The organism is Streptomyces sp. NPDC048277 (assembly GCF_040652235.1).
GTDB lineage: Bacteria > Actinomycetota > Actinomycetes > Streptomycetales > Streptomycetaceae > Streptomyces.
Genome location: NZ_JBEZLQ010000050.1, coordinates 1 through 43,926 on the forward strand (window position 1 = coordinate 1; position 43,926 = coordinate 43,926).

Annotated in this window: 40 protein-coding genes, 1 pseudogene and 1 riboswitch; of the genes and pseudogenes, 28 read left to right on the forward strand and 13 right to left on the reverse strand. The window is 71.3% G+C overall.

The genetic code is table 11. The features are described from left to right. A pseudogene (locus tag AB0D85_RS50200) lies at positions 1 to 288 on the forward strand (ubiquinol-cytochrome c reductase cytochrome b subunit); the annotation flags it as partial. 84 nt (positions 289 to 372) lie between these two features. Here AB0D85_RS50200 and AB0D85_RS50205 read toward each other — a convergent pair. Beyond that, a complete protein-coding gene (locus AB0D85_RS50205) occupies positions 373 to 1,269 on the reverse strand; it encodes an RNA polymerase sigma-70 factor (RefSeq protein ID WP_362337691.1) in 897 nt (298 codons plus the stop codon). A gap of 333 nt (positions 1,270 to 1,602) precedes the next feature. On the opposite strand from AB0D85_RS50205, the gene AB0D85_RS50210 reads away from it, so the two are divergent. The 4 genes from AB0D85_RS50210 (at position 1,603) to AB0D85_RS50225 (ending at position 7,682) form a co-directional block, all read left to right on the forward strand. Beyond that, positions 1,603 to 1,974 carry a cupin domain-containing protein gene (locus AB0D85_RS50210; protein ID WP_362337810.1) on the forward strand — a complete coding sequence of 124 codons (372 nt, stop codon included), beginning with the start codon at positions 1,603 to 1,605 and terminating at the stop codon, positions 1,972 to 1,974. 200 nt (positions 1,975 to 2,174) lie between these two features. Beyond that, positions 2,175 to 3,788: a metallophosphoesterase family protein gene (locus AB0D85_RS50215; protein ID WP_362337694.1), complete on the forward strand. Its 1,614-nt coding sequence runs from the start codon at positions 2,175 to 2,177 to the stop codon at positions 3,786 to 3,788. Positions 3,789 to 4,008: 220 nt separating this feature from the next. Then, positions 4,009 to 5,910 carry an FHA domain-containing protein gene (locus AB0D85_RS50220; RefSeq protein WP_362337697.1) on the forward strand — a complete coding sequence of 634 codons (1,902 nt, stop codon included), beginning with the start codon at positions 4,009 to 4,011 and terminating at the stop codon, positions 5,908 to 5,910. A gap of 62 nt (positions 5,911 to 5,972) precedes the next feature. Next, positions 5,973 to 7,682 (forward strand): ATP-binding cassette domain-containing protein, encoded by a 1,710-nt coding sequence (locus AB0D85_RS50225; protein ID WP_362337700.1) that lies wholly within the window; start codon positions 5,973 to 5,975, stop codon positions 7,680 to 7,682. Positions 7,683 to 7,730: 48 nt separating this feature from the next. Here the strand turns inward: AB0D85_RS50225 and AB0D85_RS50230 are convergent, their stop codons facing one another. The 3 genes from AB0D85_RS50230 to AB0D85_RS50240 all read right to left on the reverse strand — a co-directional run bounded on the left by AB0D85_RS50230 (position 7,731) and on the right by AB0D85_RS50240 (position 11,574). After that, positions 7,731 to 9,203 carry an aminotransferase class V-fold PLP-dependent enzyme gene (locus AB0D85_RS50230; protein ID WP_362337703.1) on the reverse strand — a complete coding sequence of 491 codons (1,473 nt, stop codon included), beginning with the start codon at positions 9,201 to 9,203 and terminating at the stop codon, positions 7,731 to 7,733. 108 nt (positions 9,204 to 9,311) lie between these two features. Further along, a complete protein-coding gene (locus AB0D85_RS50235; RefSeq protein ID WP_362337706.1) occupies positions 9,312 to 10,544 on the reverse strand; it encodes a glucuronyl hydrolase in 1,233 nt (410 codons plus the stop codon). A 139-nt stretch (positions 10,545 to 10,683) separates the two neighbouring features. Further along, positions 10,684 to 11,574 carry an ATP-binding protein gene (locus AB0D85_RS50240; protein WP_362337709.1) on the reverse strand — a complete coding sequence of 297 codons (891 nt, stop codon included), beginning with the start codon at positions 11,572 to 11,574 and terminating at the stop codon, positions 10,684 to 10,686. 55 nt (positions 11,575 to 11,629) lie between these two features. Further along, positions 11,630 to 11,807, forward strand: a riboswitch (cobalamin riboswitch). Positions 11,808 to 11,861: 54 nt separating this feature from the next. On the opposite strand from AB0D85_RS50240, the gene AB0D85_RS50245 reads away from it, so the two are divergent. The 4 genes from AB0D85_RS50245 to AB0D85_RS50260 are packed head-to-tail and all read left to right on the forward strand — an operon-like array spanning position 11,862 to position 15,121. Beyond that, the gene (locus tag AB0D85_RS50245) at positions 11,862 to 12,917 is read left to right on the forward strand and encodes an ABC transporter substrate-binding protein (protein ID WP_362337712.1); all 1,056 of its coding nucleotides are present in this window, start codon (positions 11,862 to 11,864) and stop codon (positions 12,915 to 12,917) included. Next, a complete protein-coding gene (locus AB0D85_RS50250) occupies positions 12,914 to 13,927 on the forward strand; it encodes an iron chelate uptake ABC transporter family permease subunit (protein WP_362337715.1) in 1,014 nt (337 codons plus the stop codon). The genes AB0D85_RS50245 and AB0D85_RS50250 overlap by 4 nt, the downstream gene beginning before the upstream one ends. Continuing rightward, positions 13,924 to 14,751, forward strand: a complete 828-nt coding sequence (locus AB0D85_RS50255) for an ABC transporter ATP-binding protein (RefSeq protein ID WP_362337718.1) — start codon at positions 13,924 to 13,926, stop codon at positions 14,749 to 14,751. Before AB0D85_RS50250 ends, AB0D85_RS50255 begins: the two co-directional genes overlap by 4 nt. Further along, positions 14,732 to 15,121 (forward strand): (2Fe-2S) ferredoxin domain-containing protein, encoded by a 390-nt coding sequence (locus AB0D85_RS50260; protein WP_362337721.1) that lies wholly within the window; start codon positions 14,732 to 14,734, stop codon positions 15,119 to 15,121. Before AB0D85_RS50255 ends, AB0D85_RS50260 begins: the two co-directional genes overlap by 20 nt. Before the next feature lie 122 nt (positions 15,122 to 15,243). On the opposite strand, the gene rpsN is transcribed toward AB0D85_RS50260, so the two are convergent. Then, positions 15,244 to 15,549 carry a 30S ribosomal protein S14 gene (gene rpsN / locus AB0D85_RS50265; protein ID WP_362337724.1) on the reverse strand — a complete coding sequence of 102 codons (306 nt, stop codon included), beginning with the start codon at positions 15,547 to 15,549 and terminating at the stop codon, positions 15,244 to 15,246. Then, positions 15,549 to 15,785: a 50S ribosomal protein L28 gene (gene rpmB / locus AB0D85_RS50270; RefSeq protein ID WP_362337727.1), complete on the reverse strand. Its 237-nt coding sequence runs from the start codon at positions 15,783 to 15,785 to the stop codon at positions 15,549 to 15,551. The genes rpsN and rpmB overlap by 1 nt, the downstream gene beginning before the upstream one ends. 74 nt (positions 15,786 to 15,859) lie before the next feature. Here rpmB and rpmG point away from each other — a divergent pair, with 74 nt between their 5' ends. The 9 genes from rpmG to AB0D85_RS50315 all read left to right on the forward strand — a co-directional run bounded on the left by rpmG (position 15,860) and on the right by AB0D85_RS50315 (position 23,851). Then, complete coding sequence (rpmG, locus tag AB0D85_RS50275; RefSeq protein ID WP_362337730.1) at positions 15,860 to 16,024, forward strand: 50S ribosomal protein L33; 165 nt, start codon at positions 15,860 to 15,862, stop codon at positions 16,022 to 16,024. A 5-nt stretch (positions 16,025 to 16,029) separates the two neighbouring features. Then, a complete protein-coding gene (locus AB0D85_RS50280; RefSeq protein ID WP_362337733.1) occupies positions 16,030 to 16,287 on the forward strand; it encodes a type B 50S ribosomal protein L31 in 258 nt (85 codons plus the stop codon). Continuing rightward, positions 16,284 to 17,462: a GTP-binding protein gene (locus AB0D85_RS50285; protein ID WP_362337736.1), complete on the forward strand. Its 1,179-nt coding sequence runs from the start codon at positions 16,284 to 16,286 to the stop codon at positions 17,460 to 17,462. The genes AB0D85_RS50280 and AB0D85_RS50285 overlap by 4 nt, the downstream gene beginning before the upstream one ends. A gap of 84 nt (positions 17,463 to 17,546) precedes the next feature. Beyond that, positions 17,547 to 17,789, forward strand: coding sequence for a 30S ribosomal protein S18 (gene rpsR, locus AB0D85_RS50290; protein WP_362337740.1), 243 nt, complete (start codon positions 17,547 to 17,549; stop codon positions 17,787 to 17,789). Between the two features lie 130 nt (positions 17,790 to 17,919). After that, positions 17,920 to 19,509 (forward strand): KUP/HAK/KT family potassium transporter, encoded by a 1,590-nt coding sequence (locus AB0D85_RS50295; RefSeq protein WP_362337743.1) that lies wholly within the window; start codon positions 17,920 to 17,922, stop codon positions 19,507 to 19,509. Further along, entirely contained in the window at positions 19,461 to 19,874 is a 414-nt protein-coding gene (locus AB0D85_RS50300) for a KUP/HAK/KT family potassium transporter (RefSeq protein WP_362337746.1), read from the forward strand. The genes AB0D85_RS50295 and AB0D85_RS50300 overlap by 49 nt, the downstream gene beginning before the upstream one ends. Before the next feature lie 138 nt (positions 19,875 to 20,012). After that, positions 20,013 to 20,669 carry a TetR/AcrR family transcriptional regulator gene (locus tag AB0D85_RS50305; protein ID WP_362337749.1) on the forward strand — a complete coding sequence of 219 codons (657 nt, stop codon included), beginning with the start codon at positions 20,013 to 20,015 and terminating at the stop codon, positions 20,667 to 20,669. 225 nt (positions 20,670 to 20,894) lie between these two features. Next, positions 20,895 to 22,856, forward strand: coding sequence for a PASTA domain-containing protein (locus tag AB0D85_RS50310; RefSeq protein ID WP_362337752.1), 1,962 nt, complete (start codon positions 20,895 to 20,897; stop codon positions 22,854 to 22,856). A gap of 116 nt (positions 22,857 to 22,972) precedes the next feature. Then, the gene (locus AB0D85_RS50315; protein ID WP_362337755.1) at positions 22,973 to 23,851 is read left to right on the forward strand and encodes a DUF2993 domain-containing protein; all 879 of its coding nucleotides are present in this window, start codon (positions 22,973 to 22,975) and stop codon (positions 23,849 to 23,851) included. A gap of 13 nt (positions 23,852 to 23,864) precedes the next feature. Here the strand turns inward: AB0D85_RS50315 and AB0D85_RS50320 are convergent, their stop codons facing one another. Together AB0D85_RS50320 and AB0D85_RS50325 are read right to left on the reverse strand one after the other, a co-directional pair. Next, positions 23,865 to 24,503 carry a helix-turn-helix domain-containing protein gene (locus AB0D85_RS50320; protein WP_362337758.1) on the reverse strand — a complete coding sequence of 213 codons (639 nt, stop codon included), beginning with the start codon at positions 24,501 to 24,503 and terminating at the stop codon, positions 23,865 to 23,867. 56 nt (positions 24,504 to 24,559) lie between these two features. Then, positions 24,560 to 25,195, reverse strand: a complete 636-nt coding sequence (locus tag AB0D85_RS50325; RefSeq protein ID WP_362337761.1) for a TetR/AcrR family transcriptional regulator — start codon at positions 25,193 to 25,195, stop codon at positions 24,560 to 24,562. 138 nt (positions 25,196 to 25,333) lie between these two features. Between AB0D85_RS50325 and AB0D85_RS50330 the strand changes: the two genes are divergently transcribed. Genes AB0D85_RS50330 through AB0D85_RS50345 form a run of 4 tightly spaced genes read left to right on the forward strand, consistent with a single transcriptional unit; the run spans position 25,334 to position 31,019 of the window. Beyond that, complete coding sequence (locus tag AB0D85_RS50330; protein ID WP_362337764.1) at positions 25,334 to 26,479, forward strand: VOC family protein; 1,146 nt, start codon at positions 25,334 to 25,336, stop codon at positions 26,477 to 26,479. Continuing rightward, positions 26,476 to 27,414: a fumarylacetoacetate hydrolase family protein gene (locus tag AB0D85_RS50335; protein ID WP_362337767.1), complete on the forward strand. Its 939-nt coding sequence runs from the start codon at positions 26,476 to 26,478 to the stop codon at positions 27,412 to 27,414. Before AB0D85_RS50330 ends, AB0D85_RS50335 begins: the two co-directional genes overlap by 4 nt. A gap of 18 nt (positions 27,415 to 27,432) precedes the next feature. Next, the gene (locus AB0D85_RS50340; RefSeq protein WP_362337770.1) at positions 27,433 to 29,016 is read left to right on the forward strand and encodes a bifunctional 3-(3-hydroxy-phenyl)propionate/3-hydroxycinnamic acid hydroxylase; all 1,584 of its coding nucleotides are present in this window, start codon (positions 27,433 to 27,435) and stop codon (positions 29,014 to 29,016) included. Next, positions 29,013 to 31,019: an acetoacetate--CoA ligase gene (locus AB0D85_RS50345; RefSeq protein ID WP_362337773.1), complete on the forward strand. Its 2,007-nt coding sequence runs from the start codon at positions 29,013 to 29,015 to the stop codon at positions 31,017 to 31,019. The genes AB0D85_RS50340 and AB0D85_RS50345 overlap by 4 nt, the downstream gene beginning before the upstream one ends. Positions 31,020 to 31,439: 420 nt before the next feature. Here AB0D85_RS50345 and AB0D85_RS50350 read toward each other — a convergent pair whose 3' ends face one another. After that, complete coding sequence (locus tag AB0D85_RS50350) at positions 31,440 to 31,622, reverse strand: hypothetical protein (protein WP_362337776.1); 183 nt, start codon at positions 31,620 to 31,622, stop codon at positions 31,440 to 31,442. A gap of 169 nt (positions 31,623 to 31,791) precedes the next feature. Then, positions 31,792 to 33,075 carry a phosphopyruvate hydratase gene (eno, locus tag AB0D85_RS50355; RefSeq protein ID WP_362337779.1) on the reverse strand — a complete coding sequence of 428 codons (1,284 nt, stop codon included), beginning with the start codon at positions 33,073 to 33,075 and terminating at the stop codon, positions 31,792 to 31,794. 100 nt (positions 33,076 to 33,175) lie between these two features. On the opposite strand from eno, the gene AB0D85_RS50360 reads away from it, so the two are divergent. Both AB0D85_RS50360 and AB0D85_RS50365 read left to right on the forward strand, forming a co-directional pair. Next, complete coding sequence (locus AB0D85_RS50360; protein WP_362337782.1) at positions 33,176 to 34,036, forward strand: winged helix-turn-helix transcriptional regulator; 861 nt, start codon at positions 33,176 to 33,178, stop codon at positions 34,034 to 34,036. Between the two features lie 68 nt (positions 34,037 to 34,104). Next, on the forward strand, positions 34,105 to 34,794 hold the full coding sequence (locus AB0D85_RS50365; RefSeq protein ID WP_362337785.1) for a M24 family metallopeptidase: 690 nt from the start codon (positions 34,105 to 34,107) through the stop codon (positions 34,792 to 34,794). On the opposite strand, the gene AB0D85_RS50370 is transcribed toward AB0D85_RS50365, so the two are convergent. Next, entirely contained in the window at positions 34,770 to 37,502 is a 2,733-nt protein-coding gene (locus tag AB0D85_RS50370) for a molybdopterin cofactor-binding domain-containing protein (RefSeq protein ID WP_362337789.1), read from the reverse strand. The genes AB0D85_RS50365 and AB0D85_RS50370 overlap by 25 nt on opposite strands. Next, on the reverse strand, positions 37,499 to 38,332 hold the full coding sequence (locus tag AB0D85_RS50375) for an FAD binding domain-containing protein (RefSeq protein WP_362337792.1): 834 nt from the start codon (positions 38,330 to 38,332) through the stop codon (positions 37,499 to 37,501). The genes AB0D85_RS50370 and AB0D85_RS50375 overlap by 4 nt, the downstream gene beginning before the upstream one ends. A gap of 212 nt (positions 38,333 to 38,544) precedes the next feature. Here AB0D85_RS50375 and AB0D85_RS50380 point away from each other — a divergent pair, with 212 nt between their 5' ends. Continuing rightward, positions 38,545 to 40,110, forward strand: coding sequence for a PucR family transcriptional regulator (locus AB0D85_RS50380; RefSeq protein WP_362337795.1), 1,566 nt, complete (start codon positions 38,545 to 38,547; stop codon positions 40,108 to 40,110). Here AB0D85_RS50380 and AB0D85_RS50385 read toward each other — a convergent pair. Next, positions 40,064 to 40,462: a TOBE domain-containing protein gene (locus AB0D85_RS50385; protein ID WP_362337798.1), complete on the reverse strand. Its 399-nt coding sequence runs from the start codon at positions 40,460 to 40,462 to the stop codon at positions 40,064 to 40,066. The genes AB0D85_RS50380 and AB0D85_RS50385 overlap by 47 nt on opposite strands. Positions 40,463 to 40,504: 42 nt before the next feature. Here AB0D85_RS50385 and AB0D85_RS50390 point away from each other — a divergent pair, with 42 nt between their 5' ends. The 3 genes from AB0D85_RS50390 (at position 40,505) to AB0D85_RS50400 (ending at position 43,667) form a co-directional block, all read left to right on the forward strand. Further along, positions 40,505 to 41,437, forward strand: a complete 933-nt coding sequence (locus AB0D85_RS50390; RefSeq protein ID WP_362337801.1) for a LysR family transcriptional regulator — start codon at positions 40,505 to 40,507, stop codon at positions 41,435 to 41,437. A gap of 105 nt (positions 41,438 to 41,542) precedes the next feature. Beyond that, positions 41,543 to 42,703 (forward strand): NAD-dependent formate dehydrogenase, encoded by a 1,161-nt coding sequence (locus AB0D85_RS50395; protein ID WP_362337804.1) that lies wholly within the window; start codon positions 41,543 to 41,545, stop codon positions 42,701 to 42,703. A gap of 118 nt (positions 42,704 to 42,821) precedes the next feature. Then, complete coding sequence (locus tag AB0D85_RS50400) at positions 42,822 to 43,667, forward strand: MOSC domain-containing protein (RefSeq protein ID WP_362337807.1); 846 nt, start codon at positions 42,822 to 42,824, stop codon at positions 43,665 to 43,667. The last annotated feature ends 259 nt before the right edge of the window (positions 43,668 to 43,926 follow it).

A 43,926-nucleotide genomic window follows, 5' to 3' on the forward strand; every position in this document is an offset into this window, starting at 1 on the left:
GGCGTCGTCAAACGACTGCCCCACGGCGAGTTCGTCGAGATGCACGAGCCGCTCAGCCAGGAGGAACTCCACCTCCTGACCCAGCACGAGCAGTATCGGCCGATCGGCTCCATCCCCGGCGTCGACGGCACCACGGACGCACCGGACGTGAGCGCCCCGGACGCGGGCGCCCACCTCACCCGGCGCCTGCGCGTCCGGCTCAGCCGTGGCTTCTACGGCGAGGACACACAGATCGCCAAGCCGACCACGCAGGAATACCGGGAAATAGCCGGCGAACACACGCACTGACGCCGTCCCAGGACGTCGGCTGCGCGGCCGTGAAGAGCTTGCGGGGGTCGTTCTGGGCGGCCCCACGGCGGCACACGCGCTCGGCTACCGCTCCAGCGAAGCCACGTAAGGAGCCAGCTTGGCGGGGTTCATCACCCACATGATGCGTTCGATACCGCGCGCCGACACATCGAGGGACAGCAGCGCCACCGCGTTTCCGTCGGCCGAGACCAGCACGGCCGGCCTGCCGTTGGCCTCGACCCAGCGCACCTCCGCCTGGGGCCAGAACCGCGGCGCGAAGGCGGCCAGGTACCGGGACACGTGCGGCAGCCCGAAGACCGGGATCTTGGACGCGCCGCGCACTCCGCCGCCGTCGGCGTAGCTGACCACGTCCTCGGTGAGGATCTCTTCGAGCACCGACAGATCACCGTTCTGCGCCGCGGCCAGGAACACCTCGAGGAAGCGCCGGTGCTCGGCGGAGCCGACCGGCTCCCTGCGCTCCGCCGTCAGCCGCTTACGGGCCCGGCTCACCAGCTGACGTGCGTTGGCCTCGCTCGTCTCGACGATGTCCGCGATCCGCCGGTAGGTGTACTCGAACGCCTCCCGCAGGACGTAGGCGGCCCGTTCCACGGGGTTCAGCTTCTCCAGGAGGAAGAGCACCGCGAGGTCGACCGCCTCGGCCCGTTCCGCGCCCAGCTGCGGATCCAGGCTCGTGTTGACGGGCTCGGGAAGCCAGGGGCCGACGTACGACTCCCGGCGCGCCCGGGCGGACTGGGTGAAGTTGATCGCCAGCCGGGTCGTGACCGTGGCCAGGAACGCGGCCGGCTCCTGGATGCCGGCCCGGTCGGTCCCCTGCCACCGCACCCACGCCTCCTGGACGATGTCCTCGGCTTCCGTGGCGCTGCCGATCACGCGGTAGGCGATGCCGAAGAGCTGGGGACGCGCCGCGACGAAGTCCTTGGTCGCCTGGTCGAGGGAGTCCGCGTTGTCACCGGCGCGCATCGATGTCCTCCAGAGTTGGATCATCATGCTACAAGCCGGCACCGCGCCGACCTGTACGCGGCCACGCCGACCGCCGGCCCCGGCCCGGCTGAGCCGCCGTCACCCGCTCCCCCGAAGCGGACACGCACTCCGCGGTGCCGCAGATCCCCCGCGCACCCGGTCGACAGGGGGAAACTCTCAAGGCGCCTGGGCGGTGAACACGCACCGTGACCAGGGGCGTGACCGTCCCGCGGCCCGACGAACCCATGGAGGAGCATCACCGTGTCGAACAAGAACGCAGCCCCCGGCCCCGGCGAGCAACCCCGTTCGGAGGGGTGGAAGACGGCGGTGACGATGCTGCAGGACGCCTCGCCGATCACCGTCCCCGAGGGAGCCTCGGCGATGACCCTGTACGTCGAGTGGGAGCCTGGGGACCCGGGAACCCCGCCGCACCGGCACTCGGGTCCCGCGTTCGGGTACGTCATCGAGGGCGCGGTCCGCTTCGAACTGGAGGGTGAGCCGGAGCGGGTGGTCGAGGCCGGCGGGACGTTCTGGGAGCCCGGCGGTGACGTCATCCACTACCAGGACGGCAACGCGCTGCCGGACGCGCGCACCCGGTTCGTCGTGACCATGATGTGCGCACCGGGCAGGCCCATGCTCGAACTGGTCGAGGAGGAGGAACTGGCCGAGCGGGCCCACCTGCGCGCCCCGCGCCCCACCGGCTGACGCGGTCCCGTACACCGTCCGGACCGTCCTGGATGGTCAAGCACGGGGCGGCTGTTGGCAAAGGCACGGGCACGTGTCGGTCTTGCCGGGCCCTTGCCTGATCTGTGGTGGTCATGTGGCCATGTGGTGTTCATGTGGCAGCAGTTGGGCTGGGTCAGGGTGCGGTCGTTGTCAGCTCAGCTGCTCGTCGGGAGGGCGTCATGACCACACAATCAGAGTCGACAGAGGACAGATCCGCGGGGGCGTCGGAGGGGCTCAGCCGTCGTCACGCGCTGGGCCTGCTGGGGACCGCGGGAGCGGGCGCCGCCGCCACCGGGTTGATCGGTGCGGGTACGGCACAGGCCGCGCCGCTCGGCGCCCCGGCCTTCCACCTCACCGCGGACTCCTCCGGCGCACCCCCCGTCCAGGGCCTGCACCTGACCTTCGGGGCGGACCCGCGCACCCAGATGACGGTCTCGTGGATCACCGACCAGCCGGTGACCAAGCCCGTTGTGCACTACGGCACCCTGGAGCACGGCTTCGGCTCCAGCGCCGCCGCCCAGACCGTCACGTATGTCGACGGCACCTCGAACCGCACCGTCTACGTCCACCACGCCCTGCTGAACCGGCTCGCCCCGGACACGGACTACCTCTACCTCGCCACTCACGAGGGCGCGACCCCCGACAGCGGCACGTTCCGCACGGCCCCGCGCGGCCGCAGGCCGATCACCTTCACCAGCTTCGGCGACCAGTCCGCCCCGCAGGTGACCTGGGCGGCCGACGGCACGGTCGCCCTGGACGCCAACTCCACCCCCGCGACGAAGGACATCGTCACGGGCATCGAGCAGGTCGCCCCGCTCTTCCACCTCCTCAACGGCGACCTCTGCTACGCCAACCTGGATGTCGACCGGGTGCGGACCTGGAACAACTTCTTCACCAACAACACCCGTTCGGCGCGCTTCCGCCCCTGGATGCCGGCGGCCGGCAACCACGAGATCGAGAAGGCCAACGGCCCGATCGGCCTCGGTGCCTACCAGGCGTACTTCTCCCTCCCGTCCACCGAGACGGACGCCGAACTCGCGGGCCTGTGGTACGCGTTCACGGCCGGGTCGGTGCGGGTGATCGTCCTGCAGAACGACGACAACTGCCTGCAGGACGGCGGCGACGTCTACATCAGCGGCTACTCCGGCGGACGCCAGCTGGCGTTCCTGGAGCGGGAACTGAAGGCGGCGCGCTCCTCGCGCGACATCGACTGGGTGGTCGTGGCCATGCACCAGGTCATGATCAGCTCCTCGGACGCCAACGGCGCGGACCTGGGCCTGCGCGAGAAGTACGGCCCGCTGTTCGACCGCTACGGCGTGGACCTGGTCCTGTGCGGCCACGAGCACAACTACGAGCGTTCGCTGTCCGTGCGGGGTGTCGTGACGGGCAGCGAGACGCTGACGCCCAACCCGGTCTCGCAGGCCACCGACGACATCGACGCCGGCCTCGGCACCGTGCACATGATCCTCGGCGGCGGAGGCGTCTCGGGAACCACGAACCAGAAGTTCTTCACCGACGGCACGGCCAAGGTGATCACCGCCGTGTCGGCGACCGCCGGCTCGAACGGCAAGCGCACCTCCACCTACGTGAAGGAAGAAGCGGTCTGGGTGGGCGTCCGGGACGTCGAACACCCCTACGGCTTCGCCGCGTTCACCGTCGACCCCGGCCGGTACGCCGGTGACACCACGCGGATGCACGTCACGTACTACAACGTGAACAAGCCGCACGGCGAACTGTCGGTCTTCGAGAACTTCACCCTGCACCGCAAGCGCTCCGACGGCCACGCCGGCTGACGGCTGTCACTCGACAGAGGTCGCGGGCCGGGCGGCTGCCGCCCGGCCCCTGGCCGAAAGTGGACGAAGTTCCGCCAGGCCGGACGGAGTTGCACCGATCCCTGTACTGGAAGCACTCGGCTTGGCAACTATATGCTCCCCAATGGGGCGGTTGCCGAACAGAGTCGCACACCGCCGTACGAACCGTGTCGCTGTTCCGCCACTCCTGGAAGGAAGTGCCGTGGCACCGGTGCTGGTCGGACTCGAAGGTCTGCTGGCGGGGGAGCGCATCCCGGTCCTGGACACCCGCGTCACCTTCGGACGCAACTCGGAGAACACGGTCGTCATCTCGAGCCTGAGCGTCTCCCGCTTCCACGCGGAGATCGTCTTCGACGAGGACGAGGGTTACGTACTGCATGACTTGGACAGCAGCAACGGCACCCTGGTCAACGGCGAGGGGGTGACCTCCCGCCTGCTGCAGCCCGGTGACGAGATCGCCCTGGGCGACCAGGGGTTCCGCTTCGAGGTGGCGGACGCCATGGAGACGCTGATGGCGCTCTCGCTGCCCCGGTCCGTGACGCACGGCCCGGAGGAGCAGGGTCCCGTCCTGCGGGTCACCGTGGCCGGCGGAGGCCCGGTCGGCCTGTCCTTCGCCCTGCTGCTGGAGCATTTCCTCGGACCCCAGGTGCAGATCGCCGTCTACGACGGCCGGTGGCGCAAGCGGGGCCGTGCCGTCGTCTGGAAGAGCCAGGACGAGGGCAACGTCCGGCGCCAGCAGGTGGTGACCGTACAGAGCCGCCAGTACCTGGCGTGGCCGGAGGAGGTACGGACGCGCCTCTTCGACCCGGAGCACTACACGGAGATGTGGCCCTCGGGCCCGGACTCGGTCGGCGACCACAGCCCGCGCAACATGCGCATCGCCTACATCGAGGACCGGCTGCTGGAGCTGGCGAACGAGAAACGGGACCGCATACGTCTCATACCCACCCGCTTCGACCCGGCGGAACAGCAGGAAGCACTCACGACCCAGCACGTCCTCGCGATCTGCGACGGCGGCCGGTCACACACCAGGGACCACTTCTCCGCCAGGTTCGGCAAGGCCGACGAGTCCATCTACTCCCTCGACGACCGCCACCTGCAGGACGTCGTGCTCGGCCTGCGCGTGAGGTCGGGCCTGCCCGACCCCATGGCGGTGCTGCTGACGGTCGCGCAGAACCGCTTCCTGCTCAACTCGCTGCGCGGCGAGGGCTTCCTGAACATGCGGCTGACGGATGCCGAGGCGGCGGAGGTCATCGGACTCGATCCGGTCCGCCGCGTCTTCGAGGAGTGCATCGCCTCCCGCCCGTGCCTGATGGACCGCGACGAGTACGGCGACTTCCAGTGCTCCACCCACGGCACGCTGTTCCTGCCCGCTCTGGTCAAGGGTTCGGCGCTGTGGCGGCGGGTCCGTGAGGGCCTCCTGCTCTTCGGAGTCGAGTCCGACGACCTGACCGCGGTCACGAGCTTCCGCCTGGACATGGTGCAACGCCCGCGCTTCTCGGCCGAGTTGCTGCCTCCCACCGCCAACTCGCCCGGCACCTACGGCTTCCTCCTCGGCGATGCCGCCAACGCGATCCACTTCTGGCCGGGCCGCGGCCTGAACAGCGGTCTCGCCTCGGCGATCTCCCTGGCCCGCTCCCTCAACGGGGCGTGGAACGGCAGGTCGTTCAGGGACGCGGACTTCCTCCGCCACGAGGCGGCGATGTCGATGCTGCAGTACCGGCACAAGAGCCGGGCCTGGAAGGCGATGGTCACCACCGACGACCGGGGTGTCACATGGGCGATCAAGGACATCATCGGCCACGGCATCGACGGGATCCCCGAGGAGCCCGACCGTGAGGCGGACACCAAGACCCTGCTGGAGCGCATGCAGGCCATCCGCTCACGCCTCGCCCTCCGCCTGCCGGGAATGCCGGACGACGAGGCGATCCTGGAACGCCTGCGCACCCTGCAGCCCGCCACACTGCGCATGCTCGTCCTCAGCGGCGCGTGGGACACGCTGACGATGGGCGGCGAGGAGGTCGACATCGACATCTTCTACGGCCAGGACTCGTCCGCGGCGGCCGCGGCCGTGGAGGCACTGGAACCGGCCGCCCAGGCGTAGGGCCTGTCCGGTACACCAGGAAGCGGGCTGCCTCCCGCGGGCGCCCCTGGCATGCTGCACTCATGCCGACCTCGCCCATACGCCCGGACGCGCCCGTCGATGTCCCCCTCCCGCCGGTCGACGGCCTGCGCCTGCAGGCGCGCGGGATGAGCCGGGACGTTCGCGGGGCCGGGCGGGTGCTGAACCGTATATCACTGGACATCGCTCCCGGGCAGCTCACCGCGATAGCCGGGAGCAGCGGCGCGGGCAAGACGGTGCTGCTGGAGATCCTGGCGGGACTCAGCGCACCCACCGAGGGCGAGGTGCTGCACGACGGGCAGCGGCCGGGGCCGCCCGGCAGGGAGTTCGGGTTCGTTCCGCAGGAGGACATCATCCACCGCGAACTGCCGCTGCACCGGACGCTGGTGTACGCGGCGGGCCTGCGCATGCCGCCGGGCACACCGGCCCGGACCGTCACCGGGACCGTCGACCGGGTCCTGGACACCCTCGGACTCTCCGAGCGCGCCGGGACGCCCGTGCGCGCGCTCAGCGGGGGTGAACGCAAGCGGGCCGGCATCGCGGTGGAACTGCTGACCCGGCCGAGGGTGCTCTTCCTCGACGAGCCCACCTCCGGGCTCGACCCGGTCACGGGGGCGGACCTGCTGCGGACCCTGCGCGCCCTGGCCGAGGACGGCACCACCGTCGTACTGACGACCCATGTCCCCGCCGATCTGCTCCGCTGCGACCAGGTCGTGTTCCTCGCTCCCGGTGGCGAGGTCGCCTACGCCGGTGAACCCGCCGATCTGTGCGGGGCCTTCGGGGTCGGCAGCCTCGAAGACGTGTACGCGGCCGTGGCCGACGGCGTACGCGTCGTCGAGGCTGCCGTGCCTCCCGGAGACGCCCGTCAACCCGATGCGTCACGAGCCCGCCCGGCGGCGCGCGTCGGCGCCCTGCGCCAGTGGGCGCTGCTGACGCGTCGCGGTACGGCGCTGCTGCTGCACAGCCGGCTCTCGGTCGCCGTCCTGGCGGGGTCACCGGTCATGATCGTGGCGATGTTCGCGCTGCTGTTCCGTGCGGGTGCCTTCGATCCCGTGGCGCCGGATCCGGGGTCGACGGCGATGATCATGTTCTGGATCGCGTTCGGCGCGTTCTTCTTCGGGCTGACGTACGGGCTGCTGCAGATCTGCACCGAGCTCCCCGTGCTGCGCCGCGAATGGCTCGCGGGGCTGCGGATCGGCCCGTACGTCCTGTCCAAGCTCACGACGATGCTGCCGGTGCTCGCGGTCGCCGACGCGCTGCTGTTGGCCGTCCTGCGCGCCATGGACCGGCTGCCCGCGGCGGGTTGGGACACCTACGGGTCACTGCTCGCGTCGAGTGTGCTGGCCTCGACCGCCGCCCTCGCACTCGGGCTCCTCGCGTCGGCGGCGGTCTCGGAGCCCGGACAGGCGACGCTGATGCTTCCGCTGCTCTGTTTTCCCCAGGTGCTGTTCTCGGGAGCCTTCGTGCCGGTGCCCCGGATGACGGTGGCCGGGAAGGCGATCAGCTGGGCCATGACCAACCGCTGGGCGTTCGAGGCGCTGGGCAGCGGGGTGGGCCTGGCGCCGCTGTGGCGGGCGGGCGGCTCGCCCCTCGGGCCGCCCCTGCTGGCGTCGTACGGGGATTCCTTCGGGCATCCGGCGAGTCGCGGCTGGCTGATCCTGGCGGCCTTCGCGCTGGCCTTCCTGACCGGGACATGGACGATTCTGCTGCGCAAGTGCCGGCAGGGAGCGGCCGGGAGCCTGGCGGGACGGTGAACCCCAGTCCACAGAGCGCTCCTTGGGTAGTTGCTGAAGTCCGCCGGCTCAACAACCCGCCCGCGGGGCCAGCCCTGCCACGTCCGGCACCTGGTCCCGGTACGTCCGCGTCACGAACGACAGGAACGTCTCGATGTCCTTGGGCAGTGACGACACGCCCAGGGAGATGCGGACAGCGCCCGCCGAGGGCAGCCGGAGCAGCTCCAGGTAGTCCTCCATCGAGCCCAGTCGACCGCGGGCCGCCGAGCGCAGCCGGTCCAGCGGCAGGCCGAAGGCCACTTCGCCGGCGCCCGGGTTGCAGAAGCACCCGGTGCGCAGGGATATGCCGCGTTCGGCACTGTCGCGGGTGACGACACGTTCGTCGACGATCCGGCCGTCGGCGCCGAGGAGGTTCAACGCGACCGTACCGCCGCGGGGCGCGGCGGCACGGTCGGGGCCGTACACCCGGACCATCGGGGAGCCGTCGCTGTGCCGCAACGTCCCTAATCCGGCCAGCAGTTGGCCGGTCAGTGCGGTGACATGGGCGTGTACGCGGTCCATCCCGAGACGCCGGATCCAGGCCAGCCCGGCGGTCACGTCCGGGATGGACAGGAAGTTGACCGTGCCGTCCTCGAAGGCGGCCTCGTCCTCGGCGAGGACGTGCCACTGGGCCTGGGCGCTCACCGCGTAGATCGTGCCGCCCGAGAACCAGGGGCGGCGCAGCCTGGCGAGGGCCGACCGGCGGGCGATCAGGCTGCCGACGCCGGTGGGATGCCCGAAGACCTTGTACCAGCTGACCACGGTGAAGTCCGGGTGGTACCGGCTCAGATCCAAGGCGTTGGTCGGTACGAAGGCTGCCGCGTCGAGCAGCACGTCGTAGCCCTGCTCGTGGGCGGCCCCGATCCATTCGAGCGAGTGCTGGACACCCGTGAAATTGCTCTGCGCCGGATAGGCCAGCAGCCCGCGCGAGCGGCCGCCGCCGCGCCCCCGCCCTCGCGCGGGGCCGAATCCCAGGCCGCGTGCCGACAGGGCGACCCGCAGCCGGCTCTCGTCCAACTGCAGGCCGGGCCCGCTCACCGGTACATACGCGGTCGCGGCGCCCCGCGCCCGCGCGTACTCCCTCAGGCCGTTGACCGAGTTGTGGTTGTCCAGCGACATCACGAGCCGGTCGCCACGGCTGAAGGGATATGCCTCGCCGACCAGGCGCAGCGCGCCCGTCGCGTTGGGGGTGAAGACGACCGCGTAGTCGGCGGGATCGGCGTTGAAGAACCGCAGGACCGCCTCCCTCGCCTCGGCGAGCAGAAGCCCGGAGGCGAGGGAGGCCGGGTTCTCCGAGTGGGGATTGCCGAACAGCCCGCCGGTGATCCGCTCCGCGCTCCCCGTGACGAGCGAGCGCGGAGGAAGTCCGGCGCCCGTGTGGTCGAGGTAGGTGTGTCCGCCCTCGTCGAGGAAGCCGAACTCACGCGCCCGCAGCTCCGCGAACCCGTCGGGACCGTCCTCTTCTTCGCCGCGTATGTGCCCGCTGCTGTCTGCCGTTTCCATCAGAGCCCCTCCGTAGAGAACTTCGACAACCGTAGCCACGTGCGGGTTCACCGCCGGGGCACGCTCGCCGACACTGCGCGAAAGGGCTCGGTCTGCCGGGTGTCCGGCTCAGGGGGTGGTGAGGTCGATGGCGTGGTGGAGGCTGTCGGGCCGGAGGATGCGGAGGATGGCTTCGAGGAGGTAGTAGTCGGCGTAGGGGAGGGAGACTTCGATGCCGTCTTCGGCGGGGCGGTTGCGGGTGCAGCGGGCGACGACGGCGTCCGCGCGGGCGGACCTGTCGGTGAGGCAGGTCTGGGTGAGTGCGGTCAGGATGCGCAGTGCGGTGGTGCGGTAGGGGCGGTGGCCGGTTGCGGCGGCGAGGTCGATGAGGCCGCAGGCCATGACGGCCGCGGCGGATGCGTCCTTGATGTCGTGGGGTTGCTGCGGTGCGCGGTAGTCCCAGACGGGGATGTGGTCGGGAGTGAGGGTGCCGATCGCGTAGTCGGCGAGCCGGGAGGCGGTGGCCAGGAACCCGGAGTCGGCGGTGCGGCGGTAGAGGGTGGTGAATCCGTAGATGCCCCAGGCCTGTCCGCGGGACCAGCAGGAGGTGGCGCTGTAGCCCTGGACGGTGCCGGGTCCGATGGGGACGCCGGTCGACGGGTCGACGTCGTAGACGTGCGGGGTGGAGCCGTCGGCACGGGGGAAGAGGTGCTGGGTGGTCCTGGCGTGTTCGACGGCGATGTCGAGGTAGGTGGTGTCGCCGGTCTGCTCGGTGGCGAAGAGGAGCAGATCGAGGTTCATCATCGTGTCGATGATGATGCGCCCGGCGTTGGTCGGGCTGTCCAGTGCGCCCCAGGCGCGGATGTAGCGGCCGTGGGGGTTGTAGCGGCGACTGAGGGTGCGGGCGGCCTGGACGGCGCCGTCGCGCCAGGTTGTGTCACCGGTCAGCCGCCATGCGGTGATCCAGGACGGGGTGAACAGGAAGCCCAGGTCGTGGGTGCTGGTGTCGTACTGGCGGGGGGCGAGTCCGCTGGCCGAGTCGAGGGCGAGGTCGCGGAAGAAGTCGTCCTTGGTGTGGAGCCAGCACATCCACAGCGTGCCGGGCCAGAATCCGCCGACCCAGCCGCCGTCCTGGGAGTAGACCCATTTCTCGAACTTGGTGGCGAGGGGGAACCCGTCCACGCCGGGTGCGACGGCGCGGACCTTGTCCGCGGCGTAGTCGGCCGCGGCGGTGAGGGCGTGCAGGGTGACGGCCGGCACCTGGCCGGTCCCTGTCTGGGCGTGCGCGGACGGAGGCGCGGAGGCGCAGGCGGCTGCGGCGCCGCCCACGGTGGCCAGCACGGCCCGCCGGGAGATGGACATGACTGCCTGCCTCTCCAACTGGACTGTGGTGCACGGGGGTTGGAGGAGTCTTGCATGCCACCCGACGGAATGTACATGCACGTGTTCAATATTCATGTATCTGAACCCGCGGGAGGGTGAGCCTGGATGTGTCGCCTCGTCAGGCGAATGAGAAGTGCGCCGCGGCCTCCGTGGGCGTGGCTCCTTGAAGGCGCCCGGGGACGTCGTGGACGGCGTCCGCGCCCTCGGCGCGCAGTTGGTCGGCCCCGGCGTGACGGGCCATGACCGCGGCGTAGGCGCGGACGTCCGCGGCGGTGACGTCGGTGCGGCCGCGCTCCGCGTGCTGTCGGAGAAGAGTGCCGAGGTCCGGGGTGAATCGCAGCATGGTCACCGGGGCGTGGAAGCGCCTGGCGATGGCGATGAGCCGGGTGCGTGCCTGTGGGGTGACGTTCGTGGACTCGGCGACCGCTGTGTGTCCTGCGGCGAGCCGGGCGGCGATCCTGCGGTCGCGTTCCTCGAAGATTCGCGCGTCCGCCGCGTCGGGGGCCACGTCGCCGGGTGAGGTACCGAGGAGTTCCGCGCGGATCTCGTCGCTGGAGACCACGGCGCCCTCGTCGATCCGGCCATGCGCGATCAGTGCCCGTACGAAGCTGGTCTTGCCGGAGGCCGGTGGGCCCACGAGGAGCACGAGTCCCGTCGGCACGCGCGTCGGCCCGGGGCCGCCCGGCGGGTGAGGTGCGAGGTACAGGCCGCCCGCGCAGTCCAGGGCCTCTTCCGCCGAGCCGGCCGGCAGACCGCTGGAGAGGATGTCGTCCCGGTAGCCGTCGCTGCCCGCGTCGTAGCGGGCGAAGCCCCAGGTGTGCAGGACGCCGGTGAAGCGCAGGCGGCACAGCGGCAGCCGCTCGCCGTCCCTCAACTCGCCGTCCACATAGGCGAATCCGGCTCGGAATCGGACGTGGACCCGGGTGAGTTGCGGCCAGTGCTCGGTCGCGTGGGCGTTGAGTTGCCGGCGCAGGTGGTACTGCATGGACTCGGGCGGGTTCTTCGGCACGGCCCCATCCTGCAGCCCCCGACCGGCCCTCCACGATCCGATCACGGGCCGATCTTGATAACCTCTCAGAGCCAGTCGTGCCACATCCGTGGTCAGGGAATCCGGTGCGAATCCGGAGCTGACGCGCAGCGGTGAGGGGGACGGGCGGGGTACGCATGCCACTGGGAGACCGGGAAGGCGCCCCGGCCGGACGAACCCGAGTCCGAAGACCTGCTGGCACCTTCGCGCCCCGGCGCGGAGGGACGACCGTAGGCCAGGCTCCGCGTACGAGCCCCGACCCCAAAGGCATGCCCGTGCTCCGCACCCCCGCCGTTCTGCGCACCCCGGCGCTTCTCCTCACCTCCGCCCTGCTGCTCACCGCCTGCGGCTCCTCCGGCGGCGACAACGACGCGAAGACAGGGCGGACCGCTGCCGCCGGATACCCGGTCACCCTCGACAACTGCGGTGACAAGGTCACCCTGAAGTCGGCCCCGAAGCGGGCCGTCTCCCTCAACCAGGGCACCACCGAGATCCTGCTCTCCCTCGGCCTGGCCGACCGCATGGCCGGTACGGCCACCTGGACCGACCCGGTGATGAAGGGCCTGGAGAAGGCCAACGCGTCCGTGCCGCGCCTCGCCGACAACAACCCCTCCTTCGAGAAGGTCCTGGACGCCGAACCCGACTTCGTCACCGCCTCGTTCGTCTCCACCCTCGGCACGGGCGGGGTCGCCACCCGCGAGCAGTTCGAGAAGCTGGGCGTGCCCACGTACGTCTCGCCGTCCGACTGCTCCGAGGGCAAGGACAACGACAGCGGCGGCGACGGATCGCGCTCCACACCCCTCACCCTCGACGCCGTGTACGGCGAGATACGCGATCTGGCCCGCGCCTTCGACGTCGAGAAGCGGGGCGAGACGCTCGTGGCTTCACTGGAGAAGCGGGTGAGCACGGCCACCGCCGGACTGCACGCCTCGGACGTGTCCCTCATGTACTGGTTCGCCAACTCCCAGTCGCCCTACCTGGCCGGTTGCTGCGGCGCGCCCGGCGCCATCACCCGTGCCGTCGGCGCGAAGAACGCGTTCGCCGACACCCACGACGAGTGGCCCCAGATCAGCTGGGAGACCGTCGCCGACCGCGACCCCGATGTCATCGTCATCGGCGACCTGACCCGCAAGCAGCAGACCGCGGAGACCGCGAAGGCGAAGATCCACTACCTGGAGACCAACCCCGCCACCCGCAATCTGACCGCAGTGAAGAAGAAGCGGTACGTCCTGCTGAGCGGGCAGGCCATGAACCCGTCCATCCGCACGGTCGAAGGGATCGAGAAGGTCGCAGCCGGTCTGCGTGACTTCGGGCTCGCCAAGTGAGCGTCCGTGCCCTGCTGTCGGCGGGCGGGGGCCTGCTCGCGCTGCTCGTGTCGATCGCCGTGGCGGTGACGATCGGCCCCGCCGACATCTCCACCGGTGACGTCTGGGCGTCCGTCGCGGCCCATCTCGGGCTCGGCGAGAGCACGTTGGCGCCGCTGCGGGACGGCATCGTGTGGAACCTGCGGATGCCGCGCACCCTGCTCGCCGCCGTGTGCGGGGCCGGACTCGCCGTGTGCGGCGCGGTCATGCAGTCGCTGCTGCGCAATCCGCTCGCCGACCCGTTCGTGCTCGGGGTCTCCTCCGGCGCGTCCACGGGAGCGGTCGCCGTCGTCGTACTCGGCGTGGGCGGAGGCGTCGTGTCGCTGTCGGCGGGCGCCTTCCTCGGCGCGCTGCTCTCCTTCGCCCTGGTGCTGCTGCTCAGCCACACCCTCGGCGGCAGCACCGACCGGGTGGTGCTGTCCGGCGTGGCCGCCATGCAGCTGTTCTCCGCGCTGACCTCCTTCATCGTGCTGACCTCCGCCGACGCCGAGACCACCCGGGGCGTCCTGTTCTGGCTGCTCGGCTCGCTGACCGGCGCGGACTGGGGGCAGGTGCTGCTGTGCGCCGTCGTGCTCGCCGTGGTCCTCACGGTGTGCCTCGGGTACGCCCGTACTCTGGACGCCTTCGCCTTCGGCGACGAGGCCGCCGCCGGACTCGGTGTCCATGTCGCCCGTACCCGCCTGGTCCTGCTCTCGGCGACCGCGCTGCTCACCGCCGCGCTGGTCAGCTGCGCGGGCGCGATCGGCTTCGTCGGTCTGGTCCTCCCGCACGTCACCCGCGCCCTGACCGGCGCCGGCCACGCTCGCCTCCTGCCGGTCACGGCCCTGACCGGGGCGGTCTTCCTGGTGTGGGTGGACACCCTGGCCCGAACCGTCCTCGACCCCCAGGAGGTCCCGGTGGGCGTGGTGACGTCCCTGATCGGCGTGCCGGCGTTCGTGGCCGTGCTCTACCGCGGACGGAGCAGGGCATGACCAGCCTCCACGCGGACGGTGTCGTACGGCGCTTGGGAGACAAGGTCGTCGTCGACTGCGTCACCCTCACCCTGCGCCCCGGCGACACCGTCGGCATCCTCGGCCCCAACGGCTCTGGAAAATCGACCCTGTTGAGGCTGCTGGCCGGGGTCCTCGCCCCCACCGCCGGAGTCGTCACCCTGGACGGCCGCCCGCTCACCGAGGTCGGCCGCCGTGCCACCGCCCGCCGTATCGCCACCGTGGCCCAGCACACCGACACCCAGACCGAACTGACCGTCCGAGACGTCGTCGCCCTCGGCCGCGTCCCGCACCGCCGCGCCTGGACACCCCCGACGACGGCCGACGCGGCAGCCGTCACCGAGGCCCTGCGGCGCACCGGACTGACCGACCGGGCCGGCCAGTCCTGGCACACCCTCTCCGGCGGCGAACGCCAGCGCACCCAGATCGCCCGCGCCCTCGCCCAGCAACCCCGCGAACTCCTCCTCGACGAACCCACCAACCACCTCGACATCCAGCACCAGCTCGACCTCCTGGAACTGATCGCCGGCCTGCCGGTCACCACCGTCATCGCCCTGCACGACCTCAACCTCGCCGCGATGTACTGCGACCGCCTGCTCGTCCTGCGCGAGGGCCGAGTCGTCGCGGAAGACACCCCGGCCGAGGTCCTGACACCCGCCCTCATCGAGCGGGTCTACGGCGTGCGGGCCGAGGTCACCCACGACCACGGCCACCCCGTGATCCGTTTCCTGCGCCCGGCCGCCCGGGACGGATCTCCCCCGAACCCCAAGAGGAGCGCGCCGAGCGATGCCCCGACGGCAACCTGAAGAACGACGTACCGAGCACACCCCCGCCGCACCGACACCCTGTCGCATCGTCGTCTGCCGGGACTGCTGCTGCGGAACCCGGAAAGTGTCCGGCATCGATCACGACAGGCAGGTCGCGCGTCTGGCCGAGAGCGCCCCCGTACGTGTCTCGGACTGCCTCGACGTGTGCGAACACGCCAACGTGATCGTCGTGCAGCCCTCCGCGGCCGCACGCGCCGCAGGCGCCCGCCCGGTCTGGCTCGGCCTCGTCAACGACCCGGACGCCACCGAGGACATCGCCGCCTGGGTTCAGGCCGGCGGCCCCGGCGTCGCCCCCTGCCCCGACATCCTCGGCCTCTACGTCTTCACACCGCCCCGGCGAACACGATGACCGGGACTTCGTAGTTCTGGCGCGGCGCTCCGAATGATCGGAGCCTGACCTGCCTTCTGCGCGTGTGCGCAGAGTCAGGCACAGGCGTCACGATCACCGCGAGAACATCGGGAACGTCCTGTTCACCAACTGCTCTTGGTCACGCCGGGGAGTTCGCCCGCGTGGGCCATTTCACGTACGCGGATGCGGGACAGGCCGAAGGCGCGCAGATGGCCGCGGGGACGGCCGTCCACGGAGTCGCGGTTGCGCAGGCGGGTGGCGCTGGCGTCGCGGGGCTGTCGGCGCAGTTCACGCTGAGCGGCGGCGCGTTCGTCGTCGGGTGTCCGGGGCGACGAGATGATCGCCTTCAACTCGGCACGGCGCGCTGAGTACCGGGCCACGACGAGGCGCCGCTGCTCATTTTTCGCGATCTTGCTCTGCTTCGCCATCAGACCTTCCCTCCCCGGGCGCGGATGCGGGCCACGGCCGCCTCGATGCCGATCGTGTCGACGGTCTTGACGCCCTTGGCGGAGAGAGTGAGCCGGACATGGCGACCTTCGCTCGGCAGCCAGTAACGCTTGTGCTGGATGTTGGGGTCGAAGCGGCGCTTGGAACGCCGGTGCGAGTGCGAGATCTGATGGCCGAAGCAGGGCCGGCGGCCGGTGAGTTGGCAGTGGGCGGACATGTTTCCTCCTTGCGTGGTGGCCACACGGTAGCCGTAAATGAAAATGAAAATCAATCTCCTGTATGGTGTCGTCCATGGCCCGTAACGAACTGCGCCCGATCATCAGGCTGAGGTCCACCGCCGGCACCGGCTACACCTACGTGACCCGCAAGAACCGCCGTAACAACCCCGACCGGCTGACCCTGCGCAAGTACGACCCGGTCGCCGGCCGGCACGTCGACTTCCGAGAGGAGCGCTGAACGCCATGAAGCCCGGAATCCACCCGGAGTACCGGCCGGTCGTCTTTCGCGACCGCGCCGCCGACTACGCCTTCCTCACCCGGTCGACGGCCACCAGCGACAAGACCGTCGAGTGGGAGGACGGCAACACCTACCCGGTCATCGACGTCGAGATCTCCTCGGCGAGCCATCCCTTCTACACCGGCACCCAGCGTGTCCTGGACACGGCGGGGCGGGTCGAGCGCTTCGAGCGGCGCTACGGCCGCGCAGGGAGGAAGCCGTGAGCGGGGGAGAGGCGCGGCTGCCGGTCGCGATCGTCGCCGGGTTGCACGCCGACGCCCGCCGGGCCGCCGTCGAGGAGATCCTGCGTACGGTCCCCGGCTCGGTCGCACTGCACCACGACCTGACAGGCGCCGTCGACAGCGCTGTGCACCGCACCGTACGCGACGGCGGCGGTCTGCTGGGCAGCGGCGACGCACCCCTGGTGAACGACTGCGCGTGCTGCGCCCTGCGCGAGGACCTCGTCCCCGAACTGATGCGGCTCGCACAGGAGGGACGCTATCGGCTGGCCGTCGTGGAACTGTGGGACTCCGTCGAGCCCCAGGCCATGGCCGCGGTCATCGCCGACGCGGGCGGACCGCTGGCGCTGACCGGGGTCGCCACCGCGGTCGACCCGGCACTCGTCCTGCCGTACCTGTGCAACGGCGACGACCTGGCCGACGCCGGCCTCGCCGCCGCTCCCACCGACCAGCGCACCGTCGCCGACACCTTCGCCCGGCAGCTCGAGTACCCCACGGTGCTCGCCCTCGTCGAGGGCGGCTCCGGTGCGGCGGACGGCGAGTGCGCCGACGACAGCGACCGCGAGCTGCTCGCCCAGCTCACGCCCGGCGCACGACCGGTACCCGTGGAGAGTCACGGTGCCCTGGGGGCCGCTCTGCTGGCTGGGTTCGACGTGGCGGCGGCCGCCGCCCGTCTGCATCCCGCGTGCGCGCTGTTGCCGCAGGAGCGCGACGAGCACGGCGTGAGCACCGTCGTCTGGCGGCGCGAGCGGCCCTTCCACCCGCAGCGTCTTTACGCCGCGTTGGAGGATCTGACCTGTGCCGCCGCCCGCAGCCGTGGGCGTTTCTGGCTGGCGGACCGTCCCGACACGCTGCTGTCGTGGGACGCCGCGGGCGGTGCGCTGTGCGTGGAGTCGGCCGGGCCCTGGCTGGCCGCCCTGCCCGACGCCGCCTGGGAGATGGTTCCGGCCGACCGGCGCGTCGCGGCCTCTTTGGACTGGCACCCCGAACACGGTGACCGTTGCCAGTACCTCACCTTCAGCTCGCCCGGCCTGGACCGTGACGGTCTGCCGGCCCTGCTCGACTCGTGCCTGCTCACCGACGACGAGTACGCGGCGGGCAGGGACGGCTGGAAAGAACTGCCCCACGCCTTCGACGAATTGCTCGACCCGGCGGCCTGAACCGCGCCGGACCGAGGGCCCGCCCGTCCGACCGCATTCCACATCCCACATCCCACCGAGAACAGACAGAGGATCGACCCGACCGTGCCCCGAAACAAGACCCCCCGGCGGCAGACAGCCAAGCCTCAGCGGGCCAACCCGCTGGACGCCGCCGGGATCACGTACATCGACTACAAGGACACCGATCTGCTGCGGAAGTTCATCTCCGACCGTGGAAAGATCCGCAGCCGTCGGGTGACCCACGTGACGCGCCAGCAGCAGCGGCAGATAGCACAAGCCGTCAAGAACGCGCGCGAGATGGCTCTGCTGCCCTACGGTTCCCGATAATCGGCGCGCCTCGGCACTGCGCTGGGCCGCGGAAGGGGTGTGCGCGTGCGGACGGTTGTGCGAGGGCCGGTATCGTCCGCCGTGACACACCTGGCCTGCGGCACTGCAGCCCGTGCGGAGGAGGACCACCATGGCCGGCAGTCGGCAGGAGACCGCGCCGACGGCGCCACCCGAGGCCCATCGCCGACTCGCCCACGACTCGGTGCGACTGGCCGTGGTGATCGGTGCTCTCGGCGTGGTCTTCGGTGACATCGGGACCAGCCCGATCTACACCCTCCAGACCGTGTTCAGCCCGGGCGACCCGCACCCCGTGCCCGTCACCACGCAGAACGTGTACGGAGTGGTGTCGCTGGTGTTCTGGTCGGTGATGGTCATCGTCACGGTCACCTATGTGCTGCTGGCGATGCGCGCCGACAACGACGGCGAGGGCGGCATCATGGCGCTCATCACCCTGGTGCGCAGGTGGAGTTCGCAACCGGGCCGTCGGACCGCCGTCGTACTGGCCGCACTCGGCATCTTCGGCGCGTCGCTGTTCTTCGGCGACAGCATGATCACCCCGGCGATCTCGGTGCTGTCCGCGGTCGAGGGACTCAAGGTCGTCGAGCCCTCGCTGGGCGACGCGGTCGTGCCGATCACCGCCGTGATCATCGTGGTGCTGTTCCTGGTGCAGCGCCGGGGGACGGCGGCGGTGGGCCGGGTGTTCGGGCCGGTCATGATCGCCTGGTTCACGGCCATCGGCGTGTGCGGGGCGGCCGGCATCGCCGACCACCCGGACATCCTCGAGGCGCTGTCGCCGACCTACGCGCTGGGCTTCCTGTTCGGGCACTTCGGCACCGCCTTCTTCGCCCTGGCCGCGGTCGTGCTCGCCGTCACCGGTGCCGAGGCCCTCTACGCCGACATGGGGCACTTCGGGCGCCGGTCCATCACCCGCGGCTGGCTGTTCCTCGTCTTCCCCGCCTGCGTCCTGAGCTACCTCGGCCAGGGCGCGCTGATCCTCGACGACCCGGCCAACATCAGCAGCCCGTTCTTCCTGCTCGTGCCCGAGTGGGCCCGCTGGCCGATGATCCTGCTGGCCACGGCGGCCACCGTGATCGCCTCCCAGGCGGTGATCACCGGCGCCTACTCGGTCGCCTCCCAGGCCGCCCAGCTCGGCTACCTGCCGAGGCTGCGGATCGCACACACCTCCGAGTCCACCGTGGGCCAGATCTACGTCCCCTGGATCAACTGGCTGCTGATGGTCTCGGTCCTCACCCTGGTCTTCGCCTTCCGCAGTTCCGCCGCGCTGGCGTTCGCCTTCGGCATGGCGGTGACCGGCACCATCACGATCACCACCCTGCTGTTCCTCTACGTCGCCCGGGCGAAATGGGGCACGCCGAAGTGGCTGATCGGCATCGGCGCGGCCGTACTGCTCTTCGTGGACCTGCTGTTCGTGGCGGCCAACATGACCAAGCTCGTGCACGGCGCCTGGCTGCCGCTGCTGATCGGCCTGACCGCGTTCACCGTCATGACGACCTGGCAGCGCGGCCGCGAACTCGTCACCGCCGAGCGGGCCCGCGAGGAAGGCCCGCTGCCGGAGTTCATCGACGGCCTGCGCAGCGGAGAGCTGCCGGCGCTGCGCGTGCCCGGCACGGCCGTCTTCCTCAACCGGGGCAAGGAGACGCCCCGCTGGCCATGCGGGCCAACGTGGAGCACAACCACGTGCGGCACGAGCAGGTCGTGATCCTCTCCATCGAGACCGAGCCGGTGCCCCGCGTCCCGGCCGACCGGCGGCTCGCCGTCGACGGCCTCGGCTACGCCGACGACGGGATAGTCCATGTCACCGCCACCTACGGCTACATGGAGACCCCGGACGTGCCCGCCACCCTGGCGATGCTCGACCCGGCCGAGACCGAGGGACCCCTGCAACTCGACCAGGCGTCCTACTTCCTGTCGAAGATCGAGCTGCGCCGGGGACAGGCGCCCACGATGGCACCCTGGCGCAAGCGGCTGTTCATCGCCACGTCCTACATCACGGCCGACGCGGCCGAGTACTTCGGCCTCCCTCACGAGCGCACGGTCATCATGGGCTCGCACATCGAGGTGTAGGCGCCACGCGGTGCTCGTCGACGTGCGGTCCCCGGCCGGCTCGGGCACCGGATCGGGGGACGGGCCTCCGTGCGAGAATGCCTGAGTTCCCCGTCCGGCTCCCCGCGTTCCGCACCGCACTGATCCATCGAGGTCTCCGTGTCCAAGCCAGTTGCCCGTGAGCCGTTGCGCCGCAATTCCCGGGCGAACCGAGCGCGCATCCTGGCCACGGCCCGTCGGGAGCTGGGGCGGAACCCGGACCTGACGCTGGAGGAGTTGGCGCGCGCCGCGGGTGTCGTACGGCGCACACTGTTCGGGCACTTCCCCGGGCGCGCCGCGCTGCTGGAGGCCCTCGCCGACGAAGCCTCCGAAACGCTCGGGTCCGCGGTGGTCGCCGGTGTCGAGCGCGCGCAGGGGGAGTCGGTCGAGCGGGTGCTGGCGCACCTGGTGCTCTCGATGTGGCCCGTGGGCGACCGCTACCGGCTGCTCCTGGCGCTGGCCAAGCGGGATCTCGGCGCGCAGCGGGTGGCCGAGGTGCTGGCGCCGGCCCGCGCGGGGACCACGGCCGTCCTGGAGCGTGGCCAGCGGGAAGGCGTGGTCCACTCGTATCTTCCGGCCGCGGTGCTGAGCGCCGGACTGGAGGCGATGACGGTCGCCCTGCTGGAAGCGGTCAACACCGGGGCGCTGGAGGACGACGGCGGAACCCGGGTCGCCATCACCACGCTCATCGCGGCCGGCGTGCCCGAGGAACGGGCGTGCGCCGTGGTCCAGGAGGTCGCGTCGACGGTGGCCGTGGAGTCCCCGGACGGCGACTGAGCCGCCGTCCCCGAAGCCTGAGGGAACTTGACCGCCCCCGCATTCCGTGCGGGGGCGGAGTCGTCTGCCCGCCGACCGTGACGAGCCTCTCACGCTCCGGCCTCGCACCGGACAAGATAATTGCTCGCCGACGTGCAATTATCTTTCCGTGTTCCTGGCTCCCGGGCGGCGCGCTGTCGCGCCATGCCTCCGGCCCAGACATCCGACCACCTGTGGAGAAGCGCAGTGAATCTCGGCGGATCAGACGACCTGACCCTTCCCCACCAGGGGTACTCGGGGGCACTCCTCGGCGGCCGGTACGAGCTGCGCCATCTGCTCGGCTCGGGCGGCATGGCCGAGGTCCACCTCGCACACGACCTGCGGCTCGACCGCGTCGTCGCCGTGAAGTCCCTGCGGACCGACCTCGCCCACGAGCCCGCACTCCAGGAGCGGTTCCGGCGCGAGGCCCAGTCCACGGCCTCGCTCAACCACCCTGCCATCGCCGCCGTCTACGACACCGGCGAAGAGATGACGTACGGGGGGCAACTGCCGTACCTGGTGATGGAGTACGTCGAGGGGGCGACCCTGCGCGAGGCCCTGCACTCCGGGCCGCCGCTGACGGTCGACCGTGCCCTGGAGGTGACGGCCGGGATCCTGCGGGCGCTCTCCCACTCCCACCGGCAGGGCATCGTGCACCGGGACATCAAGCCCGCCAACGTCATGCTGACCTGGGCTGGAGACGTCAAGGTGATGGACTTCGGGATCGCCCGTGACGCGCAGGACGTCGGCATGACACAGACGTCCGTCGTCATGGGGACCGCCCACTACCTCTCCCCGGAGCAGGCGATGGGGCGGGACATCGACGCGCGGTCCGACCTGTACTCCACCGGCTGTCTGCTGTACGAACTGCTCACCTTCCGCACGCCGTTCACCGGCGAGTCGCCGATGGCGGTGATGTACCAGCACACCCAGGAGCCCCCGCGCCCGCCGAGCCTGTACAACCCCGAGGTCGGCCCGCAGGTGGACGCGATGGTGCTGTGCGCCCTGGAGAAGGACCCCGCGTACCGCCACCAGTCTGCCGAGGAGATGCTCGCCGACATCGAGGCGTGCCTCGGGGTGACGGGGCCGGGGACGGGTGGCGGCCGGCCGGCGGCGGTGTCCGACGTCGTGTACGACGCCGGGCACGACGACGACCCGGAGGTGCGGCCCCGGCAACGCAGGGCGACCGTGGCGCTGGTGGCCGCAGGCGTCGCCGTCCTGGTGCTGGCGGGTGTCGTGGGCTGGCTGATGTTGGGCGGAGGCAAGGCCGACGACGGCAAGGCCGGCGTTCCCGCACTGGTCGGGCAGACCCTGGAGGAGGCCCGGCGCTCGGCGGACAACGTCGGTCTGACGGTCACCGTCGCGAAGCGGGAGCCCTGCGCCGACCAGCCCAAGGGACACGTCTGCGAGCAGAGTCCCGCGGACGGGAGGCTCACCAAGGGGGAAACGGTCTCGGTCACCGTCTCCACCGGGGCGCCCAAGGTCGAGGTGCCGGACGTGACGGACAAGAACCAGGACGACGCGTCCCGGATTCTGGCGGACAAGGGCTTCAAGGTGAAGCTCCGGCAGGCGGAATCGGAAACCGAGGACGCCGGGACCGTCCTCGGGCAGAACCCGGACGGCGGCGAGAAGGTCGAGAAGGGCACCGAGGTCACCCTCACCGTTGCCACCCAGGCGGCGAAGTCGACCGTTCCGGATCTCAACGGCGTGACCGTCAGCGAGGCCCGCAAGTTGCTGGCGGCGCAGAACCTGAAGCTGGGCAGCACGAGCGAGGTGGAGAGCGACGCCGCGGCCGGAACCGTGATCGGTCAGAGCTCCTCCGCCGGCCAGGAGGTCGATCCGGGTACGGCGATCGACATCAAGGTCGCCAAGGCCGTGCAGAGCGTGCGGATTCCGTCCGACATCGTCGGCAAGACCCTTGTCGACGTCCAGAACGAGTTGGGCGCCCTCGGCCTCCAGGTCAGTGTCGCCACCGGCTACTCCCAGGCGTCCGACGCGGTGGTCACCTCCAGCACGCCGGCGGCCGGCAGCGAGGTGGCGGCGGGCAGCACCGTGGTCGTGGTGACCCAGGACGCCAGTACCGGCACAGCGGGCGACGGCACCACCACGGGCGATGGCACGCAGACGCCGACGGCTCAACTGCTGCCGACTCTCCCGGTCCTGGGGTGACGACGCACAGGCGCCCGTGTCCGGTCGAGGCAACGGCGGTGCAGGCGGCCGGTCCACGGTCCGTCGGCTGCACGGCACCACACCTCACACCGCCCCCACTGAAGGAGGAACCAACCATGTCCACTTCCCGGAACGGCTACGACGACGGTTCGCCGTATGAGCCGTACTACCCCCCTTACGACTCCTGGGGCGACGGCTCGCCCGGGGCGGGCACCGTGTCCGGGCCGATGGAGACTTCCGCACCTCACCGTCCCCGGCGACGGCGGCTCGGCTTCGCGGTCGGTGGCCTCCTCGCGCTGGCACTCGTCCCCGTCGCGGCCGACCGGTTCGTCGCGGTGCGCATCGAGTCCCGTACGGCCAAGGCGTTCCAGGAGGGCATGCACACACCGCTGCCGCCGGAGGTCCACGTCCGAGGCTTCCCCGTCCTGACCCAGGCCGCCTCGGGCACCCTGCGACGTGTCGACATCACGGCCCACGACATACCGGCCCGCGGCAGCGACCGTCCGCTCCCGGTGACCGAACTCTCCCTCCGTCTGAACGGGTTGACCAAGTCCGACGACGACAGCGAGGCACGGGCCCGGAGCGCCGAGGCGACCGCCTACCTGTCGTACTCGGACCTGTCGAACGGCCTGGGCCTGGAGGTCTCCCAGGGGGACCGCCCCGGTCGGGTGAGCGCGGTGGTGCCCCTGCCCTTCGGGAGCCAGGTCACCGTGACGACGAGCGTCACCGCGGCCTCCGGCAACCGCATCGTCTTCAGGGACTTCAAGGTCACGGGCGGCGCGCTGCCCGACGTCGGCAGCCGACTGCTCGACAGGGTCTTCGCGCAGCCGGTCCAGCTGCGGAACATCCCCAGCGGTCTGCGACTGCGATCGGTCGCCACCACGGCCGACGGACTCACCGCCCGCTTCTCGGGCAGTGCGGTCACCTTCCGGCCCGACGACGCGGCGCAGGACGGCACCTCGCAGTCCGGGACCGCAGGCCGGAAGGCTGCTTGATGCGCCGCCTCGGTCAGTGCCGCTCGTCGCCTTCCTGCGCCATGCGGGCGGCGGCGTCGTGGAGGAGCCGTGCGTGCAGCTCGAACATGGCAGCCAGATCGACGGTGCCGCCGTGGATCTGGCGCTGCACGAACAGGCCGTCGGCGCCGGCCATGGCATAGACGGTGAGGCTGCGGACGGCGTCCTCGCCGAGTGCCGGGAAGAGGGCCGCGATCATCTCCGCGATCCGTTGTGCGGCGGTGGCGCGGATCCGCAGAAAGACCGTCCTGCCGCGTGGCTCGGCGGGCCGCTGCTCCAGGGCCAGCATGAGGCCGAGGCGCAGGAAGTCCGGCGCGTCGACCAGGCGTTCCGCGACGCCCGCCGCCATGGCGGTGACCCGCTCCAGGGGCGTGCCGGTCTCCTCGGCGGGCAGTTCGAAGGCCGCGAGCCAGGTCTCGAAACCGGTCTCGATGACCGCGGCGATCAGGTCGTCCTTGTCCTTGAAGTGCCAGTAGATCGAGCTCGCGGGCAGCCCGCACCTGGCGCTGACCGCCGCGATGGACGTGCCCTCGTACCCGCGCTCACCCGCGATCTCCACGGCGGCATCGAGGATCCGCCGGCGCGACTCCACCCCGTTCGCGCGTTTCCTGCGCGGGGTCTGCGACCTGGCCATGGGAAGTGCCCTTCGAGGTGTGCGGTGGCGGCCTTTCGGCCCAGTTCCGGCGCGGGTCAGCCCAGTTCCGGCAGCGGGCGCCGGGCGACGTCGTGGGCGTCGTCCGGCGGGACGCCCAGCATGCGCAGGACCATCTCGGCCAGGTCCGAGGCGGCCTCGTCGCCGTCGAGTTCCGGGCGGGCGAACCTCAGCTCCAGGAGGGACAGCAGGGTCCCGCCCAGCGCGGACAGGGCCACGACCGGTTCCACGGCGGTGAAGCGGCGGGAGGCGATGCCGGCCTGGAGGTCGCGCAGGGCCCGCCTGGACAGGCCGTTGTCGGAGTGGAGATGACCGAGGCCGCGATGGCGTACCACCTGCATGAGTTCCGGATGGGACTCGGCCATGCGGGCGCTGAGCCGGAAGCCCGCCGCGACGAGCTCCGCGGGGTCGTCGATCCCCGCCAGGTGCTCGTCGAAGGCCTGGCCGAACTCCTCCAGGGCGTCCACGATCGCCGCTTCGAACAGCTCCGTCTTGGACTCGAAGTGGTTGTAGAAGGAGCCGAAGCCGACATCCGCGCGCTCGGCGATCATCTGGATGCTGGCGCTGGTGTCCCCGGTCTCGGCGAGGATCTGGCGGGCGGCGCGGACGAGCGCCTTGCGGGTCTCGGCGCGGCGTCGCTCGAACCGGTTGCTGGGCGGGGCTGACGTGGGCATGCGTCGAAGTCTAGCCGCCGCACCCAGGCTCACCACAGTTCTGATGGATTCATCAATCTTCCTCTGGCTCTTCTCTTGACGAGGCTTCTGTCAAAGATGATGATTTCCTCATTACGGCAATGTTGCTCGGAGGGCACCATGTCTGGAACACGCGTGGCCGCAGCCGCCGTCGCGACACCCCATCAGGACCTGCACAGCGAGCAGGGTGCCCTGCGCGGTGAGCACCCCGGGCGGTCACGGAACCCCGTCATCAAGGTCGCCGACCTGGCCTGGCTGGAGTTCGAGAAGCCCGACCTGGACCGGGCGGAGGTCTTCGCCCGCGACTTCGGCTTCCAGGTCGCCGCCCGCACGGAGCGGGAGCTGTGGCTGCGGGGCACCTTCGCCGGCTCGCCGTGCATGGTGATCCGGCGCGGCCGGACCTCACGTTTCATCGGCCCGGCGTTCCGCGCCGCCGAGCGGGCCGACCTGGACCGGCTGGCCCGGTCGACAGGCACGTCCGTGCGGGACGCCGACGTGCCGGGCGGCGGCGGGGTGGTCGATCTGCTCGACCCGTCCGGCTTCCCCGTACGGGTGGTGCACTGCGCCGGGCGACTGCCCGAACTTCCGGGCCAGCAGCCGCTGCTGCTCAACTTCGGCACCGAGCACCGCCGTACGAACACCACCCAGCGCCCGCCCCGCGAGCCGTCCCGGATCCAGCGGCTGGGCCATGTGGTGCTGGAGACAAGGGTGTTCGCCCGGGCCCTGGACTGGTACCTGGACACCCTCGGCATGATCGTGTCCGACTTCCTGTTCCTGGACGGGCAGCGCGGACGCGGTCCGACGATGGCGTTCATCCGCTGCGACCTGGGCAGCGTGCCGGCCGACCACCACACCCTCGCCATGCACCTGGGGCCCGGCACCGGCTATGTGCACTCCGCCTACCAGGTCACGGACCTGGACTCCATCGCCGCCGGCGGTGAGTACCTCGACGAACGCGGTTACAAGCGCAGTTGGGGCATCGGCCGGCACATCCAGGGCAGCCAGCTCTTCGACTACTGGCGCGACCCCGACCACTTCATGCTGGAGCACTTCGCCGACGGCGACCTGTTCTCCCACGACGTCGAACCCGGCTGGGCGCCCATGTCCACGAGCGGCCTCGCCCAGTGGGGGCCGCCCGCCACCCGGGACTTCCTCGGCGCCACGCCGTCGCCCGCCAAGCTGCGCGAGGTGCTGCACGCCCTGCGCGGCGACAACGAACTCGACCCCGCCCGCCTGCTGGGCCTGCTGAAAGCCGTGAACTCATGAGCACCAACGTCCTGCGCACCACCGACGGCTGGTGGGTGGTGCGCGGTGAGCGCGCCGTCCCCGTCGACACCAAGGCCACGACCACCGCCGAACTGCTCGCCGACCGTGCCGCCGTCGCGGAGGCCGCCGCCTCCGGCGAGACGGGCACCCCCGTCGCCGACCTGGCCGCGCTCTCCCCGGTCACCACCCCCTGCCGAGTGGTGTGCCAGATGGTCAACTACCGCAGCCACGCCCGCGACTCGGGCTTCACCGGCGACATCCCGCCCGCCTTCTTCCGCAAGGCGTCCAGCTCGGTGAGCGGCCCGGGCGAGGCCATCGTGCGGCCGGGACACGTGAGGTTCCTCGACTACGAGATCGAGCTGGGCCTCGTCATGGGGGCGCCGCTGCCGCTGGGCACCGTCGTCGAGGAGCGGGACCTGCCGTCGTACGTGGCCGGACTCGTGATCACCAACGACGTCAGCGCGCGTGACGTACAGCTGACCAGGACGCAGTTCTACGAGAGCAAGTCGTACCCGACCTTCACGCCGACCGGGCCCCACCTGGCGCTGCTGGAGCCGGAGGAGTTCGCCCATCTCCTCGACCTGCGGCTGAAGTTGTCCGTGAACGGCGAGCTGCGTCAGGACCGCACCCTGGCGGACATGATCGTCCGGCCGGCGCAGGCGCTGACCCTGCTGGCCCGCTTCCAGTCCCTCGACCCCGGCGACCTGCTGCTGACCGGCACCCCGGGCGGCACCGCGCTCAAGGCCCCGCCGAAGCCGGTCGAGAAGCTCGGCGCGCTGCTGCCGCCCGCGACGAAGTGGAAGGCGTTCTTCAGGACCCAGGCGAAGAACCCGCACTACCTGCACGCCGGTGACGTCGTCACCGCGACCATCGCCACCCCGGACGCCCGGATCGACCTGGGCGAGCAGCGCACGCCCGTGGCCGACGCGCACTGAGACCGAAGCGAGCCGCACATGAGCGTCGAGTCCCACTCGGCAGACGTACCCGTGGTGATCGTCGGAGCCGGGCCGGTGGGGGTGACCGCCGCCCTCCTGCTGGCCCGGCGCGGGGTGCGGACCGTCGTCCTCGAACGCCACCACGACGTCTACCCGCTGCCCCGCGCCGTCGCCACCGACGACGAGGTGCGCCGCATCCTCCAGGCGGCCGGTGTCGCCGACGAGTTCACCGCCGTCGCCCGTCCGGCGCGCGGCCTCAGACTGCTCGATGCCCGGCACCGCGTGATCGCCGAGTTCAGGCGCTCGGCGCGGGGCCACCACGGCTTCCCACAGACCAGCATGTTCGACCAGCCCGAGCTGGAGCGGCTGCTGCGCGAGGCGCTGGCCCGCCGCCCGGAGTGCGAGCTGCGCGGCGGCGTGGAGGTGACGGGCGTCGAGCAGCCCGGCGACGGTCCCGTCCGGGTCACCTACCGCGACGACGAGGGCGAGCACCAGGTACGGGCCGAGGCGGTCCTCGGCTGCGACGGCGCGAACGGCCTCACCCGCGACGCCATCGGCGCCGCCTGGGAGGACCTGCACTTCGAGGAGGAGTGGACCGTCATCGACGTGACGACGAAAGCCGCCGTCCGCAGCTGGGAAGGCGTCGACCAGGTCTGCGACCCGCACCGCCCCGCCACCTTCATGCGGATCGGCGAGGACCGCTACCGCTGGGAGTTCCGGCTGAAGGAAGGCGAGGTCCTCGACGACGCGCTGCTGCGGGAACTGGTCCTGCCGTGGGTGGACATCTCCCGCACCGACGACTTCCACGTCATCCGGCAGGCCCGGTACACCTTCCGGGCCCGCATCGCGGACCGCTGGCGCCGCGGCCGCGTCTTCCTGCTCGGCGACGCCGCACACCTCACCCCACCGTTCGTCGGGCAGGGCCTGTGCTCGGGGCTGCGGGACGCCCACAACCTGAGCTGGAAGCTCGCCCGGGTCCTGCGACAGGGCGGCGACGAGCGTCTGCTGGACACCTACGAACAGGAACGCAAGCCGCACGCCCGGCACGTGATACGCCTCGCGGTCGCCACCGGCTGGGCCATGACCGGCGGCCAGGACGGCGCCGCCGCCCTGCGCCGCGCCGCCGTCGCCACGGTCTGCCGCATACCCGGAGTGACGGCCAGGGCCGGCCAGGATCTCGGCCGCCCGCTGCACGTCGGCCCGCTCGTACGCCGCAGCCGGCTCGGCGGCACGCACTGCCCGCAACCCCTGGTGACGACCGAGGACGGACAGCGGATCCGCTTCGACGACCTCCTCGGCGACTCCTTCACCGTGCTGACCGCCGTACCACTGACCCCCGGCCTGCGCGCGCTCACCGACGCCCTCGGCGCGCGGGTCGTCGACGTCCACGCCGTCGGCGACGACGGCACCCTCGCCGCCTGGCTGCGCGCGGGGCGTGCCGACGCCGTACTCCTGCGCCCCGACCGCGTCGTCCTGGACGTGATCCCCGCCGGAGCCGCCGGCTTCAGGGCGACCGCCGCCTGGGCGCCCCTGCTCTGCACCACCCCCGGGTCCGCCGACCAGCCCGTGTCCACCCCTTCGCCGAGGAGAGCCGCTCCATGACCACGCCGCACGCCCACCCGTTCTGGACCCCGGACCCCGAGTCCGCCGAACGCAGCCGGATCGCGGACTTCGGGCGCTGGGCCGCCGAGCACCGGGGCGTCGAGGCGGGCCTCGACGACTACTCCGCCCTGCACCGCTGGTCGGTCACCGACCTGGAGGGCTTCTGGAGCGCGGTGTGGGAGTACTTCGGCATCGACGCCGACACCCCGTACGAGCGGGTCCTGGCCGAGGAGACCATGCCCGGCGCCCGCTGGTTCCCCGGCGCCACCCTCAACTACGCCCACCACGCCCTGCGCAACCTCGTCGACGACGACCCGGCGGTCATCGCCCTCGACGAGACCGGCTCCGGATACGGGGTCACCGGCAAGCGGCTGCGCTCCCAGGTCGCGTCCGTCGCCGCCACCCTGCGCGACCTCGGGGTGGGACAGGGCGACCGCGTGGTCGGCTATCTGCCCAACACCCCGCACGCCGTCGTCGCGTTCCTGGCCGCCGCGAGCCTGGGCGCCGTGTGGTCGGTGTGCGGGCAGGACTACGCCCCCCAAGCCGCCGCCGACCGTTTCGGCCAGCTGGAACCCACCGTCCTGATCGCCGCCGACGGCTACCTCTTCAACGGCACGACCCACGACCGCCGCGAGGCCACCCTCGAACTCGCCCGCGCACTGCCGACGTTGAAGGCGACCGTGCTGGTCGACCACGTCGGCCTGCCCGGCCTCTCGTCGAACCACCCTTCACTGGTCCTCCCTTGGGAGGAGGCCGCCACTCGTACCGAGGAACTCGCCTGCACATCCGTGCCGTTCGACCACCCCCTGTGGGTCGTCTTCTCCTCCGGCACCACCGGACTGCCCAAGGGCATCGTCCACGGCCACGGCGGCGTCCTGGTCGAACACCTCAAGACCCTCGCCCTCCAGTCCGACCTCGGCCCCGGCGACCGCCTCCTCTGGTACACCACCACCCACTGGATGATGTGGAACCTGGTCGTCTCCACCCTCCTGACGGGCGCCACGACCTGCACCTACGACGGCAGCCCGGCCCTGCTCACCCAGCCGGACATCCTCTGGGAACTGGCGGCCCGCCACCGCGTCACCCTCTTCGGCACCAGCCCTCAATACCTGCTGGGCATGGCCAAGTTCGGCATCGACCTCTCCGTCCACGACCTGTCGGCGGTCCGGGCCGTCGGCTGCACCGGCTCCGCACTCCCGGCCTCCGCCCACCCCTGGGTCCGCGACCACGTAGGCGAACATGTCCAGCTCGTGTCCATCAGCGGCGGCACGGACGTCGTCTCCGGGTTCGCCGGCGGGGCGCCCACGCTGCCGGTATGGGCGGGCGAGCTGTCCGCCCCCTCGCTGGGAGTCGCGCTCGCCGCGTACGACGAGGAGGGCCTGCCGTTGGTGGACCAGGTCGGTGAGCTGGTGGTCACCCGCCCGATGCCGTCGATGCCGCTGCGCTTCTGGAACGACCCCGACGGCAGCCGCTACCGCGACGCCTACTTCTCCGCCTACGACGGCGTGTGGCGGCACGGCGACTGGATCACCCTCACCTCCCACGGCTCGGTGATCGTCCACGGCCGCTCCGACTCCACCCTCAACCGCAACGGCGTACGCCTGGGCAGCGCCGACATCCACGATGTCGTCGAGCGGCTCCCGGAGATCACGGAGGCCCTCGTCATCGGCGCGGAGGAGCCCGACGGCGGCTACTGGATGCCCCTGTTCGTGGTCCTCGCGGCCGGAACGGAACTGGACGACGCGCTGCGCGAGCGCATCCGCGAGGCGATCCGCACCGGCGCCTCACCCCGCCATGTCCCCGACGAGATCATCGAGGTACCGGCGATCCCGCACACCCGCACCGGCAAGAAGCTGGAGGTCCCGGTCAAACGCCTGCTCCAGGGCGCTCCCGTCGACCAGGTCGTCAACCCGGCCACGGTGGACCACCCCGAGCTGATCGGCCTCTACGCCCGCATGGGAGCCGACCGCCGCGAGCAGCGGCGCGGGAGGGGAGCGGCGTAACGTCCTTGGTGTGGAGTTCACTGTGGACACACTGGTGTCCCGTGCCGCACACGAACTCGGTCGGAGAGCGGACCGGCTCATCCAGGACATCGAGACATGCCTGCGGCGCGAGCTCCCCGAGCTGTGGGAAGACCCGGACATCGCCCGGATGACGTCGGAGAACCTCGCCGAGCACGTCGTCGCCGGACTGGTCGGACTCGAGTACGGGATCCAGCCGAGCCAGGTCGAACCGCCGCCCGCGGACGCGGAGCGTGCCCGTCGGCTCGCCCGGCGCGGGAAACCGGTCACCTCGCTGCTGCGGGCCTTCCGGCTCGGGCAGGGAATGCTCCTCGACCGGCTGATCGAGGAGATGCAGCGGTTGACGGCCGACGCCGGGCTGATCGGTGCGGCCGCCCGCAAGCTGATCGCGCTCGGCACCGACTACGTGGACCGTACGTCGGAGCAGGGCGTGCTGGCGTTCCAGGAGGAGCGGGACCGCAGGGTGCAGTGGCGGCTGTCGATGGTGAACGAGGCGGGCATGCGTGTCGGGACCACCCTGGACATCGCCCGCACCACCGAGGAACTGGTGGACCTGGCCACCGTGAACTTCGCCGACCTGGTCACCGTAGACCTGCTCGACACCGCGCTCCGGGGGACCGACGCCCCGGCCGACGGCGGACTGAACCGCAGTGACGCACGGGATGTACTCCGCCGCCCACGTCCAGGTACCGGCGTCGGCCGTCCGGGCGGGGGAGTCGTCCCGGTCGTCGTGGCGCCGCTGCGGCGGTCGGTGTCAGCGGCGCAGGCCCAGGGCTTCGGCGCCGGCGTAGCGGGCCTGGGCGCCCAGGTCCTGTTCGATGCGGATGAGTTGGTTGTACTTGGCGGTGCGGTCGGCGCGGGAGAGGGAGCCGGTCTTGATCTGGCCGCAGCCGGTGGCGACGGCGAGGTCGGCGATGGTGGTGTCCTCGGTCTCGCCGGAGCGGTGGGACATGACGACGGTGTAGCCGGCGCGGTGGGCGGTGGCGACGGTGGCCAGGGTCTCGGTGAGGGTGCCGATCTGGTTGAGCTTCACCAGGATCGAGTTGGCGATGCCGTCGCGGATGCCGGCGCGCAGCAGGGTCTCGTTGGTGCAGAAGACGTCGTCACCGGTGAGCTGGCAGCGGTCGCCCAGCCGGGCGGTCAGGTCGCGCCAGCCGGCGTGGTCGTCCTCGGCCATCGGGTCCTCGATCGAGGCGACCGGGTAGCGGTCGGTCAACTCGGCCAGGTATGCGGCGTGTTCGGCGGGGCTACGGCGGACGCCCTCGCCCGTGTAGTCGTACACCCCGTCGTGGAAGAACTCCGAGCTGGCGGGGTCCATGACGAGGGTGATGTCGGTGGCGGGCTTGTAGCCGCTGTGCTCGATGGCGCGGACGACGAAGTCGAGGGCCTCCTCGGCGGTGCGCAGGTCGGGGGCGAAGCCGCCCTCGTCGCCGACGTTCACGCTGTGGCCAGCGGCGAGCAGGCTGGCGCGCAGGGTGTGGAAGACCTCGGAGCCCATGCGGACGGCCTCGGCGAAGGTGGCCGCGCCGATCGGGGCGATCATGAACTCCTGGAAGTCCAGCGGGTTGTCGGCGTGGGCACCGCCGTTGACGATGTTCATCATCGGGACCGGGAGGAGGCGGGCGTCAACCCCGCCGATGTAGCGGTAGAGCGGGAGGCGGTGGGCGGCGGCCGCGGCCTTGGCGGTGGCCAGGGAGACGCCGAGCAGGGCGTTGGCGCCCAGGCGGGCCTTGGTGTCGGTGCCGTCCAGCTCGATCATGGTGCGGTCGACGGTCGCCTGGTCCTCGGCGTCGAGTCCGACGACGGCGTCGGCGATGTTCTCGTTGACGGCGTCGACCGCGCGCAGAACTCCCTTGCCGTGGAAGCGGGTCGGGTCGCCGTCGCGGAGTTCCACGGCTTCCCGTGCGCCGGTGGAGGCGCCCGACGGAACGGCCGCGCGGCCGAGCGAGCCGTCCTTGAGTTCCACGTCGACCTCGACGGTGGGGTTGCCCCGGCTGTCGATGATCTCGCGTGCGACGACGCGGCTGATGGCGGTCACGGTGCCACTCCTCACGCTGGGCCCGCGGACCGGGTGTCGACGGGCAGTAAGTTTCAGTCAGAAACAAAGTGAGTCCCGAAAGGGAACTTACTATGGGCGCATGAGGATGCACAACGCCGACGAGACGTGTGGCATCGCGCAGGCCGCGCTGGTCCTGGGCGACTGGTGGAACGTGCTGGTGCTGCGGGAGGTCGCTCGCGGGCATGTCCGGTTCGATGCGCTGGCCGCCGAGATCGGGCTGTCGCGGAAGGTGCTCACCGAGCGGCTCGGCGGGCTGGTCGCCCAGGGGGTCCTGCGGCGCAGCCTGTATCAACGGCGCCCGGTGCGCTACGAGTACCTGCTCACGGACTCCGGAACGGCCCTGCTCCCGGTGCTGGTCGCCATGCAGGACTGGGGCGACCGGTGGGCGCTCGGCGACGGCACGCTCACCGCGACGGCGGAAGCGGACGGCGCCGAACACGCTCGCGTCCACGCCCTGGCCGGCACCCGCCTCCCGGACGACCTCCAACTGCCGGGCGCCGACACGCCCCTGGTCTCACCGGATGCCAGGGCCACGGTGCTGTTCACCTACCCCGGTACCGGAGTCGACTGGGGTGAGCCGCCCATCCCCGGAGCCCCCGGCTGCACGCAGGAGAACCGCCTCTTCCGGGACGCCTGGCCCGACTTCCGGCGGGCAGGCGTGGACGTACGCGGAATCAGCACCCAACTCGTGTATGAGCAGGCCGAGTTCGCCAGGACGGAGAACGTTCCGTTTCCGCTGCTCTCCGACGCGTCCCAGCAACTGGCGGCGGCCCTGCGCCTGCCGACGTTCCGCGGCGCGGGCCGACTGCGTCACAAACGCCTGATCCTGGTCGTCGACGTCGAGCGGACCGTACGCCACGTCCTGTTCCCCGTCGTCGACATCCCGCACGCGGTCGCGGAGAGCCTGCGCCTGGCCGCGGCCTGCGCCCACAGCACCTGATCCCTCCCCTCCGGCGGCGAGGTGCAACTTGATTGACTGAAAAGTGCAGTGAAATATACGTTCCTGGTATGAGAGATGACGAACCCACCCGTGCGGCACGACTGCTGGACGCCCAGGCCAAGGCCGAACGGCTCTTCGCCGAGATGGAGGCGCGCGGGTTGGTCGCGGCGGGGGAGGGGGAGCGAGCGGTCAGCGACCGGGTCCGGGACCTGGCGAACGAATTGTTCGGCACCACCCGGCACTGGCACAAGCGGATCGTGCGCTCCGGACCGAACACCCTGCTGCCGTACAAGGAGAACCCGCCGGACCGGGTGATCGGCGCGGACGACATCGTGTTCGCCGACTTCGGGCCGATCTTCGAGGAGTACGAGGCCGACTTCGGCCGGACCTTCGTCCTCGGCGACGACCCGGTCAAGCAGCGCCTGCGGGACGACCTGCCGACGGTTTTCGCCTCCGGTAAGCGGTTCTTCGAAAGCGACCCCGAGATCACCGGGAAGCGGCTGTACTCGGAGGTCGAGCGGCTGGCCGCCGAGTCCGGCTGGGAGCTGGGCGGCTGGCACGCCGGGCATCTGGTCGGCGAGTTCCCGGACGAGAAGATCGACGGCGCGGACGTGGAGTCGTACATCACCGCGGACAACGACACCCCGCTGCGCCGCACGGACAAGGCCGGCCGTACCTGCCACTGGATCCTGGAGATCCATCTCGTCGACCGGGAACGGGGTTTCGGGGGCTTCTACGAGGAGCTGCTCACTCTGTGATCCCGTAGCCCCAGCCACACCCGGTCCCGGGTGAGGGGCAGTTCGGTGAAGCGGACCCCGGTCGCGTCGCGCAGGGCGTTGGCGAACGCGGGGGCGACGGGGTTGAAGGGGCTCTCGCTCATGGACTTGGCGCCGAGCGGGCCGATGGCGTCGGCGGTCTCCATGAAGTGGACCTCGGTGCGCGGGGTGTCGGCGTACTGGGGGAGTCGGTAGCGGCGAAAGGCGGCTGTCTCGACCTCCCCGTGCTCGTCGATGCGGACGTTCTCGAAGAGGGTGGCGCCGAGCGCCTGGGCGACGCCTCCTTCGACCTGGCCGCGGCACTGCATGGGGTTCATGACCTTGCCGGCGTCGGCGGCGTGGACGCTGCGCAGGATGCGGAGCTCCCCAGTACCGGGATCGACGGCGAGCCGGAACCACTGGGCGTTGAAGGCGACCGAGCGCGGGGTGCCGCCGAAGTGCCCGTCGGCGGCGCATACGACGCCCACCGCATGGGCGGCGGCGTACAGCTCCTTGAGGGGCAGCCGCCCGCCGGGATGGACGACTGCCTCCTCCGCCAGCGCGCAGTCGGCCCGCGGGACGCACAGGTGGGCGGCGGCGAAGTCGAGGAGCATGTCGGCCAGTGCGCGGGAGGCGCGCAGGGTGGCCTTGCCCGCGACCACCACGCCCGTGGAGGCGAAGGCGCCGGTGTCGTGGCGCACGACGTCCGTGTCGGACTGGCGGACGATGATCCGGTCGACGGTGGTGGCGAGTTCGCCCGCCGCGATCTGCCGGTGCACGGTGGTGGTCCCGTTGCCGAACTCCGCCGTACCGACGGCCAGATCGAAGGTGCCGTCGGGGAGCAGGGTCGCCTTCGCGTCGGCGATGTGGCCGCCGGGCGGGCCCGTCGCGATCATCGCCAGGGCGGTGCCCTCGCCGACCAGCCAGCCCTCGGGGACGGAATCCCTGTCCCAGGGCTCCGTCCGGGCGCGGCGCACGATGGCCAGGCACTGGTCGAGGCCGTAGCTGGCGATGTGCAGGTCCTCCTCGTGGCCGCCGGGGGTGAGCATCGCCTCGCCCGGGCCGATGATGTTCTTCGCCTTGAACTCCAGCGGGTCCAGGCCGAGTTCGCGGGCGAGTTCGTCGAGCGCGGACTCGACGGCGAACATCACCTGCCCGAGGCCGTAGCCCCGGAAGGCACCCGCGGGGACGGTGTGGGTGTAGACGGCGAAGGCGTCGACCTTCTTGTGCGGGGCGCGGTAGACGGCGGTCGACTCGCCGACGCTGTGGAACATCACCGCCGGGCCGTGGTTGCCGTACGCGCCCGTGTTGGAGACCACCCGCAACTGGAGCGCGGTCAGGGTGCCGTCCCGCAGCGCCCCGGCCTTCACACCGATCGTGAAGGGGTGCCGGGTGGTGGCGCCGTGGAACTGCTCGGCCCGCGTGTACTCCAGTTTCACCGGGCGGCGCAGTCGCAGCACGGCCAGCGCCACGATGTCCTCGACGAGCATCTCCTGCTTGCCCCCGAACCCGCCGCCCACCCGGCCGGCCATCACGCGGACCTTGTCGTGCGGGAGGTCGTAGAGGGCGCACAGCGCGCGGCGGGTGAGGAAGGGGGTCTGGGTGCTGGACCGGACGACAAGCCGGCCCTCCTCGTCCAGCCAGGCCACCGCACCGTGCGTCTCCAGGCTGGCGTGCTGCACCCGCTGCGTGCGGAAGGTCCCCTCGTAGACGGCATCGGCCTGCGCGAAACCCGCTTCCACGTCGCCGATCTCACCGTGCGCCTCGCCCACGACGTTGTCGCGCGGGCGTGAAATGCGGGCGGTGGCAGGGTCCTTGTCGTGCACGACCGGCGCTCCCGGCCGCATGGCCTCCTCCGGATCGAGTACGGCGGGCAGGACGTCGTACGACACCTCGACGCGCCGGCAGCCCTCCTCGGCCGCCGCCTCGCTGTCCGCGACGACGGCCGCCACCCGCTGCCCGATGTGGCGGACCGTGTCGTCGAGGACGCGGGTGTCGTCCGGGTCCTCCTCGGGGTGCTCGTGGCGGGCGGTGGAGAAGTGCCGTTCCGGCGCGTCGAGATGGGTGAACACGGCGTGGACGCCGGGGACTCGGAGTGCGGCGGTCGTGTCGATCGCGGTGATGCGGGCGTGGGCGTGCGGGGAGCGCAGCAGCTTCATGTGCAGCAGACCGGGCACGTCGATGTCGAAGGTGTAGCGGGCGGTGCCGGCGACGACCTGGGGTCCGGCCGGGGCGGGCAGATTGCGGCCGACCGACTCGCCAGGGGACGGGGCCTCGACATGGCACACCCCGCGCACCGCGTCCTCGATGGCCCGGTAGCCGGTGCAGCGGCACAGGTTGCCCTTGAACGCCCGGGGGAGATCGGCGAGTTGGTCGTCGGACAGGGCCGCCGTCGTCATCAGGAAGCCTGCCGTGCAGAATCCGCACTGGAAGCCCTGGGCGTCCAGGAACTTCTGCTGAACGGGGTGGAGTTCGCCATCGGTCGAGGCCAGGCCCTCGACCGTGGTGACCCTGCGGCCGTCGGCGCGGAAGGCCGGGTACAGGCAGCTGTGCACCGGTTCGCCGTCGACGTGGACCGTACAGGCGCCGCAGTCCCCGGCGTCGCAGCCCTTCTTCACACCGAACCAGCCATGCTCGCGCAGATAGGTGCGCAGGCACTGGCCCGGGCGGGGCTCCCCCTCGTGGGGGTTGCCGTTGACCTCGACCCTCATCGTCCCGCCGCTCCTTCGAGTCCTTCGAGTTCCCGGCGGACTTCCTCCGCGTACCGGTACGTCATGTGCCGCCGCCACTCGGGCAGTCCGTGGATGTCGTCGAACCACTCGTCGTCGGCGACGGACGAGCCGATGGCCGCCCGCAGCGCCCCGGCCGTCGGCGGCACCGGGAACCACAGCCGCACCGGCCGGACGGTCGAGGCGGTCATCGTGATCGCCAGAGAGCCGTCCAGCGGGTCGAGCGCGCCGATGACCAGCACCCCCGAGCGGCCCAGCCCGTACAACGACGCCTGCCGGAACGCCGTACGGCACGCCAGGGCGCGGGACGGCAGCGTGACGGACCGCAGCAGCTCGCCCTCGGCGAGGTCCCTGCGGCCGGCACCGCTGACGAAGTCGGCGACGCGCACCCGGCGCCGTGTCCCGTCCTGGGCGATGAGCAGGCACTCCCCGTCCAGGGCGGCGGTGAGGGAGATCATCGGGCCTGCCGGGAGGGCGTTGCAGAGATTGCCTCCCACGGTGGCCATGTTCCAGATCTTGAAGGAGGCCAGGAACGCCCGGCAGCACTGCTCGAACAGCGGTGCCGCTTCGGCGTCGAGTTCCTTCGCGAAGCGCGACAGGCGGGCGATGGTGCAGGTGGCGGCGATCTCCAGGGAGCCGTCCGGGCGCCGTTCGACCGGTGGCCAGCCGGTGCGGCTGAGGTCCACGAGGCGGCGCAGGTGCGGCTGCGGCTCGGAGAACAGGTAGGTGCCGCCGCCCAGCCAGGCGTCGCCGGGCCGCCAGGGCGCGGGGTGTCGAGCGTCCCGTACCTCCACCACCGTGTTCAGGTCCATAACCGAAGTGAACAGGCCGCACCGCCCCCCGAACGACTGGTTCACCGTATGGAAACGTCGACTTTTCAGCGCTGAATCCTGGAGGATCACCCAACAGGCGTTCTCGGGCTTTGGCCTGGCACTTACGATGTGAGGAACGGCATCTGCCTGGTGAATGTGAGATGCCCCGTGCCGGGACCGCCGCGCGGCGGTCGCACAAGGAGCCGTACCTCATGCACGTCGAACACCTCCTGCAGGACGAGTCCCTCGGGCTGCGTCCGCTGTGGGCGGCCCCCTCCCTGCTGGCGCGGGAGATCAGCGGGGTGACCGTCACCGACCTGGAGGACCCTGCCCGCTTCGTGCGGCCGGGGGAGGCGGTGCTCAGCGGACTGGTGTGGTGGCCCGCCGAGGACGGCCGGGAGTCGGCGGACCGGTTCGTGCGGGCGCTCAGGAACGCGGACGTGGCGGTGCTGCTGGCGGGCGAGGAGATGCACGGCGCGGTACCCGACCTCCTGGTGGAGGCGTGCGCACGGCATGGCGTGCCGGTGGCGGGGGTGCCCCCGCAGATCATGTTCCGCACGATCACGGAGGCGGTGTACCTGCGGCAGTGGGGCGAGCTGGCCCGCCGTCACGCCATGCCCGAACACCTGCGGGCCCGCCTGGACCGGCTGATCGCCCAGGACGCCGACCCGAAGGCGGTTCTCGCCGCGGCCTTCGCGCCCCTCGCCGGTACCACCGCCCACGTCGTCACAGCGGCGGGCCGGACCGTGGCGACGACACCCGGCGCCACCCCTCTCCCGGTCCGGGAGGCCGCCGCACTGCCCGACGGCGACACGGGGACGACCGTGCCCATCGGCGCCGACGCCCGCACACCGTACGAACGCTGGTACCTGCATGTGCCCGTCGCCGATGCCGTACCACCGAGCCTGCTGCACGAGATCACGGGGACACTGGACCGCTGCCGGCAGGCACAGGCCCGCCGCCGGGCCGCCGGGCACCGGACCGCGGGCGCACTCGGCGCACTGCTCGCCCGCGGCCAGGCCGACTTCTCCGCCGTGGAAGCGGCGTTGCAATCCTGCGGGCTGACCGTCGACGCCTCCTATCGCGTGCTGGTCGCGGACACCGGTCCACGCGACGCCGGTCATGCCCAGGGGGCCCTCGCCGAGGCTGTCGCTCACGCGGCCCACGGGCCCGCCGCCGTGGGCCGCCTACCCGACGGCACCGCCTTCGCCGCCCTTCCCGCCGACGGGTACGACGCCGTCACCGAGCTGTGGCCCCACCTCGCGGCCTGCGCGCCGGACACCCCGCTGCACGGCGGGACCAGTTCCTCCTCCGGCATCCCCCAGCACCTCGCGACAGCACTCGTACAGGCGCGGTACGCCCTGGCCTCGGCCCGCACCACCACGCCGGACGGCTCCTGCCTGACCGATGTCGCCGCCCTCGCCGGGATCGACACCCTGCTGACCGGGATACCGGCCGAGGTACGCGCGGCCTACAGCAGCACCGTCCTGGGCCCCCTGTACAAGGCGGGCAACGGTTCCGCCGCGATGCTGCTGCACACCCTGGAGGCCTTCCTCGCCCACGACGGCTCCTGGGCCCGCACGGCCGAGGCCCTGCACCTGCACGTCAACACCGTCCACTACCGGATCCAGCGCGTCGAGCACCTCACCGGACGGGACCTGTCCCGCCTCGTCGACCGCCTCGACCTGCGGGCCGCCCTGCTCTGCCGCACGGACCCCGGCCCGTCCGCCCCTACGAGCGGCCGACGTACACGTCCGTCGACTTCACCCGCGCGGTGACCATGACACCGACCGCCAGCCCCAACTCGTCGACCGCCTCACGGGTCACCAGCGAGACCACGTGGTGAGGCCCGGAGTGGATCTCCACCCGCGCCACCACGTCATCGACGGCCAGCGCCGTGACGATGCCGGTGAGGGCGTTGCGCACGGAGGACGGCGGCCCGGGCGCGGCGGCCCTCTCGTCGTCGGCCGCCCGCTCCCTCGCGAACAGCGCCAGCCCCGTGCCGTCGATCATCCGGTTGCCCGAACCGTCCCGTGCCATGGGCAGCCGTCCGGCATCGGCCCAGCGGCGCACGGTCTCAGGGCTCACCCGCAGCAGGCGCGCGGCCTGGCCAATGCTGTACGTCGCCACCCCCGAACCCTAACCGTGCGATCGCCCCCTCGGAGGCCGCGCATGCTGCTGCGCCAGCTGGAGTACCTCGTCGCACTCGCCCGGGAACGCCACTTCGCCCGCGCGGCGGCGGCCTGCTACGTCTCGCAGCCGTCCCTGTCCGCAGCGATACGGCGGCTCGAACACGAGCTGGACGTGTCGATCGTGCGGCGCGGCAGACGCTACGAGGGACTGACCCCCGAGGGGGAGGTCGTCCTGGTGTGGGCACACCGTATCCTCGCCGAACGCGACGCCCTGCAACAGGAGTTGTCCGCACTGCGCGGCGGACTGACCGGCACGCTGCGCCTGGGCGTCGTCCCCACCGCGCTCCCCGTCGCCTCTCTGCTGACCACACCGTTCTGCGAACGCCACCCACGCGCCGCGGTGACCCTTCAGTCGCTGTCGTCGGAGGAGATCCGGCACGGTCTGGCGGAGTTCGAGCTGGACGCGGCGATGACCTACCTGGACGACGACACCCTGCGCCAGGTGCGCCGCTTCCCGCTGTACGAGGAGCGGTACGTCCTGCTCACCCCCGTCGACGGACCGCTCGGCGACTGCGGCACGGCTCGCTGGTCCCAGGCCGCCACGCTGCCGCTGTGTCTGCTCAACTCCCGGATGCGCAACCGGCGCATCATCGACGAGTGCTTCGCCGCCGACGGTGCCACGGCCGCTCCCGCGATCGAGTCGGACAGCGTCGCCGGGCTCTACGCGCACCTGCCCGGCGGACGCTGGTCCTGCGTCATCTCACATGCGTGGCTGCACATGTTCGGCGTGCCCGACGGGATGCGGGTGGTGCCGCTGGAGGGACCCGCGCACGGGCCCCGGGTCGGACTGGTCATCGCCCGCACCGAACCCACCTCGGTCCTCGCGGACGCACTGGTGACGGTGGCCCGCGAGGCAGGGGTACGCGACGCCCTGGACGAGCTGCTCCACTCCTACCTGGGCGGACGTGGCTGATAGAAGCGGTCTATCCGGTCATAGCGAGGAACGCTTTGACCTGGGCGAACGACTCCGGGGATCGTGAACGGCACCTTCCCGCCACGCCAGTTGAGGAGCCGTGACATGGCCAAGGTGCTCTGTGTCCTGTACGACGACCCCACCGACGGATACCCCACCGCGTACGCGCGCGACGACCTCCCCGTCATCGACCGCTACCCCGGCGGCCAGAGCACCCCGACCCCCGAGGCCGTCGACTTCACCCCGGGCCACCTCCTGGGCAGTGTCTCCGGTGAACTCGGCCTGCGTTCCTTCCTGGAGAAGGCCGGCCACACCCTGGTCGTCACCTCCGACAAGGACGGCGACGGGTCGGTCTTCGAGCGTGAACTGGCGGATGCGGATGTGGTGATCTCGCAGCCGTTCTGGCCGGCGTACCTCACCCCGGAGCGGATCGCCGCCGCGCCGAACCTGAAGCTGGCGATCACTGCGGGCATCGGCTCGGACCACGTCGACCTGGACGCGGCGGTGGCGCACGGGGTGACGGTCGCCGAGGTGACGTACTCCAACAGCATCAGCGTCGCCGAGCACGTCGTCATGATGACGCTCTCCCTGGTCCGCAACTACCTTCCGTCCCATCAGGTCGTCCTGGACGGCGGCTGGAACATCGCGGACTGCGTGGCCCGTTCGTACGACCTGGAGGGCATGCACGTCGGCACGGTGGCCGCCGGCCGTATCGGCCTCGCTGTCCTGCGGCGCCTCGCGCCCTTCGATGTGAAGCTGCACTACACCGACCGGTACCGGCTGTCCGAGGACGTCGAGCGCGAGCTCGGACTGGTCTGGCACGAGAGCGCGGCCGACATGGTCCCGCACTGCGACGTCGTCACCGTCAACGCCCCGCTCCACCCCGAGACCGAGGGCCTGTTCGGCGACGAGCTGCTGGCCGCGATGAAGCGCGGCGCGTACCTCATCAACACGGCGCGGGCGAAGATCGTCGACCGGGACGCCGTCGATCGGGCCCTGCGCAGCGGCCGGTTGGCGGGGTACGCGGGTGACGTCTGGTACCCGCAGCCCGCCCCCGCCGACCACCCCTGGCGGACCATGCCGCACCACGGCATGACCCCGCACATCTCCGGTTCGTCGCTCTCGGCGCAGGCGCGTTACGCGGCCGGCACGCGGGAGATCCTGGAGTCGTGGCTGGCGGGCCGCCCGATCCGCGACGAGTACCTGATCGTCGACGGCGGTGCCCTGGCCGGGACGGGCGCCCACTCCTACTCGGTCAACAAGTGATCCAGGGAGGCCACCGGGAACCTCCAGCGCCGCGCGCGTGTTCGCGTCGGCGCGGGGACGGTGGCCTCCACGCGTCACATGTGGGCAGCGGCGGGCTCCCAGGCGCCATGATTGATCCATGGGGACTGTGGCAGCGCTGTACCGGTATCCGGTGAAGTCGATGCTGGGTGAGGTCGTGATCGCCGTGGCGGTCACGGAACGCGGATTCGACGGGGACCGGATGTACGCCGTGCTCGACGGGACGGGCGCGGTGGGCAGCGCCAAACACCCTCGCAAGTGGGGCGCGTTGCTGCACTGCCGGAGCAGCATGGACGAGTGCGGTGCGGTCCGGGTCGTGTTGCCCGACGGCACCGCGCTGCCGGTGGAAGACCCGGACCTGGACGTGCAGTTGTCCAGGCTGCTGGGCCGACCGGTGTCCCTCTCGGCCGTTGTGCCCGAGCACAGCAGGCTGGAGCGCGCCGTACCCGAGTACGAAGGCGGTGTCCCGGAGGCGGCGCGGCAGTCGGCGTCCGTCGATGCCACGGGGGAGAGCATCACGACGGGCAGTGTCGCCGCCGGGACGTTCTTCGACTTCGGCCAGGTTCACCTCGTAACCTCGGCGTCCCTCGCCCGGATGCGGACCGTGTATCCCGGCGGGGACTTCGACGCGCGTCGCTTCCGGCCCAACCTGGTCGTGGACACCGACGGGGGACCGGGCTTCCCGGAGGACGCCTGGCTGGGATCGTGCCTGCGGGTGGGCGAGGCCCTGTTCCGGGTCGTCGTGCCCACACCGCGCTGCGTGATTCCCAACCTCGGCCATGGCGAACTGCCACCGGATCCCGGCATCATGCGCGCGGTCGCGCGCGATCACCGCGTCCCGGTGTTCGACCTGGGACGCCTCTCCTGCCTGGGCGTCTATCTGGACGTCCTGGAAGCCGGGACCGTCGGCGTGGGCGATCCGATCACGTTGCTGGCAGCCGCGTGAGCACGCGCCGAAGCAGGTGACTCGCGGGGGCGAGGTTGCCGAGGCGGCCGTCGGGGTGTTTGCGCGCGAGGCGGGGCGAGGTTGAATTGAACACCAACTCACCTTTTTGACAAGGCTGTTGCGATACTCTCACGCAGACCGACGCCTGTCGCACACGTCACACGCGTCGCACATGTCACGCGAGAGTCCGGGATTTCCCATGTCTGTCCCCCAGCCCAGCCGGTCCGGCGCGCTCGCCTACGCGGCGGCCGGGATGGAG

Bases quoted from the DNA above. Each gene is read 5' to 3' on its own strand.
- AB0D85_RS50375 (WP_362337792.1), bottom strand. From the start codon at position 38,332: ATGGACCTGAACACGGTGGTGGAGGTACGGGACGCTCGACACCCCGCG.
- AB0D85_RS50225 (WP_362337700.1), top strand. From the start codon at position 5,973: ATGCCGACCTCGCCCATACGCCCGGACGCGCCCGTCGATGTCCCCCTC.
- AB0D85_RS50205 (WP_362337691.1), bottom strand. From the start codon at position 1,269: ATGCGCGCCGGTGACAACGCGGACTCCCTCGACCAGGCGACCAAGGAC.
- AB0D85_RS50320 (WP_362337758.1), bottom strand. From the start codon at position 24,503: ATGGCCAGGTCGCAGACCCCGCGCAGGAAACGCGCGAACGGGGTGGAG.
- AB0D85_RS50365 (WP_362337785.1), top strand. From the start codon at position 34,105: ATGAGAGATGACGAACCCACCCGTGCGGCACGACTGCTGGACGCCCAG.
- AB0D85_RS50315 (WP_362337755.1), top strand. From the start codon at position 22,973: ATGTCCACTTCCCGGAACGGCTACGACGACGGTTCGCCGTATGAGCCG.
- AB0D85_RS50230 (WP_362337703.1), bottom strand. From the start codon at position 9,203: ATGGAAACGGCAGACAGCAGCGGGCACATACGCGGCGAAGAAGAGGAC.
- AB0D85_RS50330 (WP_362337764.1), top strand. From the start codon at position 25,334: ATGTCTGGAACACGCGTGGCCGCAGCCGCCGTCGCGACACCCCATCAG.
- AB0D85_RS50395 (WP_362337804.1), top strand. From the start codon at position 41,543: ATGGCCAAGGTGCTCTGTGTCCTGTACGACGACCCCACCGACGGATAC.
- AB0D85_RS50335 (WP_362337767.1), top strand. From the start codon at position 26,476: ATGAGCACCAACGTCCTGCGCACCACCGACGGCTGGTGGGTGGTGCGC.
- AB0D85_RS50235 (WP_362337706.1), bottom strand. From the start codon at position 10,544: ATGTCCATCTCCCGGCGGGCCGTGCTGGCCACCGTGGGCGGCGCCGCA.
- AB0D85_RS50300 (WP_362337746.1), top strand. From the start codon at position 19,461: ATGCGGGCCAACGTGGAGCACAACCACGTGCGGCACGAGCAGGTCGTG.
- AB0D85_RS50245 (WP_362337712.1), top strand. From the start codon at position 11,862: ATGCCCGTGCTCCGCACCCCCGCCGTTCTGCGCACCCCGGCGCTTCTC.
- rpsN (WP_362337724.1), bottom strand. From the start codon at position 15,549: ATGGCGAAGCAGAGCAAGATCGCGAAAAATGAGCAGCGGCGCCTCGTC.
- AB0D85_RS50280 (WP_362337733.1), top strand. From the start codon at position 16,030: ATGAAGCCCGGAATCCACCCGGAGTACCGGCCGGTCGTCTTTCGCGAC.
- AB0D85_RS50340 (WP_362337770.1), top strand. From the start codon at position 27,433: ATGAGCGTCGAGTCCCACTCGGCAGACGTACCCGTGGTGATCGTCGGA.
- AB0D85_RS50210 (WP_362337810.1), top strand. From the start codon at position 1,603: ATGCTGCAGGACGCCTCGCCGATCACCGTCCCCGAGGGAGCCTCGGCG.
- AB0D85_RS50295 (WP_362337743.1), top strand. From the start codon at position 17,920: ATGGCCGGCAGTCGGCAGGAGACCGCGCCGACGGCGCCACCCGAGGCC.
- rpmB (WP_362337727.1), bottom strand. From the start codon at position 15,785: ATGTCCGCCCACTGCCAACTCACCGGCCGCCGGCCCTGCTTCGGCCAT.
- AB0D85_RS50255 (WP_362337718.1), top strand. From the start codon at position 13,924: ATGACCAGCCTCCACGCGGACGGTGTCGTACGGCGCTTGGGAGACAAG.
- AB0D85_RS50345 (WP_362337773.1), top strand. From the start codon at position 29,013: ATGACCACGCCGCACGCCCACCCGTTCTGGACCCCGGACCCCGAGTCC.
- AB0D85_RS50215 (WP_362337694.1), top strand. From the start codon at position 2,175: ATGACCACACAATCAGAGTCGACAGAGGACAGATCCGCGGGGGCGTCG.
- AB0D85_RS50390 (WP_362337801.1), top strand. From the start codon at position 40,505: ATGCTGCTGCGCCAGCTGGAGTACCTCGTCGCACTCGCCCGGGAACGC.
- AB0D85_RS50370 (WP_362337789.1), bottom strand. From the start codon at position 37,502: ATGAGGGTCGAGGTCAACGGCAACCCCCACGAGGGGGAGCCCCGCCCG.
- AB0D85_RS50380 (WP_362337795.1), top strand. From the start codon at position 38,545: ATGCACGTCGAACACCTCCTGCAGGACGAGTCCCTCGGGCTGCGTCCG.
- rpmG (WP_362337730.1), top strand. From the start codon at position 15,860: ATGGCCCGTAACGAACTGCGCCCGATCATCAGGCTGAGGTCCACCGCC.
- AB0D85_RS50325 (WP_362337761.1), bottom strand. From the start codon at position 25,195: ATGCCCACGTCAGCCCCGCCCAGCAACCGGTTCGAGCGACGCCGCGCC.
- AB0D85_RS50260 (WP_362337721.1), top strand. From the start codon at position 14,732: ATGCCCCGACGGCAACCTGAAGAACGACGTACCGAGCACACCCCCGCC.
- AB0D85_RS50400 (WP_362337807.1), top strand. From the start codon at position 42,822: ATGGGGACTGTGGCAGCGCTGTACCGGTATCCGGTGAAGTCGATGCTG.
- AB0D85_RS50360 (WP_362337782.1), top strand. From the start codon at position 33,176: ATGAGGATGCACAACGCCGACGAGACGTGTGGCATCGCGCAGGCCGCG.